Origin of the sequence: Shewanella colwelliana (assembly GCF_001735525.1) — a bacterium.
GTDB lineage: Bacteria > Pseudomonadota > Gammaproteobacteria > Enterobacterales > Shewanellaceae > Shewanella > Shewanella colwelliana.
Genome location: NZ_MCBT01000046.1, coordinates 229115 through 271002 on the forward strand (window position 1 = coordinate 229115; position 41888 = coordinate 271002).

Sequence of the window (41888 nt, forward strand, 5' to 3'; positions counted from 1 at the left end):
CTCTGAGGGCATCACATGCTTCATGGCACCGCTTTTAATTAGAATGGAGAGTCATCGAGATATTGTGCTTTCCAATATGACAGAGAATTGTTACATCTGATTAGGGAGAGCACTAGCTATAGTGGTGAAGAAGTTTGGTATTGGGGAATTATCATATTTTAAATCAGAGTCACGCTTAAAACTTCCTCGTGCAATAACCTCTGCATCTGCTACATATTTGCTACACAGAACGCCAGATACGAAAAAGCCGTAATAGGTACTAACCTACTACGGCTCATCTGTATTGGTGGCCCCTCACAGACTTGAACTGTGGACCTGACGATTATGAGTCGTATGCTCTAACCAACTGAGCTAAGGGGCCGACTTAAGATAGTCGTCACTATCGAAAGCGCTGAGAAGTATACGAGGTTTGCAAGCGCTTGTCACCCCAGTTTTTCGCTCAAATCCTAAGTTTGAATTCAAGTGGTTATCTGTTAATCAATCTTACGTTTTTAAGGCCATAAAATAAAAAGCCCAGCGTTAGGGCTGGGCTTTAAATGGGTCAAACTAACGAGCGGTTACTCGTCTAAGAATGACTTTAAGATCTCTGAGCGAGAAGGGTGGCGCAGCTTACGCAGAGCCTTAGCTTCAATCTGACGAATACGCTCACGGGTAACATCAAACTGCTTGCCCACTTCCTCTAGGGTGTGGTCAGTGTTCATGTCGATACCAAAGCGCATACGCAGCACTTTGGCTTCACGGGCCGTTAGGCCTGCTAAGACTTCGTGAGTCGCGTTCTTCAAGCTTTCGCCTGTGGCTGAGTCCAGAGGTAGCTCAAGCGTCGTATCTTCAATAAAGTCACCTAAGTGCGAATCTTCATCGTCGCCAATAGGGGTTTCCATTGAGATAGGTTCTTTAGCAATCTTAAGTACCTTACGGATCTTATCTTCAGGCATTAACATGCGCTCTGCCAACTCTTCAGGAGATGGTTCACGACCCATCTCTTGCAGCATTTGACGAGAGATACGGTTAAGCTTGTTGATGGTTTCAATCATATGCACAGGAATACGGATCGTTCTTGCTTGGTCAGCAATAGAGCGAGTGATTGCCTGACGGATCCACCATGTTGCATAAGTTGAGAACTTATAACCACGACGGTATTCAAACTTATCTACCGCTTTCATCAGACCGATATTACCTTCTTGAATCAGATCCAAGAACTGTAAACCACGGTTGGTGTATTTCTTCGCGATAGAAATTACTAGACGTAAGTTCGCTTCAACCATCTCTTTCTTCGCACGACGCGCTTTCGCTTCACCGATTGACATGCGACGGTTGATATCTTTGATTGCTGCAATAGCAAGACCGGTTTCTTTTTCGATAGCATCGAGCTTAGCGCGACAACGTTTCACGTCATCAGCAACCATCTCCAAGCCTTCTGCATAAGGTTTCTTCGCTGCGATCTCTTCGTTAAACCATTCGATGCTGCTTTCGTTTGAGGTATAAACCTTAACGAAGTTTTTCTTTGGCATCTTGGCTTGTTCAACACAGAGCTTCATGATGAGACGTTCTTGAACACGTACCTTGTCCATCATTTCGCGCATGCTTTTTACTAAGCGGTCAAACTGCTTAGGAACTAGACGAAACTCTTTGAAGATTTCACCGATAACGAATAATGCACCAATAGCTTCAGGGTGATCTCGACCCTTCAACTCGATGATTTTTAATCCGTTGGTATGCGCTTCACGAAGTTGAGCGAAACGCTCGCGAGCTTCCTCAGGATCTGGACCCTTTGGCGTGTCATCTTCTTCGTCGTCATCATCTTCTTCATCTTCTTCATCTTCGTCATCAAGCTCTTCGTCTGAGAGCTCAGAGCCAACGTGTGTCGCGGTAGGCGCAACATCATCAGCATTAGGGTCAACAAATCCAGAGATAATATCAGATAGTCTGACTTCTTCAGCTTCGTAGCGGTCATACTGCTCAAGGATCATTGAGATGGCTTGAGGATATTCAGCTACTGAGGCTTGAACTGTATTGATACCTTCTTCGATACGCTTAGCGATAACAATCTCGCCTTCACGTGTCAGAAGTTCAACTGTACCCATTTCACGCATATACATACGGACAGGGTCTGTTGTGCGTCCCAGTTCAGCTTCAACCGTAGCCAGTGCTGCGGCAGCTTCTTCGGCAGCATCTTCATCGGTGCTGTCTTCAGACATCATGATGTCATCGGCATCCGGCGCCTGCTCATAGACGCGAATACCCATGTCATTAATCATCTGGATAATATCTTCGATCTGGTCTGAATCGACCATATCTGCAGGTAAGTGGTCATTCACTTCTGCATAGGTTAAGTAACCTTGCTCTTTACCTTTGGCAAGCAACAATTTAAGTTGCGACTGCGGAGTATGCTCCATAGATATCATCCAAGTTGGGTAACAGTTAAACGACGGGCAATTATGCCGCGCAAATCGTCAATTATAGCCGTGTGTGCTTTGCTGTGCTAGTCCAAGTCATTACTTATTGAGACAAATTTTGCTCTAAGTTTGACCTTGCATCACAGCAATGAGCTTTTTAAGTTGCATCCGCTCTTCTTTAGTATGGTGCTGTTTTAAGCTCAATTCCTGGTATCGCTGTTCAATATATTGATTGTTTAGCCATACCAAGGCTTTTTTGAACTCTTGCTGCAAGTTTTCATCCGCCACTTGATGGTCCCATTGGGTCAGTTTTTTCAGGGTGCCTAACTGGTCATCACCTCTGAACTGTTCAAGTAGTTGTGCGCTGGTTATGTTGTCTGCTCGAGTTCGGTCTAACAAGAGGATAAGCAATTCGATGCCTGTCATCTTTATATGTTTTAGCGCTCTTTGCTCGGGCAGTTCATTGCCCAAGTGCGGGTGTTGAACGAGCAGTGCGATGGCTAGTCGCAATGGTGTTCCACGTCCCTTAAGTGCTTTACTTTGTAGCGACTTGCTTTGGCTTTTTACATTAAAGCCTAGTTTTCGCTTAAGTTCTTCGGCACTGTTCATCCCCAGTTTATAGGCTAGGTTCTCTAGCAGTAAACTTTGTAAAACAGTGTCTTGTACTTTTTCTATTAGCGCCATCGCTTGTTTAGCTAAGGTGCCTTTATCTGTGCCGTGTCGCGTGGCCAAGGTTTCAAACAGAAAGTCAGGTAACGATTTAGCGATTCCTATTGACTGTTCAAACTTCTCTTTACCTATTTGGCGTATGAGAGAGTCAGGATCTTCCCCTTCGGGTAAGAACATAAACTTCACTTGATCGCCTGGTTTAATTAAGGGTAGGGCGGTTTCTAATGCGCGCCATGCCGCTTCTGTGCCTGCTCTGTCGCCGTCATAACAACAGATCACCTCTTTTGCACTACGTAACAACAGCTGAAATTGTTCAGCTGTGGTCGATGTGCCAAGCGAGGCTACACCATAGTCTACGCCAAATTGTGCTAGCGCGACGACGTCCATATATCCTTCAACAATCAATATTTGCTGCGGATCTCGGTGACGCTGCTTGAGCTCATACAAACCGTAGAGTTCATAACCTTTATGAAATATGGGCGTTTCTGGCGAATTCAAGTATTTGGGTGTGCCATCACCTAAAACACGGCCACCAAAACCAATGACTCTGCCGCGTCTATCGCGGATAGGAAACATTAAACGGTCGCGAAACCTGTCATAACGTTTGCCGCTGTCATTTTCAATTACCATACCTGCGGTAAGTAATTTGTCTTGTGACTCTTGGTTTTGTCTGTAACGGCTTAATAAGCCATCCCAGCCATCTGGTGCAAAACCAATATTGAAGTGGTCTATTACTTCATCAGACAGTCCTCGATGTGACAAATAGTCGAGCACTTTTTGTTTATCTGTATGTTGCCTAAGCTGCTTTTGAAAAAACAGACTCGACTCTTCCATTAACTGGTAGAGATCTCTGCTTAAGCCTTCATCTTTGCGCTTGCCTGTACCTTGCTCTCTCGGGACGTCTACACCGAGTCTGCCGGCAAGATCTTCAACGGCATCAACAAAGTCTAATCTGTCATACTCCATCACAAAGTCGATAGCGTTGCCGTGGGCGCCACAACCGAAACAGTGATAAAACTGTTTGTCTCTGCTAACGGTAAATGATGGGGACTTCTCGCTATGAAACGGACAGCAGGCAGAGTGATTTTTACCCGCTTTTTTTAAGGGCACTTTAGCATCGATAAGATCAACAATATCGGTGCGAGCTACAAGCTCATTGATAAAATCACGAGGTATCGCCATTGCTGTATAAATGCCGCCTTTCGCGAAAGAGAACAGATAGATATAAACAAACAAGCCGTGCAGAAGCACGGCTCATTCATACATCAAAAACTAAGTTACTGAAGTTTCGCCTTAATCATAGCGCCAATTGCCGCCATGTCAGCTCGTCCTTGTACTTTAGGTTTTAATGCTCCCATTACTTTGCCCATATCCGCCATCGATGATGCCGCTACCTCAAGGATAGTTGCCTCGACTAACGCAGCAACCTCTTCTTGTGAAAGAGGTTGAGGCAGGAAAGTTTCAAGAACTTGAATCTCACTTGCTTCGGCTTGCGCTAGCTCGTCACGACCGGCTGCTTCATATTGAGCAATCGAATCGCGTCGTTGTTTAACCATTTTGGTTAAGACGGCTATGACTTGATCATCATTCAGAGATTCGCGGGTATCCACTTCAATCTGTTTGACGGCTGCCAGTGCCATACGAATAGTTCCCAGACGCAGCTTTTCTTTAGCGCGCATGGCCTCTTTCATTTGGTCTTTTAGCTGATCAATTAGGCTCATAAGAGATTAGTATAAACGTACGCGACGCGCATTTTCGCGAGAAAGCTTCTTAGCAAGACGCTTAACTGCAGCGGCTTTAGCACGCTTACGTGCAGTAGTTGGCTTCTCGTAAAATTCACGAGCACGAACGTCGGCTAAGATACCAGCTTTTTCACAAGAGCGCTTGAAACGACGTAAAGCTACGTCAAATGGTTCATTTTCACGTACTTTAATAATTGGCATACGCCATCACCCCTTAGGTGTAGGTTGTATTGAGTTAATTTCTTAACCCAAGTTAATTTAAAAATGGTGCGGAATTCTATACCGAGCAGCAACCGTTTGTAAACCCCTTATCGCGATCCTATTTTCGATCTTTGTTCGCCACAGGGATCAAGTTTAGCAGCCTATCTTATTCTGACGCGGGTTTTCGCGCTTTATTGTCGTTGCGATGCGAGGTCTGCCTTGTTAGTTAACTCTATTGGAATAATGTCACTCAAGCAGGTAAAATCGGCGGCAACTAAATTGAGGTAGATTTAAAACGATGCGAGTTATTGGAATAGAGACATCTTGTGATGAGACTGGAATAGCCGTTTATGACGACGAGAAAGGGCTGTTATCTCATGCATTATATAGTCAGGTTAAGTTGCATGCCGATTATGGTGGAGTGGTGCCTGAATTGGCCTCGCGCGATCATGTTCGCAAGATTATTCCATTAATTAAGCAAGCTTTAAGTGATGCTAACTGCACCCAAGATGATATTGACGGCATTGCTTACACTAAGGGGCCGGGTTTAGTTGGAGCATTACTTGTGGGCGCATGTGTTGGCCGCGCCTTAGCGTTTGCATGGGGCAAGCCAGCCGTTGGTGTACATCATATGGAAGGTCATCTGCTGGCACCTATGTTAGAGGAAGATGTGCCTGAGTTCCCTTTCTTGGCGCTGCTTGTCTCTGGTGGCCACTCTATGATGGTCGCTGTCGAAGGGATAGGGCGTTATGAAGTACTTGGTGAGTCGGTAGATGACGCCGCAGGTGAAGCGTTCGATAAGACCGCCAAATTGATGGGGCTGGATTATCCCGGCGGTCCTCGCTTGGCAAAACTGGCAGCCAAAGGTGAACCTAGCCATTACCGTTTTCCACGGCCAATGACTGACCGTCCTGGTTTGGATTTTAGTTTCTCAGGCCTTAAAACGTTTGCGGCGAATACGATTGCTGCCGAGCCTGATGATGAACAGACTCGCGCTAATATTGCCAGAGCCTTTGAGGAAGCTGTCGTCGACACGTTAGCGATTAAGTGTAAGCGCGCCCTTAAACAGACGGGTTATAACCGTCTGGTTATTGCTGGCGGCGTGAGTGCAAATAGCCGCTTACGCGAGTCATTGGCTGAGATGATGCAAAGCTTAGGCGGTAAGGTCTACTATCCGCGTGGTGAGTTCTGCACCGACAATGGCGCTATGATTGCTTATGCTGGGTTGCAACGATTAAAAGCGGGGCAGATTGAAGATTTAGCGGTGAAAGGGATGCCTCGCTGGCCATTAGATTCATTGCCACCAGTGTAATGACTATGGCGTAACGACTGCGGTGTCACCTGCCTGCTGTGCTTGCTAAATATTAGTCGTTAGCATTCACAGCTGGGTCACGCCTTGTCTTTCTTTTTGCGCGTGACTTTAGACTCTTCGCCTTTGAGCAAACGGTGAATATTTTCTCGGTGACGGATCACAATGAGTACCGATAACATGGCGACAGGCAATGTAAATCGCTCATCGAAGTACCAAGTGTAGACTGGGGCTAACAGGGCTGTAGTGATGGCCGCCAGTGAAGAGTAACGACATATCAGTACCATCACCATCCAAGTCGCCACCAGTGCAAGTGATAGGTCTGCGCCGATAGGTGCCATCGCACCAAAAGCGGTTGCGACCCCTTTACCACCTTGAAACTTAAAAAATATCGGAAAAATGTGGCCCAAACAGGCTGCAATGGCGATAAGCCCTAACGATACCGCATCAAGACCCAATCTAAAGGCCAAATAAGCAGGAATTGCGCCTTTAAGCATATCAAATAGCAACACCATGGCCGCAGCACTGGCGCCGCCGATCCTCAGTACGTTAGTGGCACCTGGATTGCCAGAACCTTCATTGCGAGGATCTGGTAGGCCTCGAAGTCGACACACTAGCACAGCGCTTGAAATTGAACCGGCTAGATAGGCGGTTAATATCATCGCTAGGGTCAACAGTGTTAAGCTCAAATTGGTTTCCTTATCCTTCTTAGGGTATCATCGCGGCCTAGTATTGAGGCGCCTGATTAAACCTTGTATTTTGTGCATGGGTTCGCAAGTGATATTTATTGCTTGTTAGGTTTATTATGTAACATTTATATCCCATTATCCCACTATTACAGCAGCTTATCCTACTTGGGTTTTGCGCTGTACGAAAGGGGTAATCGGTTCAATTTTGCAATTATACCGAGATTATCCGGCTTAGCTTATTAGACCTCTTTTTTTGCCACATTTTATTTGCCTAGCGGGAGGCATTATGGACAAGGTGCTGATATCACAATTGAGCGTTGCAACTGTGATTGGAATATATGAGTGGGAAAAACAGATCCATCAGAACTTGCTTATTGATCTTGAGATGGCCTGGGACAATCGCCCCGCAGCAGATAGTGATGATTATCAACATGCACTTTGCTATGAAACTGTGTCAAATCGCCTTACTGCATTGATAACTGAAAAGCCCATTGAGCTGATTGAAACCGTTGCCGAACGCTGTGCGAAATGTGTGATGGATGAGTTTAATGTGCCTTGGGTCAAAGTGCGGGTGATGAAGCCTGGCGCTGTACCGAGTGCTGCAGCGGTTGGCGTCGAGATAGAGCGAGGTCATCTATAACATCATGGCGCGTATATTTATCAGTATTGGCAGTAACATAGAGCCAGAGCGGTATTTTAATGCGGGGTTAAAGGCCTTATCAGCGCATTTTTCAAATCTGTGTTTGTCCTCTGTGTTTGAAAGTGAGGCGGTGGGCTTTAATGGGAGTAACTTCCTGAATATGGTGGTCGCTGCCGACACCGAGCTTGATATTGCTGGGGTGGTCGCCGTCTTTAAGCAGATTGAGCAAGATAATGGCCGCAAGATAGGTGCTAAGAAATTTAGCCCACGTACCTTAGATATCGATCTCCTGCTTTATGACGATTGTGTGGTCACAACGCCTGTTGAATTACCGAGGGCTGAAATCACCACCAATGCCTTTGTGCTTTGGCCTCTTGCTGAGATAGCCCCTGATTTAAGCCATCCGCTTGCGCATCAATCTTACCAATCCCTGTGGGATAATTATGACAAGTCACAGCAAAAGTTGTGGCCAATAGAGTTTCATTGGTCTTATTAAGACATTTTTAAAGGATAAACATGGACACTTTTCAGGTAATTGTATTGGCTTTGATTCAAGGCCTTACTGAATTCTTACCGATCTCAAGCTCAGCGCACCTTATCTTACCCGCGCAGTTATTGGGCTGGGAAGATCAAGGCTTAACATTTGATGTCGCGGTTAATACTGGCTCGTTATTGGCGGTGGTTATCTATTTTCGCCGTGAGCTTTGGTCTATGTTTAACGCTTGGACAGGCAGTATTGTTAAGCGTGAACAAAATGAAGAGAGCAAATTAGCTTGGTGGATTATTCTCGCCACCATACCAGCCGTCATTGTCGGTTTTACTGCAAAAGGGTTTATTGAGACCCATCTGCGCAATATTGAAGTGATCGCATTCACTACCATAGTATTCGGCTTACTGCTTTGGTGGGCTGACAGAATGAATCGTGAAGGCTTTAATGAGTTTCAAGTGGGCTGGAAAAAAGCCCTAGTGATTGGTATCGCGCAAGCTATGGCCTTGATCCCCGGAACCTCACGTTCTGGTGCCACCATTACGGCGGCGCTAATGTTAGGTTTGAGCCGTGAGGCGGCGGCAAGATTTTCATTTTTAATGTCGGTACCTGTTAGTTTAGGGGCGGCCATTTTAGTGGTGAAAGATCTCTTTGAAAGCGGTGTCAATATTGACTATCAAGCACTCGTACTTGGAACGATTGTTTCATTTGTCGCAGCTTATTTATGTATTCACTACTTCTTGAAAATCATCAGCCGCATGGGCATGACACCTTTTGTTATTTATCGTCTAGTATTGGGTGCGGTGCTTTGCGTCGTTATTTTTTCCTAAGCGATTAATGAGCTAAACCTAATTACCCAGAGTCAGTTAAAGAGAGCCAATGAAAAGTCATTATTTGTGTCCTGTTTGCCAAGCCCCCATGAGTATTCATGAGGCGTCTCAAGGCCTGCATTGTGAAAATAAACATCATCTGGATAAAAATGAGCAGGGATACTGGGTATTTAGCCAAGCTAAGAAGCCTCACATCGATTCTAGGCAGCTGATGCGTGCTAAACGTTTCTTGCTGGAGTCTGGTGTCTTTGAACCTATGCTTGCTGCTGTGCGCAACCAATTAGTTGAGGCGTTAGCGGTATCACAAAATGGCGAGCCACTAGCGCACCTCGATTTTGATTGTGGCGAGGGCTTTTTTCTGCGGTCGCTAGCCAGTGCATTGTCAGAACATGATATTGAATGCCAGCAGACGGGTGTCGGTGAGGCGGAAAATGCCATGTTTGCTGCGGCAAAAAGCCATGCTGATGCCACTTACATTGTGAGCCAATTAAAAGTACTACCCTTTGCCGACAACAGTTTTGACTTGATAACCCTTGTCGACAAGCCACTAAAAGGCAAGGAGCTGCTAAGAGTATTAAAACCCAATGGCTTTTTTGTGCAGGTATCACCCGGCCCACGTCATCTTTGGCAGGTTAAAGAGTTTCTTTATAACGGTTTGTCAGAGAAAAATGGCGATGTGAGTGTGCCTAAAGGGCAACATTTACTTAGCCAAGAACGCATTAGCTTCAAATTGGACATGAGCGGTGAAGATGCGCTGACGCTGCTGGAAATGACGCCCTATGCGTGGCGGGCAAGCGAGAAAATCAAACGGCAAATTCTTGCGGCAAGTTTTGCCGAACTAGAGATAGATTTTTTTGTATCGGTTAGCCAAAAATTAGCTGACGAGACTGCAGATAAGTAGTGGATTAGCTAGAAAATTGGAGCGGCTCAGGGTAATCTTTGAGCCTATTATTCATGTTTTTATCGGAACCCATATTGATGATGCGTAAAATGCTGTTGCTCATCTTGAGTTTATCGCCACTGTTTGCTCAGGCCAATGTCTATTCGCTGCCTACAAATGGCGGCCGCCTAATTGGTGAACTGCAGACCCATGTGGTTGAAAAAGGTGATTACTTTAAGACAATTGCCGATAAATACAATATTGGCATCTTAGAGCTAATGGAAACAAATCCAGGTGTTGACCCTTTTCTGCCAACGGTCGGTACGGCACTGGTTATTCCAACGCAGATGCTACTGCCAGATGTTCCGCGTAAAGGCATAGTAATTAACCTGCCTGAACTACGCCTCTACTATTATCCAAAAAATGGCCGAGAAGTGCATGTGTTCCCGGTGGGCATTGGTCGTATTGGTCGTGAAACGCCTGAGATGACCACTAAGATTAAAGCTCGTATTCCCAATCCAAGTTGGACGCCACCGGCGAGTTTACGTGCCGAACATCTGCGTGAGCGCGGTGAAGTCTTACCTCGTGTGGTGCCAGCAGGTCCAGATAACCCGCTGGGCAAGTATGCCATGCAACTCTCCTATGGCGATGGCAGCTACCTTATCCATGGCACCAACAAAGATTTTGGTATCGGCATGCGCGTTAGTGCGGGTTGTATTCGCCTCAATCCTGATGATATTGAATGGCTATTTAATCAAGCTAAATATGGCGATAGCGTGCGTGTGATTAATCAGACGGTAAAGATCTCGGCAGAGCCAGACGGTCGCCACATTATTGAAGTGCACTCGCCATTGTCTGAATCTGAGCATGAGCAGCGCGAGAAGGTGATCAGCCTTAATAGTAAAATCGTGAAATTTATTAGCCAGAGCCATGTTGATAGTGATAAGGCCAACGATGCCTTGCTGACACAAAATGGTATTCCGATGAATATTGCTCAAGAGGCATTTACCGTGCTAGATGCCGATGCTTTAGCGCAGTAACATTTGCGGCGAATTGATTAAGCGTCCTTCGGGGCGCTTTTTTGTGCTTTAAGCTGGGGAGTAATTCTTTGAGATATCTGGCTGGGCGTCAAAAATTTAGGGGGTGAATCATTTGCTGATATCACTGGCAAGGTTGAGCGTATATTGATTTAGAGTCGTTTTAGAAGATGGAGCAAAGAGAAGGAGAGAGGTTGTGCAGAGGAGGAAATATATCGGCAACACAGATGTGTTGCCGATACAGACAAATTACTTCTTGTAAGAAGAAGCGATGTTGTCGATGCGATCGTTAGCACGCTTAGCTTCAGCTTGTGCGTCCATCGCAGCAGCTTTTGCATCTTTAACGTCTGCAGAAAGAGCGCCTTGCTCTGACTTAAGAGAGCTAACTTCAGCTGATAATTGATCAACCTTGTTGCCTAGGTTCGCAACGCTCTCTTCTAGAGCAGTAGTGTTTGCACAACCACCAAGAAGGGCAGTCATTGCTACGCCAGCAATCATCAGTACTTTTTTGTTCATTGGGAAATCCCTTTAAATAAGTTGGATTGAAATGGAGCAGCCGAAAATACAACTGCAACTGGTTAATTATGTCATAGCTATTTTATTTTGCTATGAATTTTCACCCTAAGGTACTAATACAATATCTCATCAACCTTTAAAAGCAAGCGTGAGGCCGCTTTTTGGACGAAAAATGGTGAATGTTCACTAAAATTTAACTATTACTTGCTGTTAGTCGTACTTCGACGCCAATGTCGTCTTACATTCAGCAACGACTTCGATACGCTGACGCTGGAGTTCTGTTTTAATATCGGCGCCTTTGAAGCCCGACGCAATAATGGGTTTAATGTCGATATTTTTAGCGGCGTTAAAGCATGAAGTTAAATAATTTGCCTGTGGATAGTCTTGAGCTTCAAAACCCGTTCTTCCTTTCATGTCTGCTTCGCAGGCCAATAGTATCTGTGCTAGGCGTTCTGGTTTTCGCCACAGGTCGGCTTTATCGAACTGTTTGATGATGGTCTCTGGTCTAAGCTCAAACGCTTGGTGAATATTCTGGTGAAGATCGCTCACTAATAATGCTAAGTCTCGATACTCGTTGGGTACTCTAATTCGCTCACATAAGGCTTTAATAGGCGCTAAGCCCTTTTGTCCATGGCCGTGGTGCTTGGGTAAACTCTCTTTGGGACTGAGTGCTTTGCCGAGATCATGGACTAGTGCGGCGAAACGGACGGCATTATTGCTTGATAGCGCAGCCGATTGCTCGAGCACCATCAGGGTATGGATGCCTGTATCAATCTCTGGGTGCCATTTTTCGGGTTGTGGGACGCCAAATAACGCTTCTATTTCAGGGAACAAGATAGGTAGCGCATGGCACTGGCGCAAGACCTCAATAAACACTTGTGGTGACTGGCAGCTTAAGGCTTTATCTAGCTCTAAAAATACACGCTCTGGGGTTAGTGCTTGTAACTCACCACTAGCAGCAATAGTTTGCATTAAGGTTAAGGTTTCAGGCGCAACGCTAAAGCCTAAATGGTGAAACCTAGCGGCAAATCGCGCCACTCGTAGCACACGCAGTGGGTCTTCGACAAAGGCGTCGGATACGTGTCTTAGTTGACGCCGTTCAATATCGCGTTGGCCGCCGTAGGGGTCGACCAAATTCCCCGCATCATCTTGAGCGATGGCGTTAATAGTAAGATCCCGTCTCAGCAGATCCTCTTCTATGGTGACATCTGGGGCGGCGTAACAACTAAAGCCACCATAGCCAGCGGCGGTTTTGCGCTCGGTACGTGCTAAGGCGTACTCCTGTTGCGTTTTCGGATGTAAAAACACAGGAAAGTCTTTGCCAACCTGTTTATAGCCCAGTTGCAGCATCTCTTGCGGCGTCGAGCCCACCACCATGAAGTCGCGATCTTTTATGGGGAGTTGCAGCAATTGGTCGCGGACAGCGCCGCCAACTAAATAGATTTTCACGTTAGGTGTTGTCTTAATTGAACTTGCTTATAGATTAGCATGGCCCTTGGGTTATTTCGTACAAATAGATCGCCACTGCTTCACAATTATTTAGGGCGAAGTTTTGACAATGTAGCGCCTAAGGATTAATTTGAACCGTCATTTATTTTTTCGGACTGAAGGCTGCATGTACAAAGCGTTTTACGGACTTAGCGATAACCCATTTTCTATTGCACCCAATCCCCATTATCTGTTTTTGAGCGATCGGCATCGAGAGGCGTTGGCTCACTTGACCTATGGGCTGGGGGAAACCGGGGGCTTTGTTTTATTGACCGGTGAAGTCGGCACTGGAAAAACTACAGTTTCTCGCTGCCTACTCAATCAGTTACCAGAAAATACCGATACCGCTTTTATTTTGAATCCGTCATTAACTGAACTTGAGTTACTCGCCACCCTCTGTGATGAACTCTCGATTACGTATGGGGAATCACCCAGCTTAAAGCAGCTTACCGATAAAATTAGCCAATTCTTGCTCGCCAATCATGATAAAGGCCGCAATACGGTGCTGATTATCGATGAGGCGCAACATCTAAGGGCTGACGTGTTGGAGCAGTTGCGTCTGCTGACCAATCTAGAAACGGATACAAAAAAATTACTCCAGGTGATCTTAATTGGCCAGCCAGAGCTGCAGCAATTATTGAAGCGCCAAGAGCTTAGGCAGTTGGCACAGCGGATCACCGCTCGTTACCACCTCTTGCCGCTTACGCAGGAGGAGATTGCGCTATATGTGCAACACCGCTTGCAGGTGGGCGGACGTCATGAACCCTTGTTTCATCGCAAAGCCATCAAGGCCTTGCATAAATACAGCGGCGGGATTCCGCGTCTCATCAACTTATTATGTGAACGCGCCTTAATGGCGGGATACGCGCAATCGAAAGTACCGATAGATGCGAATATGGTTAGCACGGCAGCGAGCGAAGTGCTGGGCGAAGAGATTAAGAAACCAAGCCGACTCCTGCCGATTGCCGCTGCAATTGCTGTCGTGTCTACCTTTGCTGGCGCTTTTTACCTGTTTAATCACAATCAGTTGCAAGCTGATACACCAAAGCCATTGGCAGCGACAAGCGAGCCACAGCAACAGCCACCCGCTGCAGAACCAACGAAGAGCCCGTCTTTGTCGGCCAACCAGCAGGTGCTCAGAAGCGCAATAGCCCAAAGCCGTAGCATAGACACCGCCTATGCCAGCATTCTTGGGCTGTGGGGTAAAGCCCCGTATATCGGCTTAACTGCATGCCAGTCAGCACAGCAACAGGGGTTGGCCTGTTTTCAGCAGCAGGGCAATTGGAACTCAATCGTTCGATTAAACTATCCTGCAGTGGTCTATTTACAAGATGATCAACAAGAGCCGTTTTATGGCACTGTGGTTTCACGTCAAGGAGAGCAGCTATTACTGCAACTCTCAGAGCAGCAACTCTGGGTTGACAGAGATTGGTTTAATCGCCACTTTAGCGGCACTTTTGAGCTGTTATGGCAAGCGCCTAGCAACCAACCACAAGAGATTGGTCGCAGTGCACCAGTATCGCAAATACAGTGGTTAGAAAATGCCTTAGCTCATATTCAAGACAAGTCGCCGCGACTCGTCAGCTATTTTGATAGCGAACTCGAGCAGCAGCTAAAGGATTTCCAACGTCAACATGGTCTGCGTGCTGATGCGATAGCTGGCAGTCAGACGTTAGTACAACTCAATTTGTATCTCAGTAATCAGGGACCGCGCTTACAAGAGAGTGAGGGACGTTATTAATGTCTATCCTACTCGACGCGGTGACGCGCGCTAAACAGCAAGACCAAGTTATTGATCCGGTGATCACGCCGCGTGCTCAATACCAACAGATGAATAAGAGCAAACATTTAGGGCTCAAAATCGCCGGCTTTGTTGCGCTATTGCTGTTAGCGGTAGGCTCTGCTTGGTTATTGAGTACCAAGGTGCCGTCTGGCACAAATCAAGGGCGTGATATCGAACCTGTGGTGCAACAGTCTGCGACTAAGCCTGATAGTCAGCACAGCGCGTTAACGCAGCAGCCTCAAGCAACATCAAGTGTGCAATTGGCGGGCAAAGTGGCCTTGCCAATGGCTGTCGCACGCCCACAGCAGACTCCGCAGAATTCGGTTCCAAATCGCAATCAAGTTGTTGAGCCAAATATTGCAGCAGGCTCACGTACCATTGCCTATGCTGCACCCAAAGAGACGAGTGCTCTGTCAGTGCAACAAACCCAAGAGCCGATAATCTTGGGAGCAAACAGCAATCAGCGTGGCCAAGAAGTGCTTAATTCGTTAAAACAGCAAGTCGACGATGCCGCACTGGATGTCGGGCTAGAATCAAAACCGCAAGCGCAACCTGTTAGTGCTGAAGCATCAAGTAATTTACTGGCAGCATTTGAGGCTGCACTGAAAGAGGTGGAGATAGAAAACGCGGTCGCCACACCAGTGACAGAAGCTAAACTGGACCCTATACCAACACCTAAGCCCGATGAACTGCCTAAATATGGAGAGTTACCCGCTGGAGTGCAGTTGCAGGTGCCAGAGTTTAATATCTTGGCTCATGTTTATGCCAGCGATCCTAATAACCGCTGGTTAAATGTCGATGGCGCTGAGTTGCAGCAAGGCGATAAAATTGGCGGGAAATTAACCATTGTTGAGATTAGACCGCGTGATGTCGTGTTAGAAGTCGCTGGGACTGAATTTAAGGTGCCCGCAATCTAGCAAACAAATAGTCGGACTAGATACAAGGCCAGTTTCTCGCTGTTAATTTCTATCCATCCACGGGAAAATTTACACTCTGGTGTAAACATCAATGTTCCTGACACAAAAAGGCGATGAATCACTTCATCGCCTTTTGCTTTTTAGGTGTCTTGGGTGGTGGCTGTTAACCGAAAAACTTGTATGCCAATAGCAAGGTCAATCCATAGCCACAGCTATAGCATAAGGTCAATGCGGGAACATATTTAAGATAGGTCACGAAGGTGAGTTCCTTAACCTTACTCATGGCGATAATTCCCGCCGCACTACCAATCACCAATAGCGAACCACCCACGCCAACAGAGTAGGTTAAGCCAAGCCATTCAGGTGTTGTCAATACAGGCTCAGCCTTTAATAATGCAGCGGTGAGCGGCACGTTGTCCAATAGTGCAGAACCTATACCAGTAACAAAGTTAGAGATGTTTGGATCGAACTTTGCGTACACTTCAGTCAAAAGATGCAAGGTACCAATCTCTTTAAGCATACCCACAAGTAACAAGATCCCAAGGAAGAACAGCAAGGTATCAAATTCGACCTGACGGATATATTCCAGGATCTGCAGCTCCTCTTTGTTGCTGCGAGAGGTGGTGCCGACTAAGAACATAATCGACAGCCCAGATAGGAAGGTCAATACAGGTGGAATACCAAAGAAAATATTTAACACCATGGTAAGAATAATGGTGGTTAAAAAAATCAGCGCAATTAGCACGTCAATCTTATTGTATTGGCGCTTAATTGGGGTAGTGCTGACATGGCCTTCGGCTTTTAAAGAGAAGAGTACTGCCAGTAACATGACGCTAATCGCCGCAGGGATGAATAGGATTAACAGTTGCGAGATATGCACATGTCCACCGAGGAAAATCATCAAGGTGGTCACATCGCCAGTGATGAGGGCGACACCGCCAGAGTTCACTGCAAAAATAATGAGTACCGCCATCCGGCGTTTCATCTGACTTTCTAGTTGGAAAGTGGTCAATAGTCCTAGTGAAACTAGGGTCGCGGTGACGTTGTCACAGATGGCTGATAGGACTAATGAGAATAAGGCTACTTGGATCATTAACATTCGAACAGAAACTTTTTGCGGAAACAGCTTCTGCACCAAAATTTGTATCATGCCTTTAGCATTAAGGTAGGCAACAAAGGTCATGGTTGACATCAAGAACAGCCACAGTGTCGCAATTTCAAGTATGTTCTCATTTAACTGTTCGGCAATCAGGTGTTGGTGGCTAGGATCACGAGCTGCGACAAACAGGGTTATCCAGGCAACACAGCCAAAGAATAGGGTGGTTTTTGCTTTGTTTAGGTGGGTAACTTCTTCAAAAATAATGCTTAATAGTGCTAGCACAGCAAGAGTTATCAGGAAAATGTTGAGCATACATTTGTTCCTACGGCTGACGTAAATCGAGAACTTGATGCCAAGTTCGTCATGACTTAAATCAAGGTTTAATTAAGGTTGTTGTGTTAGGCGGCGATCTGACCATAGGATGAAGTAATACGCAAGCGTTACCTTAGTCTAACTTTATTAAAAAATGAGATGTTACGCATGCGTGGATTTTGTGGTTAGAAGAATATTTTTTTTAGACGTATTACTTTGGTGAATCGCTCTAGATAAAAATCAGTTAACCCTCACATTTAGGCTATTATGCTTATTTAATTGGGTTTATCGTTTTTTATGGTGGTTGGCGGTGAAAAGTTAGTTAAAATCACTGCTAATCAGTTTTTCAGCAGCATTAAGGCTCATTAGGTTAATAAAAAAGGACGCCGAGGCGTCCTTTTATGCTCTGTGATCAGACAAGCTTACTTAGCCATTTTAGCAAAGACGCGATCAGCGGCTGCAAGTGTGGCTTCAAGTTCTTTCTCGCCGTGAGCCATAGACAGGAAGCCTGCTTCATAGGCGCTAGGTGCAAGGTAAACCCCTTCATCTAACATGCCATGGTAGAAGGTTGGGAATGCTTCTGCATCACATTGAGTCACTTGGTCAAAACGAGTGACGTTTTCTTCTTCGGTGAAGAAGAGTCCAAACATACCACCTACGTAGTTAATGCTAAGCGGAATACCGTGCTTATTCGCAGCAGCCTTGAAGCCTTCTGCGATACGTTTTGTCTTAGCGGCTAGCTCTTCATAAAGGCCCTCTTCACAAAGTGCTTCCATCTGTGCAAGACCTGCTGACATGGCAATTGGGTTACCCGACAGCGTACCGGCTTGATAAACAGGACCCGTAGGTGCGATAAACTGCATCACATCTTTGCGTCCACCGAAAGCACCCACTGGCATACCGCCACCGATCACTTTACCTAAAGTTGTTAGATCTGGGGTGATACCGTAGTGACCTTGAGCTCCGCTTTTTGATACGCGGAAACCTGTCATCACTTCGTCAATAATCAGTAGCGCACCGTATTGGTCACAAAGGGCACGTAGACCCTCAAGGAAACCAGGGATCGGTGGAATGCAGTTCATGTTGCCAGCCACAGGCTCAAGAATGATGCACGAGATCTCTTCTGGGTACTGTTCAAATAGTGTTTTAACCGATTCCAATTCGTTATAAACGGCGGTTAGGGTGTGCTTAGCGAAATCTTCAGGGATACCTGGTGAGCTTGGTTGGCCCAGAGTTAGTGCGCCAGAGCCTGCTTTCACTAGTAAGCAGTCAGCGTGGCCGTGGTAGCAGCCTTCAAACTTAAGAATTTTGTCACGGTTAGTGAAACCACGAGCCAGACGGATAGCGCTCATGGTCGCTTCAGTACCAGAGCTCACCATACGTACTTGTTCCATAGATGGAACCATTTCAATTACTTTTTCAGCCATGCGCACTTCAAGTTCTGTTGGCGCACCAAATGAAAGTCCGTTTTCAACGGCGGCTAAGACCGCTGCACGAATTTTAGGATGATTATGACCTAAAATCATCGGGCCCCAAGAACCCACATAATCGATATAGGCTTTACCGTCGGCATCATAGATATAAGCGCCATCAGCTTTTTCGATAAAAAGAGGTGAGCCACCCACGCCGTTAAAGGCTCGTACTGGCGAGTTAACGCCACCAGGGATGGTTTTTTTAGCCTGTTCAAATAGGGTTTCAGAACGGGTCATTCTATATCCTTAAAGTCAATTGCCAGATTAAAAATCGGCTTTTTGTGAATACCAATTAACTGGACATTCGTGTTGTTCGTGTTGTGAATCAACATCTAATGTCTGTGCAAACAGTGCCATGCGGATGAGTAATCCATTATCTGCCTGTCTAAAGATGACTAAGTTTGGACGACTGTTTAAATCGTTATCCAACTCATTTGTCTGCTCTCTAGCGTCTCGTGGCAGCGGATGCATGATCACTGTGTTTTATGTGTAATGCTGTGTGCAAATATTGTGGTTTAAACGAAAATCACCACGATACTTATCTGCTTCTTCCTGTCAAGGAAAACGCTCTCTTTGAATGCGTGTCAGATAGAGTATATGAGCCTGATCTAAATTGCCCTCAAATAGATCTATTATTGTGATCTTATACCCAGCATTTTCAACGTCATTGCTCACATATCTAGGCATTGATAGTGCTTTTAATGAGGTCTGTGTATACGTGCTATCTTGAGTTTTTTGTGAAGACTTTACTCGCCGGCCTCTCTTCACTCTACAGGGAAAGGAGGCCCAGTTTGGCTTGCATAATCAATAATAAGCTAGAGATGAAACAGCAACAATATGCTAATTCATCTCAAGCTTATCATTTTTACGCTTGCTTAGACTAAGTGCGTTCGGTGACGATTTCTCGTGAAAAGACTTTTTCGCAGTATTTACACTTTAGGTGGATATCTTCTTGTTTTGCAATAACAGTAAAACTGCTGTCGACAGGCTCATTATGAGTGATGCAATTGCTATTAGGGCACTTGAAAATAGTATTGATTCTCTCTGGTAGTGACAATGTTAGCTTTTTAACCACTTCATAATTTTCAATTTGATTCACGGTTGCATTCGGTGCATATAAAGCCAGTTGGTTGGCTTGATCGGCGCTGATAAACACATTCTCAATCTTAATGAGATCTTTCGCGCCCAAGGCTGAAGATGGCAGGTTAAGGCCTATCGTCACACGTTGGTTGGTTTTATGCATTTTGAACAGCTTAAGCACCTTTATTCCTACATTTGCGGGAATGTGGTCGATAACAGAACCATTTTTGATTGCTTCAACCTGTTGGGTTTCCTTAGTCATAGCGATTCTCTCCTGCTTAAAGTTGTTCGTTTAGTACTAGAGCCAACAGTGCTTCACGCGCGTAAACCCCGTTTTCCGCTTGCTGAAAGTAGTACGCGTGTTTGGTTTTATCTACATCTACAGTAATTTCATCGATACGTGGTAACGGATGTAATACCTTTAAGTTGTCTCGCGCATCAGCCAGCATTGAAGCCGTTAGGATGTAAGCCGCTTTCATATGTACATACTCAGATTCGTCCAAACGCTCTTTCTGAACGCGAGTCATGTAGAGAACATCTAGCTCTGGTATCACCTCTTCCATGGTGGCGTGCACACTATAGTTAATGCCTGCTTGGTCTAGCTCTTCGCAGATGTAATCAGGCATGGCTAGGATTTCTGGCGATATAAAGAAGAAGTTAATCTTGTTAAACTTGGATAGCGCTTGGGTCAAAGAGTGTACGGTACGGCCATACTTGAGATCGCCAACGAAGGCGATGTTTAAGTTATCTAAGCGACCTTGAGTTTCAAAGATTGAATATAGGTCCAATAGGGTTTGAGTTGGATGCTGATTTGCCCCGTCACCGCCGTTAACGATTGGTACGCCATGAGAAAATTCTGAGGCCAGACGTGCAGCGCCCTCTTGTGGGTGACGCATCACAAAAGCGTCGACATAAGAGGAGATCACTTGTACGGAATCGACCAGAGTTTCTCCTTTCTTCGCCAGTGATGTATTGCCAGCGTTATCAAAACCAATAACCGTGCCGCCAAGACGTTGTATTGCGGTTTCGAAAGAGAGGCGAGTGCGTGTAGATGGTTCAAAGAAACAGCAAGCCACAACTTTATTTTTTAATAGTTCAGGATTTGGCTCTGCTTTTAATTTTCCAGCAGTTTCAACGATAAGTTCAAGTTCACTTCGGGTTAATTCCGGAATGGAGATGATATGTTTTTGAAACAACGAGTTAGCCATGGCTTCTCTTTCCTTTATTATAGATAACGGATACAAATGGTTTTAAGCTTTCTTCGCAGTGTTTACATTCAAGTTGTGCAATGAATGAAGCGCACATAAATAAAAAGGTTTAAAACAGTCTCCTCACGTAAAAAGCAGACAAAAAAAAGCCCCCTTAAACAAGGAGGCTTTTTTTTGAAATCGAAAAACAGAAAATAAAACCAACGCCGATCCTCGACGAAAATGAGTCAAGTTGTACTTAACTGCCTGGTTCATTATTACGCTCTGTTTTGAAAAATTCCGTGGGATTATACGCCCATTTCTTGCGATCGCAAGCGTTTGCCTTCCTGGAACTTTTTGTCGGGGGATATGGCTGCAATGATAGGCTTGGTTAGTGGTATTAATGCACTTCGTCATATTGGCGTTGGCGCAGCGCTCAAAGCGTTAACTTACCAACGTAAGGTCAGATTTTTAACTTCACAGCTATGGGTAGTGACCTTGTTGATCACTCTGGTCGCAATGAAGGACTGTGATTATATCTGCCCTGAGTTAATCTCTTTTTGTAGCATAGCCCAACTGATCACCCCCACCACATTTTCTACAGTACGCTGATAGATAAACACTTCGCCGCGCCGCTCACGAGACAGCACGTCATACACCTCTTTGAGGGTGCAGGTATCGACAAGTCCAGTGATAGGGTGGCGAGTCAGGGTGCTCATATCGTCAACCACTTGCAGCTCAAGTTGCAGCATCTCCATTTCGCCTGCTTGGTTTTGGGTTAATACTGAGCGCCCCTGTGCACGCTTCAGGACTTCAAGTAGCAGCTCATCATTGTTTCGAACAATAACAAAGCGCTTATCCATTAATGCTCTCACGCCTTTTTTCTGCAAGCCTAATTTGACTGAGGAGATTTTGTAGTCCAAGCCCATGATCTCCATCTGCTTATAAAACAGTGATTTTGTATTAAAAGCTTGGTGAGCAATGAGGAAAGCGGGGATGGTAACGAACATCGCTGGCAAAATAATCGCGGCATTATTGGTGAGCTCGAGTAGGGCTACCAACGCCGCCAGCGGAGCGCTTAAGCAGACGCCCATCATCGCTGTCATTCCTATGATGGTATAAAGCCCTACATAGGGGGTAATAGAGGGGAAGAAAAACGCACTGACGATAGCTAAAATGGAACCTATCAAGGCTCCAATACCAAATAACGGCCCTATAATGCCACCGGGAATACCGAGTCCAATTGCTGCAATGGTGGCGATAATTTTACCGACGAGCAAGCCCACGAGTAACCATAAACTTGGGTTATCACTAATGGCATGGTCTATCGCCAGATCACCACTGCCTAAGGCTTGTGGCAGAAATAGACCGATAATGGTGGTGATGGTACCTGCTAGGAGTAATCGGTAGATCAATGGCCATGATTGTCCAGTAGCGGTGACTTTCAATAGGCTGTGGTTAAACAGTGCGGCGATACAGCCCAAGGTAACCCCACACACGAGTAAGATTGGGTATTGTGACAGCGGAATACTGATCACACCTATTTGGTCATACTCATGAATATTGCCAAAAACTAATTGGCTAGAAACCGCGCCACAGATTGCCGACAACATAATAGGAAAAAAATAGTGGACTTTGTACTCGCGGAGCACCACTTCAAACACAAAAATGACTGCCGCTAATGGGGCGTTGAAGGTTGCCGCAATACCGGCGGCAATGCCGCTGGCACACATAATTCGGACACTGTTGTCGGGCAGATTAAATTTTTCGGCCATGACACTCGCGCTCACTGCGCCTAAATGGATAGCGGGCCCCTCTCGGCCGACCGAGAAATTGGTGGCAAGGGCGAACAGTGCTTGGAAGAATTGTCCTGGAGCTGATTGTAATGGGATTTTGCCGTAATGGAGTCTCATGCGCTGCATCACATAAGCAATTCCCATTCGCTTATAGCGTTTAGATCCCAAAATTGCCACAACCCAGATTAACAATGCACCTAAAAGTGGTAATAGCACTCGCCAGTCACCAAAGTTGCCAGTAAAATCGAGTTCTTGGGTTTGGGTATAGTCATTGAACCATTGCAATAAAAGGCGAAATAATATGATAACGCCAGAGGCAACTAGTGCGAATGCCAACGCCAGCGAGCAAAGTTGTACGCTGATCTTGGCCTGAGACAAGTTGTCTTTCAGATCAGTATCTAAGTACTTTTGGCATTGCTTGATTGCGTTTTTTATGGGTAGCTGCACAGGAACCTTCCAGGTGATCCATTGCCGAACTCGAATATGAGTGTAGATTTTTTATAAGGGGCTAATAGTTAATGCCAAATTATCATCGTTGGGTCGATCGCATGCAAGTGGTTGAGCGAAAAATTAGACCTTCGAGCGTTTATCTGTTTTTTTTGGTGCTGGTGGCATTCTTTGCTGGCGTTCTCACCTGGGAGATTTGGTCATCACAGCATCAAGTTGTTCAGGTTAACACAGATGGCAGAGAGGTGGAGATTAGTCAGGCATTAACGGAACAGGCTGAAGTGTTGGCTGCACGTAATTTAGAATTGTCGTTAGAGCGTGAAGCCAATCAGAATATGCAAGCGATGTTTTTAGAGCAACATCAAAAGCAGAAAGAGCTTGATCGTGAACTCGCTTTCTACCGCAGCATTATGGCGCCCGAGCACCAAGCAGATGGAGTGGCGATTCATGGCGCTGAGATGTCTGCAGGCTTATTGCCGCAGCAATATCGGGTTAAGTTGGTACTCACTCAATTACAAAAGCGTAAACAGGGATTAAAGGGGCGTGCAGAGCTTAACTTTGTTGGCTTACAGGGAGGTAAGGTTGTCAGTTTACCGCTTAGCTCTTTGACTGAAGATAAATTCAACTTCAGTTTTCGTTATTTTCAGGTGTTAGAAACCGTCGTTACCTTCCCTGAGGATTTTGAGTTCTCTCGTCTAGAGGCCAAAGTGATTGTGCCTGCAAGCCGTTGGAGCAAAGGAGCTACTGCTGAACAATCTTTTACGGCACAAGAGTTACTGCCTAAACCCGAAATCCTAGACAGTGAGTTATCGAGCGAAGCGATGCAAGTATTGCAGTTTGGTAGCGCCGCCATGGCAGAGACTCAAGCAGAAGTTGATGCAAATAGCTCACAGAATTCACAACAGCCACGACTATTACTTGAACAAAATGGTCAGGTATCGGATAATTCCGCCCAGCAAACCGATGTTAGAGGTAGTAATGACTGAACAAGTTGAAGATACAATGCCAATCCGCTTCACTGATGCGGCAGCTTCAAAGGTAAAAACCTTGTTGGATGAGGAGCAAAACGAAGCGCTTAAGTTACGTGTATATGTAACAGGCGGTGGTTGCTCAGGTTTTCAGTATGGCTTTACTTTCGATGAAAAAGTCAATGAAGGTGATTTTACCGTTGAGAAGCAGGGTGTTCAGTTAGTGGTTGATCCCATGAGCTTGCAATACCTAGTGGGTGGCGAAGTGGATTATACCTCTGGTCTAGAGGGATCTCGCTTTTTCGTTAAAAACCCAAATGCAACAACAACTTGTGGTTGTGGCGCAAGTTTCTCAGTGTAAATTTAGATTGAGATGTAGCAATAAAAAAAGCCAGCATTGCTGGCTTTTTTGTGTCTGGAACACTTATGCCAAAAGCCATGGACGGAGTCTTTTGGTGTTTGTGTCTGGAATACTTATACTCAATCTAGAATCTAGCGCATGATATTCATGTTGGTTTTAACGTGGCAATAGGCTTTAACCTTGGCATTAAATGCCACCCACACCTGCACAACCGACAGCGTAATCAATAGGCCAAATACCAAATAGTCAGGCAGCTTACCCTCCCAATCACCCAGTCTAAAGGTCGATGGCCCCGCAACTAAGTTATCAGGGTCATACAAGATAACGGGCAATAGACTGACGAGACCAAGTTGAATGATGGTATAGCCTCGGAGCATGTAAAGACCGGCCTTTTGTCGACCTAACACAGCAATAACCATGAAGAGTGTCAGAATACAAAACAGTACGCCCTGTTTCGCAACAATGCCACTTATTGAGGCAATCGCCAAAAATAGCAGCAGAAGTATTAAGCGTTTTGGCAGCTTAGCGGCAACAACACTAGTTTGTTGCTCACGAGTCTCTTCAGGGGTTGTTGAAGTGGGTTCTGACACGGCTTGCTCTCCTATTAAAAGCTTAGTGACGCTGTTTTGGGGTTAAGCGCTGTTCTAACTCATAAGGTGGGATCACCACGCCAAGATCTTCTTGCACTGGGAAAACCGCCACAAACAGATCATCGTCTTGCATGCCAGGTACCCAACGCTCTAACCACTCATCAAGTGGAATTGCTAACGGGGTGCAGTCAGCCCAGTCATCGACAGCCCACTGCTTAGCAGACTCTTCACATGGCCACATAGGAATGCAATCCTCATCTTCAGTGGTTAGCATCACACAGCCATCTAAATCTTGAAGTGTCCATAGGACCTTTTCTGATTTAGCTTGTTCAACAAGGTAATCGTAACGCGCTTCAGGGGTCATTTTGCTGGCGTCTTTTGCACTTTTGCTCATGGTATTCTCTTTACATTGGGACGGTAGAACCGATTGGCGGGAATCATAACATCTGTTGAGGGTGAGGTTAAAATAATTTGCGCGAAGAGGAGTGGAAGATAAGGAAGTGAAGCGCCGATATAGCGGGTCTCTATCGGCGCCATTTCTTAGTGTGTCTCTGGTGTATTAAAAAACTTGTAAATAATGCCGGCTAAGATGGCGCCTGCGATGGGGGCGACCCAGAATAACCAAAGTTGCGAAATGGCCCAATCACCGACAAAGAGTGCTGGCCCTGTGCTGCGTGCCGGGTTTACCGAGGTATTGGTCACAGGAATACTGATTAAATGAATTAGCGTTAGCCCAAGACCAATGGCGATAGGGGCAAAGCCTGCTGGGGCGCGTTTATCGGTTGCCCCTAAGATGATGAGTAAGAAAAAGAGTGTCATCACCACTTCGCAGACCAGTGCAGCCGTGAGGGTATAACCACCGGGCGAGTGCTCACCATATCCGTTTGAGGCGAAACCACTGCTAAGGCTAAAATCGGCATTGCCTGACGCGATAAGGTATAGGATAGCGGCACCGGCAATACCGCCTGCGACTTGCGCCACAATATAGGGAAGGAGCTCATTGGCAGGAAAACGCCCGCCAGCCCACAAGCCAAAAGAGACGGCGGGATTAAGATGGCATCCCGAGATATGGCCTACCGCATAGGCCATGGTTAACACTGTTAGACCAAAAGCGAAGGATACACCTAATAAGCCTATACCGACTTCTGGAAAGGCTGCGGCTAAAACTGCACTACCACACCCGCCTAATACCAACCACAGAGTGCCAATAAACTCTGCGGCCATTTTTTGCGTCATATTCATGTCACTATTCCTTGTTTGCATGGGTTGAAAGAGTGGACTTGTTAACCACTTATCTACTTTAGCCTTTATTAAATATATTGAAAGTGAAACTTTTATGCGCAGCAGTTGAATCGGGCGCTGCAGCGATTGTGTCAGTGCCCGTATTCATTATGGTTGGAGGTTTTTTTTAAGCCATTGCTCTTGTTCCCACAGCATGTGTTGCAATGATTCTTGCGCCACATAACTGTGGCTTTCAAATGGCAGCATCACCAGGCGTGCTTTGCCCCCAAGGCCACGAATGGCGTTAAACAGTCGAGTTGACTGCATGGGGTAGGTGCCTGAATTGGCGTCCATCTCTCCATGGATGATCAAAAGTGGTTCATCGATTTTATCAGCATGGGTAAAGGGCGACATCTGCTGATAAAGGTCGGGTGCTTCCCAATAATTACGTTTCTCGTATTGGAACCCAAACGGCGTCAAGCTACGATTGTAGGCACCACTTCGAGCGATTCCGGCTTTAAATAGATCTGAGTGAGCCAGTAGATTGGCAACCATAAAGGCACCATAGGAGTGACCACCAATAGCCACCCGTTCAGGGTCTGCAACCCCCATATCACTTAACGTGTCGATGGCGGCTTTGGCGTTGGCGACTAACTGATCGCGAAAGCTGTCATTGGGGTTGTTTTTACCTTCTCCCACTATTGGCATCGAGACCTTATCGAATACAGCAAAGCCTTTGGCAACAAAGGGGACCGGGCCTTTGGCACTGATGCTCTGGTATTGATTGGCTGAAAAGGCGACCTGTGCCGCCACGTTGGCATTTTTATACTCTCTTGGGTAAGCCCACATCAGCAGGGGTAAAGGGCCATGCTCTTTACGGTAACCTTTAGGTAGGTAGAGCATGCCGGATAGTGGCAGCCCATCGGCACGTTGATAGGTGATTAGTTGCCGTGTCATCCCTTGGTAGGCGCTCAAGGTTTGGGGCGGTTGGTAGATCAAGTGCTCAGTACTATCTTGTTGATTGAATAACACTAACTGCGGAGGGCTAATAGCATCTTCACGCTTAATAACCAACCTCAGTGGCGATAGACTCACCACATGTACTACCTGCTCAAGTTTATCTTTTGCGCTTTGCCATAAAGGTTCACTGACATGATTAGTTAAGTCGGTCTGCTTTAAAAAGGGTTTTAATCCCTCTGGTGATGCACCTTTGCCAAAGTGAATCACCTTGCCTTTATGGGTTTTAACCAGGGCGACGCCGGTATTTTGTGCGCGATAAACTAAGGTGCCAGGGTGTTGATAGATGTCACGGATTGACTTTTCATACCAAAGTTTAAGTGTATTTCCAGTCGATAAATCAAGGCTACTGACACGCAATTTTTTTTCGTTGTTGTTCTTTTCAGTAAGCAACAGGGTGTTGCTATCGGTCCATTTTACGCTGTTGATGCGCCAAGGCGTGGTTGCAATGGTTTGTGCTGCGCCATTAAAAGGGGCATTTAAGGTTTGGAGTCTATCGCGTAATGGGAACTCTTGTTCCCCATCGCCCTTATCTAAGGCGGTGACGAAGGCTAAGGTATCAGGTTTATCTTGTCGCCAATGGATAAGCCTAGGGCCGGTATTGACTGAGTCAGCACCCGCTGGTCTAAGCTCGCCACTGTCAATATGGGCAAACGCTTTAAGGTAAGTCCCCGTGGCTGAATAGAGTTCGACATGGTGAGCAAAGTCCTTGTATTTTACGATGTGCGAATAGGGCGGACGAATCTGTTTTAGCAAAATAAATTGATCGTTGGGTGAGAGCTTGTAGTGGACGGTGATGCCAGGGCTACCAATTTGTTTATGTGCACCTTTTAGCGATAATAGTGCGAGTTGGCTAGTGGCCAGTTGTTCAAATAGCACCTCATCTTGACGGTTTTGCAATAAGTCTTGGTAAGTACGTCGAGGCGCTCTTTCACCAAAGGCTTGGCTAATGTTGGGGCCTATAGTGGTACTGGGCTCTGTGATGCTAGCCACGGCTAGAGTGGTTAAGATGGCGCTGCTATCATGAGACCATTGATAATTGGCACCAAATACGGCGTTAAGCGGAGTGTTGTTAAGTTGTCGTGTTTGGCCATTTTTTATGCTGTATAAAAATAGGTTGGCTGCACTTTCATTGATGGCAATATAACTTAGATATTGGCTATTAGGCGAAAACCTTACGTTAGCGATGGCGCCCGCACTCGGGTTAATGAAGTGTTGTTCTTGATTGTCTAAGTTCACTAAGCTTATGTGGCTATAGCGCTTTTTAGGGCGGCTTTGACTTAGGCTTTTTGGGGCTAACCTTAGCCCTGCGAGCTTGACCTCTTCGCTGGCGAGGCTGGCGATGCTGGGAGATGATATGGGGGTCATGACGGCTAAATAGATGCCGTTTGCTGATAAACGGCTATCAACCATTTTAGGTTGCTGTAGAACTTGCATCAGTGGAGCTGAGGGTTGTTGGTAGTCACCCGCAACAAGGTATTGGCTGGACAACAGTACCAGGACAGCCAATAGGTGTTTGAGATTAAACATGGTATCTCCTGATAAAGAAGGTGTGTTAAAGCAAAGCGCCCCAAAGAGGCGCTTAATTTCAACATACAGAGTCGGCTAGAACTTTTGAGAATAACCCAAGAATAACGTACGGCCTACCGTTGAGTAGCTACTGTTGTCCTCTTCAAAGAATGGCCAGTCGTTGTGACGATCATTGCGCTCATCAAACAGTGGTGGCATCTCATCGGTGAGGTTTTTCACTCCAGCACTGAATTTACCTTTCCAAGGCGTGCTATAGGCAAGGGTAAGGTTGATGGTTTGGTAAGCATCGAGTGTATCTGGATAGTCGTCCACCTCATAGTCATCGCCATCGGCATCGATAAGGGTAAATGTATCTTCACCCACAGCTTTGCCAGTATAGTAATAGGCTAATGTTGCACTAAAATCAGCGAGGTTCCACGTTAGGCTGGCATTGCCTTTCCATTTCGGCACGTAGTTAGTTTTGGTCTCATCCTCGATTTCAGTATCAACACTCTCCTGATATTCCTTCTTTAGCAGATAAGAAGCTGCAAGTTTTAACTTAAACTCACCTGCCGAAGTTTCAGGGAAGCGGTAGTTAACGCTGGCATCAATACCTTCTGATGCTTCATAGGCGCTGTTAATCGGGCCTTTACGCATACAGGCAAGATTTCGAATACCATCATCGTCGAGCTCAGTCACATAACCGACGATATCCATGTTCTCGCAGCTGTTATAGTTTGCGGTTTGATCGAATCTGTTGTCGTCAAGCATCTCGTTAGTGGAGATAGTTTTTACTGCGCCTTCTAGTTCAATATTCCACCAGTCTAAGGTTAAATCTGCATTATCACTGAGGTTGGCAACAAGGCCTAAGTTCCAAAAGTCACCTTTCTCTTCAGTTAGGTTGAGATTTCCTGAGCTAAAACCATCATAGCTGTCTTCATATATCTCTCCCGGAATGGTTGGATGAACATAATCTGTGCTACCAAAGCTACGAGTTAAACCCGCATAGAGGCGGTGCATGTCTGGCGCCCTGAAGCTTTTACCCATATTGGCACGGATCATCACTTCACTGACTGGGCGATAAGTGATACCCACTTGAGGTGTTGTTGCGCCACCCACACTCGAATCATCTAGGTAATGGTCATAACGCAGCGCGGCAGACAGATCGAGCGATTTGACGCCCGTAAGGTCTGCCAACAGCGGTATTTGCAGTTCACCTGCGATAGCAACACGGTCTCTATCGCCTTCGCCACCCGTGCCTCCCATACCAATGTAGCCGCCACTCATGGTGATCTCATCGAGGGTATCTTCGTAGCTCTCTCTGGCCCACTCTGCCGTGGTTGCAAAGCCTATCGTGCCCGCTGACAGTTCCATTAGATCTCCAGTAAAGACCGCTTGGAACTGGTGCATGCTGGATGTTGAGTCTTTGGTGGCGCTGCCAATTAGTTGATCAATCTGTTCAGATGTCAGGGCATTATTGGGGTACCACTTGGTTGGATCACTGTCGTTAGGGTTGAAGGTGACGATATCAAGCAAGGCATCCGCACTGACCATATGCGTGTTCTGTTTTTCATAACGGTTAAAACCGCTCGACCAAGAGAGATCTAATTCGTAATCTCCCACAGTTCCATTGGCACCAAAAGAGAAGGCGGCTTTAGTATTTTGGGTCTCATAAGTACGATCACCTGGAAACTCTTCCATTCGACGACGCATCTGGAATTTGTTTGAGTCTTCGAATGCATTGGCGTCATAGCTCATTGCGCCAGTGGCCTCATCTTCGTAGATATATACGCCAAAGCCTTTTTCATCTTTGTACTTAGAGGCTTCTTTGTAGGAGGCGTTTATCATGCCATAGAGCTGCCAGTCATCATTGAGATCATAGGTGGTATTAACCACTAGATTTAGGCGATCGTAAGCTGACTGTAGGCCGCGGTCGGCGTATTTATCGTAGTAACAGTCATAGGTACCTGCTGGGATGTAAATTCCCTTATCACCAAAGCGCTCGGTGCACTGGGTGTTATCGAGTGGACTGTATTTACTGTCGGTGTAGACTTTACCATAGTCCCTAATCCAAGCGCCCCAGCTTGAGGGCGTGGCATCACCATAGGGGCCTGCTCCCCAACGAATGTCACCATCTTCGTCTTCATAGTAAGCTGGGCTATATAGACCATCGCGTTGCTCAGTTTTGATCGCCTCAACTTTTTTATATTCGAGCATCACTAAGGTTTGGCTCTTTTCGGTATTAAAGCCTTGCAAGTAGGAGAGGTCTAACTGCTCACCACCACCTTGTGTTGGGTGGTTGTATTTGGCAGCGACCTTAGCTCCTTCATATTGTTTCTTCAAAATAATATTGACCACACCACCTACAGCATCAGAGCCATAAATAGCCGATGCGCCACCAGTTAAAATCTCAATACGTTCAACTGCTGCGGTGGGGATGTCTGAGGTATCAACAAAGTTTGTTGTGCCACCGGCCGCACTAGGAAACGATGCCTGACGACGACCATTGATAAGTACCAAGGTGCGATTGGCTCCCATACCGCGCAAGTTGACTGAACTAGCACTATCAGTAAATCCGTCACTCTCGCCATTGAGTGAACCACCAGTATTAGCCACTGATGCTTGGAGTATTTCTGAAATAGAGCTGAGGCCACTATTTGCAATATCATCGGCTGAGATAACGGTTACTGGTGCAACCCCTTCAAAGTCGGTGCGTTTAATGCGTGAACCCGTGACTTCGATTTTTTCCATCTTGGCCGACTGTGTGCCAGTTGTGTTTGTCTCAGCGGCAATGCTTAACACTGGGGTTAGTGCCATTGCTAAGGCGACGGTTAATGCTGATTGTTTGAGTTGAGGTTTCATCTAGTTGCTGTCCTTATTCTTATCGTTAACTACCTTTACTTGCTGCAAACGTCGGGGCATGGATAAGTCACTCTTAGGGATAGGAGAGTGTCAATAGACGGTATGGTTGTAACCATCGAGGTAGCCTGCTGTTTACTGGTGTCAGTTGTAATTAAATTGTTGCTGACGAGCAATGTTGGGGGTGTCGTTTATAGATTGTTTATATATCGATTAAACATCTATTTCCTTTTCTTCCAGTGGTTTACATGTCTATTCTATATCTATTTCTCGGTTGTAATCACTTGGTTAAAAGGGCTACGCTTGTTGGCAAATGTAGGGGGAGTAAGCGTTAACTGAATAACTGTTTTGACCTACAAGGAGATGCAGGGAAGATGAGCGGTAGTGTTAAAGTTTCTAAACAGGCGAATTTTTCGTTGGGTCACTGCAAGGTGTCGCCTGCAGATAACAGCGTGGTGTTTGATGCCGAGAGTAAGACAGATGGCGTTTGCTTGTCTTTGCAGCCCAAATTTATTGAAGTATTAAGTTACCTTGCACGCCACTACCCTAACGTAGTCACCCGTGATGAGCTTATCGAAGAGATTTGGGACGGTAATGGATATGTTGGGACCAAAGCCTTAACCAATGCAATATGGCACTTGCGCCAGCAATTAAAGCCGTTGAATAGCGAGCAGCCGATCATAGAGACAGTAAGAAAGGCGGGTTATCGTTTACTTATTGCGCCACAATTTAATGCCGAGGACTTAGTCGACGAGCCAGATTTATTACGACGAGCCGAAAAGCAGATCAACTTACTGCAGCGCAAACTGACCAAATTTGCGCTGGCTAGTGGCACAGTGCTGGTAGCTGTTAGTGCACTACTAGTTTGGCACCTCTATCATGATGAGGTTCATTTGATTCCGACTGTAAAGCAGCAGCTTACGAAAGCGGCTGATGCGGAGCTTTATCCCAATGTCTCGCCCGATGGTCGTTGGTTGGTATATGGCAGTCGCGGCAACGGTAAGCGTTCTAGCCTTTACTTAAAAGATCTCAATTCGCCTACAGAGATGCCAAAGCGACTGACGTCAGCAAAAAGTTCAGAGTTACGTGCGGTGTGGAGCCCAGACGGGCAGATGTTGTATTACCCGTCTCAGGAGTTGAAAGATTGCCAAATTATGCAGCTAACCCTTGACAGTAACGAAGCCCGCCCATTAACGCCCTGTAATAGCTATACCGCAGCATTAGACGTATCGCCCAATGGTGAGCGTCTAGTGTTTATCTGGCAAAGCAACAGTGATGCAACGTCAGGCTTGTATAGCTTTGCATTAAAGGAGACTGACAGTCTGCCCGTGCGTTTATCGTGTATCAATCATTGCAGCCATAGAGATAGGGATGTTGCCTTTAGTCCCGATGGACGTTACATGGCTATTTCTCGCCGTTTTGGCAATATATCTGAAGATATTTTTTTGCTCGACCTGACCACAGGGCAAGAGCGCCGACTGACAACGGGGTTGGAAGATATTCGTGGTTTAAGCTGGCATAAAGATGGACATCGCTTGGTTTTTAGCACCGAAAATTCAGGCGTGAGAAACGGTTACCTTATTGATGTTGAACATGAGGGTATTCAGGCGTTAGATGTGGAGGGCATGAGCTACCCACGCTTTATCCCTCATAGCAATGAGTTAGTGTACGCTAACTACATACGAGATTACCGAGTCACCAGCTTAGCGCTGGAGCAGTCGATACCGACCACTAGTTTTCCGCTGTTACGGGTGGAGTACAGTTATCGTAATCCAACCTATTCGGCCATAGCCCAGCGTATTGCCTATGTTTCCAATGAAACGGGGTTTAATGAGATTTGGAGCGCCGATAGCACGGGCAATAATAGACGTCAGCATACAAACCTTAAACGGCGAGTCGCTTATCCTAGCTGGTCCAGAGACGGCAGTAAAATTGCCTTTTTAGCGCCAGATGATCAAAATGAAGGCAATAAAATTCATGTCCTTGATCTGCAAACGGGTAACATTGCTATTTTAGCCACGCCTTATTTGGATCATAATCGTCCAAGTTGGGGGTGGGACAATGAAACTGTTATCGCCAGTACAGATGACGGCATTACCGAGTTCTACCTAGATAACCGTCTGCCTCAGGTGCTGAGTCACATCGATATGCGATTAGGTCAGATGATATCGAGTCAGCAGCTGCTTTTTACCCGTGCTGATAAAGATGGATTATGGTCTATCGATTTGTCACAGCCAGACAAGGTTCATGTGTTGATCAGCGAGAAAAAGTTTGATGAAGGTTACAATTGGATTGCGACAGAAAAAGGGATCTACTTTAGAGATAATCAGCAAGGATTTCAGCTGATTAACTTTTGGCGATTCAACACCGAACTTGTCACGCCTATCATTAAATTACCGCCAGGTACCATGCCCAGAGCGGGTTCAATGGGCTACATGCCTGAGTTACACAGCTTATTATTAACTCAGTCGCAAAATTATAAGCGCGATGTTATCCGCCTACAGCATAAGTTACTGCAGTAATACCAATCAGTTTAAAGCTGTGTATTACGCTGCTGGAAACAAGCCGCCAAGAATAGCCTCTCTCGATGCGCCAGTGACCGCAGGTAGGTTACCGGGCAAGCCTTTTTGATAGCGCATTGCCAACCAGGCAAAGGCAATGCCTTCAACCCATTGAGGATTGATCCCCAGTGCACTTGAGGTTTCAATATTGTAGTGAGGCAGTAAGTGGCGTAATCGCTTCAACAACTCATCATTAAAGGCGCCGCCGCCGCAGACATACATTTGCGCTGAGTCGGTTAAGGTTAAGCAGTCGTTAGCTATTGCATGGCAAGTGACATCTAATAGGGTCGATTGGATATCGACCTCTTTGAGGTAACCAAAGTCCGCGGTTTGTTGCTCCATCCAAGCTTGATTAAACAGCTCTCGACCAGTACTTTTTGGCGCACTCAGTGAGAAGTAAGAGTGAGACAACATCTGTTTGAGCAGGTCTTTATCACTGCAGCCTGTCGCTGCCCATGCACCAGCCTTATCGTAAGGCTCCCCCTTTACTTGCTTAATCCACGCATCCATCAAGGTGTTGCCTGGCCCATTATCAAACCCAATCACAGCACTCGCATCACCAGGCAGGTAGGTCACGTTTGAGATACCGCCGATATTGAGGATCATTCTTTTGCTGCCAGCTTGGGCAAATAACTGCTGGTGGAAGGCGGGGACTAATGGCGCGCCTTGACCGCCTAAGGCGATATCTTTGCGGCGAAAGTCAGCGATTACATCGATACCCGTTAACGCAGCAATGGTATTTGGGTCACCAATTTGTAAGGTGAACCCCATCTCGAGATTTGGCATATGGCGCACGGTTTGTCCGTGGCTACCGATGGCGCGTACTTGGCTTTTATCTACTCCAGCTTTATCGATGAGATTGTTGACCGCTTGCGCAAACAGTTTACCGACGCTGCGATCTAAGGTACCAACACGATTAACTTCATCATTACCTGATTGGCATAAGCGTTGTAAGCCGCTAAGCAGGTGGCTGGGTAGCGCTTCGGTATGGCTGGCTAACAGCTTGATATTGTCATCACTGAAATCGACGAGCACGGCATCGACGCCGTCCATGCTGGTGCCAGACATCAGGCCGATATATAAGTTACTGGTCATGAAAGGATCCTATTGTGCGGCAAGTCGTAGCTGCTTGTTTTGTTCAAGTTTAGCCATGAGCTGCTTACTTAGCGCGAGGAATTTGCTTTTATGCTGCTTTTCGATAGGCAAAGACTGCGGCAATTTCACCGTTCTAGGGTTGCGATGAACACCGTTAACGATGAACTCATAATGTAGGTGTGCACCAGTTACCCGGCCGGTTGACCCTAAGGTACCGATGATTTGTCCCTGCTTGACCGTTTGTCCCTGCTTCACTTTGCGTTTTTTAAGGTGCAAGTACTTAGTGGTATAGGTTTCGTTGTGCTTAATAAACACATAGTTGCCGTTGTATTGATTGTACCCTGACTTAATGACCCGTCCTTTACCCGCCGCTTTAATCGGGGTGCCTACGGCGGCCACATAGTCAACGCCTCGGTGAGCCTTGACTTGCCCTGTTACCGGATGCAGGCGACGTGGATTAAAACTAGAGCTGACATATTTAAAGTCGACCGGTGAGCGCAGGAAGGCTTTACGCATGCTGCGTCCTTCGGCTGAATAGTAGCTGCCGTCTGTGTAACGCACTGCGGTGTAATTATCGCCTTGGTTGTTAAACTCGGCGGCTAAGATGTTCCCGTTGCGGAGGAACTCACCGTCGGCATATTCCTCTTCAAACAAAATGGCAAAGTTATCGCCTTGTCGAAGGTCGAGTGCAAAGTCGATATCCCAACCAAAAATGGTTGCAAGTTGCATGATTTGGTTTGGGGTTAGTCCTGCACCGACACCTGCATTCCAGAAGTTACTGCTAATGGTTGCACTGGCAAATTTAGTGCGACTTTCCACCTGTTTAGTGAGCACTTCCTCACTGTAACCGTTTGGAGCCTTACTGATGCTTAACGTGGAGATAGGGTCTAAGTGGTACAACACCTTGGTCAGTTCACCTGCGTCATTTTTGACAATAACGATCTCTTCGCCTGGCATGATTTTCAACAGGTTCTTTTTAGCCTTAGGCAATTGGGTTATTTCGTACACATCTCGCGCACTAAGACCTGCGCGTTTAAACAGCGCAGCTAAGGTATCGCCTTTTTGAACAATAAACTGTTTGCTGTGTTCGTTTGGCACAGGCTCAAGGGTTTCGACTTCGTCTGCTGTGCCGAGTACGGTTGGCGAAGATAGGGGGGTGCCGCTTAGGCTAACGTCGTTAGATTTACTGGTTTGTTTGGCAATCTCTGAGGCACTAGGTGCTTGGGGAGTTCGAAAGGCTAATGGCACTGGGTAGGCATGAGCATCGCCATTTGCTTCATTGTTGCTGGCATCGGGGCCGTTGCCAATGTTAATGGTGCCAGTTAGCGAACGATTGGCCGACTTTGAGGCTTGAGCATCGTCAGAGGGTAAAAAGACAACGGTTAACGTAACCAATACCAATATACTCAAGAGGATTTGATGTATTTTGGGTAATAGTTTTAAGAGTGTAATAACCTTTCCCATTGACTCCGATACCAATTTCTAACACTTAAGGCGATCCTGTTAGTGTACACTCTTTCATTTGTGCTGGCTAACAAGTAACATTAGTCCCCATTATTTACCTATAGGCTCTTAGGAGTAGCTGCCAAGATGGCTGATTTAGACCAAGCATTAGCAGAAATAAAACGTGGTACCGATGAGATTCTTCTTGAGTCGGATCTGCTGGAAAAGTTAAAAGAGGGACGTCCTTTGCGCATTAAGTTGGGAGCTGATCCCACCGCGCCAGACATTCATCTTGGCCACACAGTTATTCTAAACAAGATGAGAACCTTCCAAGAGCTAGGCCACGAAGTGATCTTCTTGATTGGTGACTTCACCGGCATGGTTGGCGACCCAAGTGGTAAAAATAGCACTCGTCCACCGTTAACTCGTGAGCAGGTGTTGGCAAATGCGGAAACCTATAAAGAGCAAGTGTATAAGATTTTAGACCCTGCCAAAACGCGTATTGAGTTTAACTCTAGCTGGCTAGAGCCACTCGGCGCAGCAGGCATGATCCGTCTAGCATCGCAGCAAACGGTTGCGCGCATGATGGAACGTGATGACTTTAAGAAGCGTTATGCATCGGGTCAGTCTATTGCGATTCACGAGTTTATGTACCCACTATTGCAAGGTTATGATTCAGTCGCGCTAGAGTCTGATGTCGAGCTAGGCGGGACTGATCAGAAGTTCAATCTGCTGATGGGTCGCGAGTTACAAAAGTCTGCGGGTCAAAAGCCACAAACCGTTATTATGATGCCGCTGCTTGAAGGCCTCGATGGCGTGAAGAAGATGTCTAAGTCGGCGCACAACTACATTGGTGTAAGCGAGCCTGCGAGTGAGATGTTTGGCAAAATCATGTCGATCTCTGATGATTTGATGTGGCGCTACTTTGATCTGCTTTCATTCCGTCCGTTGACTGAGCTTGCGCAGCTTAAGGCTGATGTTGAACAAGGCACAAACCCAAGAGATGTAAAAATCTTATTGGCGAAAGAGATCATTGCCCGTTTTCACGATGAAGCCGCTGCAGAAGCTGCACATCAAGAGTTTATCAATCGCTTTCAAAAAGGCGCTTTACCTGACGATATCGAAGAGTTTGAGATTGTTGCCGGTGAAGGTATTGCGATTGCTAACTTGCTTAAAGATGTCGGGCTGGTTGGCTCCACCTCTGATGCAATGCGTATGATTAAGCAAGGCGCGGCAAAGATTGATGGCGTGAAGATAGAAGACTCACGCTTGCAGCTCAGTGCTGGCACTAGTGGTGTATTCCAAGTCGGCAAGCGTAAGTTTGCTAAGATCACCTTAGTGTAACTTAAGTGACATAAAAAAGGCCTGCATCAGCAGGCCTTTTTTATGTCTGGAACATTTATGCCAAAAACCAGGGATGGAATCTTTTGGTATTTATGTCTGGAACATTTATGCCAAAAACCAGGGATGGAATATAGCGCGCCTATCACCTTATTGCGTCGAAAGTTGATCAGCCATTGTTTGATAATCCATCAAATCTTCATGAACTTTGACTCTGTGATTGTTCATATCGACTTTAATGGTTGTGACACCAGGAATCGCTAGTTCGATAATCTTACCAGGTTTTCCAAATTGACTGCCTGGGCCGCGATAGTGGTAGTTACCTATCATCACCACTAAAGAGCCGGAGTTAAACATATGCTCGATATTAAAATGATATTCAAGCACACCACGATGCGCACGCTCAAAGAACTCTAAAATGTTACGCCGTCCGGTATAGCTTTTACTGGCGGTTCTATCTTTAAAGATGCTATCTCGATTATAAAAAGAGGCCAGCGTTTTATAGTCGTGATCGGTCAGCGCCTGAATGTATTTTACCGCCATCTGTTGCTCGCGAGGCATATCCCCTGGATTGGCTTGCGCTAACAAGGGGAGTAAGGCTAACACTGTGAGTATAAATCGCTTGATCATGTTAGGTTTTCTTCAAATCGAATGCGGGTAGTCGTAAATGCCACTTGATGGCAGCGAGTCGAATCGTTAAGGCGCTTAGCATCGCAAGGCCTAAAGCTATCTCATTTGCGGCACCTAAGTGGATGGCCAATGTATAACTAATGCCGCCAAAAATTGATGCAGTAGCGTAGATTTCGGTACGCATAATCATCGGCACTTGGCGACAGAGCAAGTCTCGAATCATGCCTCCTCCGACGCCCGTTATCAAGCCCATCACTACAGCAATCATGCCACCCAAGCCAAGGCTGAGTGCTTTTTCTGCCCCAATGACGGTAAAGAGCGCCAAACCTAGTGCATCGGCAACCGGTAAAGTGTACTGAGGGACCTTTTTAGGCTTACGAATAAAGATAAGCGTCAGTAAGACTGTGGCTAAGATGACGATGATGTAATTGGGGTCGCGGATCCAAAACACTGGCGTTGTGCCAAGCAGTGCATCGCGAATGCTGCCGCCGCCAATTGCGGTAACAGAAGCCAATACGATAACCCCGAACGGATCCATGCGGTGACGTCCTGCGGCGAGCGCGCCAGATAGGGCGAACACTGCCGTGCCACAAAGGTCAAAAAAATAGATCCAATGGCTCACTGATCTAACTCTTTTAGGTGATAGTTCAAGGCATCGACGGAGATACGGATCTCGATAACCGATAACAGCAAAGAGTAGAGCAACAGCAGTAAGCTTGAACCAAAAATGATGGAGCCGGTTTTATTAAAGCCAATATAGATAAAAATCATACACAGGACGCACAGTGCAAAGCTTAAGACCCCTGACTCTTGCATACGCCTGATAATGACAATACGCTGCCTTAAGTTTTTTAGTTGGCCGCTATGGACTGGTTTCCCCTGACTACTTAAGTTGCGGATAAGCGCAGCAAGAGAGAAAAAGCGATTGGTATATGCCAGCAATAATAATGAGATAGCAGGAAACAGCAGCGCGGGCGTCGTCAGTGAAATGTGAAGATTCTCAAACAAAATAGTTATGCCTATTGGAACGTGATGTTGCTGGGTGAGAGGGCATAATACCAAGCAAAAATCGCTTGTCTAGTGCAATCGGTAGACAAACAAACCTAGCGCTTACGAAACGCTTTGAAGATAGCGCAGTGTCGCCCACATCGCAGGAATGACAATCACAGATAAGACCCAGATGTTAATCGCTGTACTTACCAAAGTCAGTGCAGGTTTGAGGTTGTCCGCATTTGGTTTGGGGCCATCACCTATGGTTTCAACGCGGATTTTGGTGCCGTTCATTTTAATCGGTCCACCCAGCTCAATGTTAAGGGCGTGCGCTGCGATTTCGCACGAGGGGAGGTGGTTGTTCACCCGGTACAGGCTTTTTTTCGGCCGTAACAACATTAGCAGTGCCTTAGGACCTGCTTGTATCGCTAGCGAAAAATTCCAACACAGTGTGGGGAGGTAGTAGAGCCCATAGCTGAGGTAATAGACCGGGCGGCCAAAATTACTAAACCTTGGGTTTACTGATGGCCAGCAATATTCGAGCTGCTTAATCATGCGGGCCCCAAGCACTAACGGGATGCCACCGAGTGTGAAGAATAAAATGGTAGCGACAGACCCGTACACTGGCGAGGTGACCAATCTTTCGATAGTGGCTTTTACGAGACCAATCTCTGACAACTCTTGGGTGTCGCGATACATCCAAGGCGTTAACAGGCGGCGGGCGCTGGTTTTATCATCGCGCTTTAACGCTTGGGCGACCTCTTCTGCGACCTTATGAAACTGCTCATCACATAAACAGAGGTAGAGAATGATGAATTCAAAAAACCACGGAAAAGCAGCCAGTTCCACTAAAAATGTGGCAATGAGCCAAAAAGGCAGTACCAATAAAATGGTTGCCATTATGCCCGCAGTCACTTGTTGAGAGGCGGTGCGGTGGCGACGATTAACCTTAGCTGCGAGACTTTTAGCCAGCAGGCTAAACCAATAAAACGCTTGCGCCTCTCGGGGGAGAGGAGCCAGTTTCGCCAGCACTATGGCCACCAATAGCGTTAGTGCCCCCTGATACAGAGGGCTCTCATTAGCGAGCAGTTGAGTGAAATCTGGCAACATAGGCGATAGATTAAAGCTGTTTGAGTAAGGCGATAACCATCAAGGCCGAATGATGACCCGCTTTAACGATATAGCTGTCAAAATCCACTGGCGAGTCGTTATTGGCGTTGTCAGACAGCGAACGGATCACCACAAACGGCACATCAAACTGATGACACACTTGCGCAATGGCAGCGCCTTCCATTTCACATGCGGCCATCGTTGGGAAATGTTCTAGCATGGTTTTGGTGCGCGCTGGATCGCAGATAAAGCTGTCGCCAGTGCAGATAAGACCTTCGATGGTGTTAACTTCTCCAAGGCTGGCGACGGCCTTTTTGGCTGCATCAACCAGTGTGGCATTAGGCATAAACGCCGCAGGTTGCTGCGCCATTTGCCCTATCTCATAACCAAATGCGGTGACATCAACATCGTGATGACGTACTTCTGATGAGATAACAATATCGCCAATGGCTAGGCTGTCGACGAATCCGCCAGCAGAGCCGGTGTTGATCACATAATCAGGGGCATACTTTTCGATTAACAGTGTGGTAGCAATACTCGCAGCCACTTTGCCAATGCCTGATCGCGTAACCACCACATCTTTACCGTCTAGCTGTCCGGCAACAAATTCGATGCCAGCAATCGTTTGTAATTTAGGGTTAGTAAGAGAGGCGATGAGGTGAGCGACTTCTGGCTCCATGGCGCCAATAATACCGATTTTCATTGAATGACCTTAATGTGGTGATGGTTGCGACTACGTTTGCTATTACGTTTGATAGTAGGTTTGACGTAATCGACAGACTAATGGGCGCTAATATAGCAAACAAGTGGTTCTGTGGCGAGATCGTGGATCGCAAGCTCGATGGCTTGTGGGGAAACAAGTTTGAAGTTTCTTTGTCTATGTCCATAGCCAACTTGGACAACCCTTAGCTGGTGCTAGTCTTGAGCTGTATTGTTTTTGAATTGCTTGCAGTAGGTGAAGCGCATGGATGCGCAAATGTCGTGATCACAGGATGTGAAAGAGCGACCTATTCGTGCAAACAAAAATAAGCTGACCTTAGAATGAGGTGTTGGCATTTTTGGCTTATAACATTTGGCTAAGTTGTTTTTATTTATTGATGGTAGCGTTGACTTTCATTGTTTTGAGTTGCTTGCAGCAGGCTATTCGTGCAGGTACTTCTGTGACACGCCGCAAGTACGTTCCCTGTAGGCTCTGCCGTGACATCCATGTCACGGA

At 46.3% G+C, this 41888-nt stretch carries 36 protein-coding genes, 1 tRNA gene and 1 pseudogene; 12 read left to right on the forward strand and 26 right to left on the reverse strand.

Annotated features, from left to right (window positions below):
• Positions 1–284: 284 nt before the first annotated feature.
• From BEL05_RS16500 to rpsU, 5 genes are all read right to left on the reverse strand, one after another.
• Positions 285–361 (reverse strand) — tRNA-Ile (locus tag BEL05_RS16500).
• Between the two features lie 196 nt (positions 362–557).
• Complete coding sequence (rpoD, locus tag BEL05_RS16505; protein ID WP_217629871.1) at positions 558–2396, reverse strand: RNA polymerase sigma factor RpoD; 1839 nt, start codon at positions 2394–2396, stop codon at positions 558–560.
• Positions 2397–2519: 123 nt separating this feature from the next.
• Positions 2520–4247, reverse strand: a complete 1728-nt coding sequence (gene dnaG, locus BEL05_RS16510) for a DNA primase (protein ID WP_069671846.1) — start codon at positions 4245–4247, stop codon at positions 2520–2522.
• A 95-nt stretch (positions 4248–4342) separates the two neighbouring features.
• Complete coding sequence (locus tag BEL05_RS16515) at positions 4343–4786, reverse strand: GatB/YqeY domain-containing protein (RefSeq protein WP_028762284.1); 444 nt, start codon at positions 4784–4786, stop codon at positions 4343–4345.
• Between the two features lie 6 nt (positions 4787–4792).
• Positions 4793–5008: a 30S ribosomal protein S21 gene (gene rpsU / locus BEL05_RS16520; RefSeq protein WP_006080725.1), complete on the reverse strand. Its 216-nt coding sequence runs from the start codon at positions 5006–5008 to the stop codon at positions 4793–4795.
• A gap of 298 nt (positions 5009–5306) precedes the next feature.
• On the opposite strand from rpsU, the gene tsaD reads away from it, so the two are divergent.
• The gene (gene tsaD / locus BEL05_RS16525; RefSeq protein ID WP_028762283.1) at positions 5307–6320 is read left to right on the forward strand and encodes a tRNA (adenosine(37)-N6)-threonylcarbamoyltransferase complex transferase subunit TsaD; all 1014 of its coding nucleotides are present in this window, start codon (positions 5307–5309) and stop codon (positions 6318–6320) included.
• Between the two features lie 77 nt (positions 6321–6397).
• On the opposite strand, the gene plsY is transcribed toward tsaD, so the two are convergent.
• A complete protein-coding gene (gene plsY / locus BEL05_RS16530; RefSeq protein ID WP_069671847.1) occupies positions 6398–7006 on the reverse strand; it encodes a glycerol-3-phosphate 1-O-acyltransferase PlsY in 609 nt (202 codons plus the stop codon).
• Between the two features lie 286 nt (positions 7007–7292).
• On the opposite strand from plsY, the gene folB reads away from it, so the two are divergent.
• From folB to BEL05_RS16555, 5 genes are all read left to right on the forward strand, one after another.
• Positions 7293–7646 carry a dihydroneopterin aldolase gene (gene folB / locus BEL05_RS16535; RefSeq protein ID WP_028762281.1) on the forward strand — a complete coding sequence of 118 codons (354 nt, stop codon included), beginning with the start codon at positions 7293–7295 and terminating at the stop codon, positions 7644–7646.
• Positions 7647–7650: 4 nt separating this feature from the next.
• Positions 7651–8142: a 2-amino-4-hydroxy-6-hydroxymethyldihydropteridine diphosphokinase gene (folK, locus tag BEL05_RS16540; protein ID WP_028762280.1), complete on the forward strand. Its 492-nt coding sequence runs from the start codon at positions 7651–7653 to the stop codon at positions 8140–8142.
• 20 nt (positions 8143–8162) lie between these two features.
• A complete protein-coding gene (locus BEL05_RS16545) occupies positions 8163–8963 on the forward strand; it encodes an undecaprenyl-diphosphate phosphatase (protein WP_028762279.1) in 801 nt (266 codons plus the stop codon).
• Between the two features lie 49 nt (positions 8964–9012).
• Positions 9013–9864 (forward strand): methyltransferase domain-containing protein, encoded by an 852-nt coding sequence (locus BEL05_RS16550; RefSeq protein ID WP_069671848.1) that lies wholly within the window; start codon positions 9013–9015, stop codon positions 9862–9864.
• 77 nt (positions 9865–9941) lie between these two features.
• Positions 9942–10883: a L,D-transpeptidase family protein gene (locus BEL05_RS16555; RefSeq protein ID WP_081730621.1), complete on the forward strand. Its 942-nt coding sequence runs from the start codon at positions 9942–9944 to the stop codon at positions 10881–10883.
• Positions 10884–11129: 246 nt separating this feature from the next.
• Here the strand turns inward: BEL05_RS16555 and BEL05_RS16560 are convergent, their stop codons facing one another.
• Both BEL05_RS16560 and BEL05_RS16565 read right to left on the reverse strand, forming a co-directional pair.
• On the reverse strand, positions 11130–11396 hold the full coding sequence (locus BEL05_RS16560) for an Lpp/OprI family alanine-zipper lipoprotein (protein ID WP_028762277.1): 267 nt from the start codon (positions 11394–11396) through the stop codon (positions 11130–11132).
• A 210-nt stretch (positions 11397–11606) separates the two neighbouring features.
• A complete protein-coding gene (locus BEL05_RS16565) occupies positions 11607–12845 on the reverse strand; it encodes a multifunctional CCA addition/repair protein (RefSeq protein WP_069671849.1) in 1239 nt (412 codons plus the stop codon).
• Positions 12846–13011: 166 nt separating this feature from the next.
• On the opposite strand from BEL05_RS16565, the gene BEL05_RS16570 reads away from it, so the two are divergent.
• Both BEL05_RS16570 and BEL05_RS16575 read left to right on the forward strand, forming a co-directional pair.
• Complete coding sequence (locus BEL05_RS16570; protein WP_069671850.1) at positions 13012–14625, forward strand: ExeA family protein; 1614 nt, start codon at positions 13012–13014, stop codon at positions 14623–14625.
• Positions 14625–15584, forward strand: a complete 960-nt coding sequence (locus BEL05_RS16575) for a general secretion pathway protein GspB (protein ID WP_069671851.1) — start codon at positions 14625–14627, stop codon at positions 15582–15584. Before BEL05_RS16570 ends, BEL05_RS16575 begins: the two co-directional genes overlap by 1 nt.
• A gap of 163 nt (positions 15585–15747) precedes the next feature.
• On the opposite strand, the gene nhaD is transcribed toward BEL05_RS16575, so the two are convergent.
• The 6 genes and pseudogenes from nhaD to BEL05_RS16605 all read right to left on the reverse strand — a co-directional run bounded on the left by nhaD (position 15748) and on the right by BEL05_RS16605 (position 22977).
• Positions 15748–16995 carry a sodium:proton antiporter NhaD gene (gene nhaD, locus BEL05_RS16580; RefSeq protein ID WP_028762273.1) on the reverse strand — a complete coding sequence of 416 codons (1248 nt, stop codon included), beginning with the start codon at positions 16993–16995 and terminating at the stop codon, positions 15748–15750.
• Positions 16996–17417: 422 nt separating this feature from the next.
• Entirely contained in the window at positions 17418–18704 is a 1287-nt protein-coding gene (gene hemL / locus BEL05_RS16585) for a glutamate-1-semialdehyde 2,1-aminomutase (RefSeq protein WP_028762272.1), read from the reverse strand.
• 27 nt (positions 18705–18731) lie between these two features.
• Positions 18732–19235, reverse strand: a pseudogene (locus tag BEL05_RS16590) (aspartate carbamoyltransferase); the annotation flags it as partial.
• 112 nt (positions 19236–19347) lie between these two features.
• The gene (pyrI, locus tag BEL05_RS16595; protein ID WP_028762270.1) at positions 19348–19809 is read right to left on the reverse strand and encodes an aspartate carbamoyltransferase regulatory subunit; all 462 of its coding nucleotides are present in this window, start codon (positions 19807–19809) and stop codon (positions 19348–19350) included.
• Positions 19810–19825: 16 nt separating this feature from the next.
• The gene (gene pyrB / locus BEL05_RS16600) at positions 19826–20755 is read right to left on the reverse strand and encodes an aspartate carbamoyltransferase (protein WP_028762269.1); all 930 of its coding nucleotides are present in this window, start codon (positions 20753–20755) and stop codon (positions 19826–19828) included.
• Between the two features lie 512 nt (positions 20756–21267).
• A complete protein-coding gene (locus BEL05_RS16605; protein ID WP_069671852.1) occupies positions 21268–22977 on the reverse strand; it encodes a chloride channel protein in 1710 nt (569 codons plus the stop codon).
• Positions 22978–23048: 71 nt separating this feature from the next.
• On the opposite strand from BEL05_RS16605, the gene BEL05_RS16610 reads away from it, so the two are divergent.
• Entirely contained in the window at positions 23049–23963 is a 915-nt protein-coding gene (locus BEL05_RS16610; protein WP_028762267.1) for a DUF6776 family protein, read from the forward strand.
• On the forward strand, positions 23956–24306 hold the full coding sequence (gene erpA, locus BEL05_RS16615; protein ID WP_028762266.1) for an iron-sulfur cluster insertion protein ErpA: 351 nt from the start codon (positions 23956–23958) through the stop codon (positions 24304–24306). Before BEL05_RS16610 ends, erpA begins: the two co-directional genes overlap by 8 nt.
• Positions 24307–24437: 131 nt before the next feature.
• Here the strand turns inward: erpA and BEL05_RS16620 are convergent, their stop codons facing one another.
• The 5 genes from BEL05_RS16620 to BEL05_RS16640 all read right to left on the reverse strand — a co-directional run bounded on the left by BEL05_RS16620 (position 24438) and on the right by BEL05_RS16640 (position 31505).
• A complete protein-coding gene (locus BEL05_RS16620; protein WP_069671853.1) occupies positions 24438–24896 on the reverse strand; it encodes a hypothetical protein in 459 nt (152 codons plus the stop codon).
• A gap of 22 nt (positions 24897–24918) precedes the next feature.
• Positions 24919–25290, reverse strand: coding sequence for a DUF2750 domain-containing protein (locus BEL05_RS16625; protein WP_028762265.1), 372 nt, complete (start codon positions 25288–25290; stop codon positions 24919–24921).
• A 146-nt stretch (positions 25291–25436) separates the two neighbouring features.
• On the reverse strand, positions 25437–26138 hold the full coding sequence (gene aqpZ, locus BEL05_RS16630) for an aquaporin Z (RefSeq protein WP_028762264.1): 702 nt from the start codon (positions 26136–26138) through the stop codon (positions 25437–25439).
• Positions 26139–26285: 147 nt separating this feature from the next.
• Positions 26286–28664 (reverse strand): S9 family peptidase, encoded by a 2379-nt coding sequence (locus BEL05_RS16635; RefSeq protein ID WP_069671854.1) that lies wholly within the window; start codon positions 28662–28664, stop codon positions 26286–26288.
• 75 nt (positions 28665–28739) lie between these two features.
• Positions 28740–31505 (reverse strand): TonB-dependent receptor plug domain-containing protein, encoded by a 2766-nt coding sequence (locus tag BEL05_RS16640; protein WP_069671855.1) that lies wholly within the window; start codon positions 31503–31505, stop codon positions 28740–28742.
• Between the two features lie 371 nt (positions 31506–31876).
• Here BEL05_RS16640 and BEL05_RS16645 point away from each other — a divergent pair, with 371 nt between their 5' ends.
• Entirely contained in the window at positions 31877–34024 is a 2148-nt protein-coding gene (locus tag BEL05_RS16645; protein ID WP_069671856.1) for a winged helix-turn-helix domain-containing protein, read from the forward strand.
• A gap of 24 nt (positions 34025–34048) precedes the next feature.
• Here the strand turns inward: BEL05_RS16645 and BEL05_RS16650 are convergent, their stop codons facing one another.
• Entirely contained in the window at positions 34049–35158 is a 1110-nt protein-coding gene (locus BEL05_RS16650; RefSeq protein WP_069671857.1) for an anhydro-N-acetylmuramic acid kinase, read from the reverse strand.
• 9 nt (positions 35159–35167) lie between these two features.
• Complete coding sequence (locus tag BEL05_RS16655; protein ID WP_069671858.1) at positions 35168–36622, reverse strand: peptidoglycan DD-metalloendopeptidase family protein; 1455 nt, start codon at positions 36620–36622, stop codon at positions 35168–35170.
• A 126-nt stretch (positions 36623–36748) separates the two neighbouring features.
• Here BEL05_RS16655 and tyrS point away from each other — a divergent pair, with 126 nt between their 5' ends.
• Positions 36749–37945 carry a tyrosine--tRNA ligase gene (gene tyrS / locus BEL05_RS16660; RefSeq protein WP_028762258.1) on the forward strand — a complete coding sequence of 399 codons (1197 nt, stop codon included), beginning with the start codon at positions 36749–36751 and terminating at the stop codon, positions 37943–37945.
• Between the two features lie 147 nt (positions 37946–38092).
• Here the strand turns inward: tyrS and BEL05_RS16665 are convergent, their stop codons facing one another.
• From BEL05_RS16665 to BEL05_RS16685, 5 genes are all read right to left on the reverse strand, one after another.
• A complete protein-coding gene (locus BEL05_RS16665) occupies positions 38093–38572 on the reverse strand; it encodes a nuclear transport factor 2 family protein (RefSeq protein WP_051412856.1) in 480 nt (159 codons plus the stop codon).
• Between the two features lies 1 nt (position 38573).
• Positions 38574–39194 (reverse strand): trimeric intracellular cation channel family protein, encoded by a 621-nt coding sequence (locus BEL05_RS16670; protein WP_028762256.1) that lies wholly within the window; start codon positions 39192–39194, stop codon positions 38574–38576.
• The gene (locus BEL05_RS16675; protein WP_028762255.1) at positions 39191–39580 is read right to left on the reverse strand and encodes a DUF2721 domain-containing protein; all 390 of its coding nucleotides are present in this window, start codon (positions 39578–39580) and stop codon (positions 39191–39193) included. The genes BEL05_RS16670 and BEL05_RS16675 overlap by 4 nt, the downstream gene beginning before the upstream one ends.
• A gap of 102 nt (positions 39581–39682) precedes the next feature.
• Positions 39683–40672, reverse strand: coding sequence for a cobalamin biosynthesis protein CobD/CbiB (locus BEL05_RS16680; protein WP_069671859.1), 990 nt, complete (start codon positions 40670–40672; stop codon positions 39683–39685).
• A gap of 10 nt (positions 40673–40682) precedes the next feature.
• Entirely contained in the window at positions 40683–41375 is a 693-nt protein-coding gene (locus BEL05_RS16685; protein ID WP_069671860.1) for a 5'-methylthioadenosine/adenosylhomocysteine nucleosidase, read from the reverse strand.
• Between the last annotated feature and the right edge of the window lie 513 nt (positions 41376–41888).

Excerpts from the sequence above, each read along its gene's own strand:
- rpoD (WP_217629871.1), bottom strand. The coding sequence starts at position 2,396 with ATGGAGCATACTCCGCAGTCGCAACTTAAATTGTTGCTTGCCAAAGGT.
- dnaG (WP_069671846.1), bottom strand. The coding sequence starts at position 4,247 with ATGGCGATACCTCGTGATTTTATCAATGAGCTTGTAGCTCGCACCGAT.
- BEL05_RS16515 (WP_028762284.1), bottom strand. The coding sequence starts at position 4,786 with ATGAGCCTAATTGATCAGCTAAAAGACCAAATGAAAGAGGCCATGCGC.
- rpsU (WP_006080725.1), bottom strand. The coding sequence starts at position 5,008 with ATGCCAATTATTAAAGTACGTGAAAATGAACCATTTGACGTAGCTTTA.
- tsaD (WP_028762283.1), top strand. The coding sequence starts at position 5,307 with ATGCGAGTTATTGGAATAGAGACATCTTGTGATGAGACTGGAATAGCC.
- folB (WP_028762281.1), top strand. The coding sequence starts at position 7,293 with ATGGACAAGGTGCTGATATCACAATTGAGCGTTGCAACTGTGATTGGA.
- folK (WP_028762280.1), top strand. The coding sequence starts at position 7,651 with ATGGCGCGTATATTTATCAGTATTGGCAGTAACATAGAGCCAGAGCGG.
- BEL05_RS16545 (WP_028762279.1), top strand. The coding sequence starts at position 8,163 with ATGGACACTTTTCAGGTAATTGTATTGGCTTTGATTCAAGGCCTTACT.
- BEL05_RS16550 (WP_069671848.1), top strand. The coding sequence starts at position 9,013 with ATGAAAAGTCATTATTTGTGTCCTGTTTGCCAAGCCCCCATGAGTATT.
- BEL05_RS16555 (WP_081730621.1), top strand. The coding sequence starts at position 9,942 with ATGATGCGTAAAATGCTGTTGCTCATCTTGAGTTTATCGCCACTGTTT.
- BEL05_RS16560 (WP_028762277.1), bottom strand. The coding sequence starts at position 11,396 with ATGAACAAAAAAGTACTGATGATTGCTGGCGTAGCAATGACTGCCCTT.
- BEL05_RS16570 (WP_069671850.1), top strand. The coding sequence starts at position 13,012 with ATGTACAAAGCGTTTTACGGACTTAGCGATAACCCATTTTCTATTGCA.
- BEL05_RS16575 (WP_069671851.1), top strand. The coding sequence starts at position 14,625 with ATGTCTATCCTACTCGACGCGGTGACGCGCGCTAAACAGCAAGACCAA.
- nhaD (WP_028762273.1), bottom strand. The coding sequence starts at position 16,995 with ATGCTCAACATTTTCCTGATAACTCTTGCTGTGCTAGCACTATTAAGC.
- hemL (WP_028762272.1), bottom strand. The coding sequence starts at position 18,704 with ATGACCCGTTCTGAAACCCTATTTGAACAGGCTAAAAAAACCATCCCT.
- pyrI (WP_028762270.1), bottom strand. The coding sequence starts at position 19,809 with ATGACTAAGGAAACCCAACAGGTTGAAGCAATCAAAAATGGTTCTGTT.
- pyrB (WP_028762269.1), bottom strand. The coding sequence starts at position 20,755 with ATGGCTAACTCGTTGTTTCAAAAACATATCATCTCCATTCCGGAATTA.
- BEL05_RS16610 (WP_028762267.1), top strand. The coding sequence starts at position 23,049 with ATGCCAAATTATCATCGTTGGGTCGATCGCATGCAAGTGGTTGAGCGA.
- erpA (WP_028762266.1), top strand. The coding sequence starts at position 23,956 with ATGACTGAACAAGTTGAAGATACAATGCCAATCCGCTTCACTGATGCG.
- BEL05_RS16625 (WP_028762265.1), bottom strand. The coding sequence starts at position 25,290 with ATGAGCAAAAGTGCAAAAGACGCCAGCAAAATGACCCCTGAAGCGCGT.
- aqpZ (WP_028762264.1), bottom strand. The coding sequence starts at position 26,138 with ATGAATATGACGCAAAAAATGGCCGCAGAGTTTATTGGCACTCTGTGG.
- BEL05_RS16635 (WP_069671854.1), bottom strand. The coding sequence starts at position 28,664 with ATGTTTAATCTCAAACACCTATTGGCTGTCCTGGTACTGTTGTCCAGC.
- BEL05_RS16640 (WP_069671855.1), bottom strand. The coding sequence starts at position 31,505 with ATGAAACCTCAACTCAAACAATCAGCATTAACCGTCGCCTTAGCAATG.
- BEL05_RS16645 (WP_069671856.1), top strand. The coding sequence starts at position 31,877 with ATGAGCGGTAGTGTTAAAGTTTCTAAACAGGCGAATTTTTCGTTGGGT.
- BEL05_RS16650 (WP_069671857.1), bottom strand. The coding sequence starts at position 35,158 with ATGACCAGTAACTTATATATCGGCCTGATGTCTGGCACCAGCATGGAC.
- BEL05_RS16655 (WP_069671858.1), bottom strand. The coding sequence starts at position 36,622 with ATGGGAAAGGTTATTACACTCTTAAAACTATTACCCAAAATACATCAA.
- tyrS (WP_028762258.1), top strand. The coding sequence starts at position 36,749 with ATGGCTGATTTAGACCAAGCATTAGCAGAAATAAAACGTGGTACCGAT.
- BEL05_RS16665 (WP_051412856.1), bottom strand. The coding sequence starts at position 38,572 with ATGATCAAGCGATTTATACTCACAGTGTTAGCCTTACTCCCCTTGTTA.
- BEL05_RS16680 (WP_069671859.1), bottom strand. The coding sequence starts at position 40,672 with ATGTTGCCAGATTTCACTCAACTGCTCGCTAATGAGAGCCCTCTGTAT.
- BEL05_RS16685 (WP_069671860.1), bottom strand. The coding sequence starts at position 41,375 with ATGAAAATCGGTATTATTGGCGCCATGGAGCCAGAAGTCGCTCACCTC.